The organism is Amycolatopsis pithecellobii (genome assembly GCF_009707865.1).
GTDB lineage: Bacteria > Actinomycetota > Actinomycetes > Mycobacteriales > Pseudonocardiaceae > Amycolatopsis_E > Amycolatopsis_E pithecellobii.
The window spans coordinates 1-51828 of sequence record NZ_WMBA01000059.1 but is presented as its reverse complement, the minus strand read 5'-3'; the positions used below and the strand labels follow the sequence as shown (position 1 = coordinate 51828).

The 51828-nt window shown below is 68.2% G+C and carries 59 protein-coding genes; 27 read left to right on the top strand and 32 right to left on the bottom strand.

All coding sequences use genetic code 11. The annotated features are described in order from the left end of the window. Positions 1 to 1967 precede the first annotated feature (1967 nt). On the top strand, positions 1968 to 3338 hold the full coding sequence (locus GKO32_RS29550) for an LCP family protein (protein WP_154760198.1): 1371 nt from the start codon (positions 1968 to 1970) through the stop codon (positions 3336 to 3338). A gap of 76 nt (positions 3339 to 3414) precedes the next feature. Beyond that, positions 3415 to 4080, top strand: a complete 666-nt coding sequence (phoU, locus tag GKO32_RS29545; protein ID WP_154760179.1) for a phosphate signaling complex protein PhoU — start codon at positions 3415 to 3417, stop codon at positions 4078 to 4080. Here phoU and GKO32_RS29540 read toward each other — a convergent pair. From GKO32_RS29540 to GKO32_RS29505, 8 genes are all read right to left on the bottom strand, one after another. Then, positions 4077 to 4712 carry a GTP pyrophosphokinase gene (locus GKO32_RS29540; protein WP_312868749.1) on the bottom strand — a complete coding sequence of 212 codons (636 nt, stop codon included), beginning with the start codon at positions 4710 to 4712 and terminating at the stop codon, positions 4077 to 4079. The genes phoU and GKO32_RS29540 overlap by 4 nt on opposite strands. Positions 4713 to 4721: 9 nt before the next feature. Further along, positions 4722 to 5621 carry an EamA family transporter gene (locus GKO32_RS29535; RefSeq protein ID WP_376766009.1) on the bottom strand — a complete coding sequence of 300 codons (900 nt, stop codon included), beginning with the start codon at positions 5619 to 5621 and terminating at the stop codon, positions 4722 to 4724. Between the two features lie 106 nt (positions 5622 to 5727). After that, positions 5728 to 6504, bottom strand: a complete 777-nt coding sequence (gene pstB, locus GKO32_RS29530; protein WP_154760178.1) for a phosphate ABC transporter ATP-binding protein PstB — start codon at positions 6502 to 6504, stop codon at positions 5728 to 5730. A gap of 11 nt (positions 6505 to 6515) precedes the next feature. Next, on the bottom strand, positions 6516 to 7442 hold the full coding sequence (pstA, locus tag GKO32_RS29525; RefSeq protein ID WP_154760177.1) for a phosphate ABC transporter permease PstA: 927 nt from the start codon (positions 7440 to 7442) through the stop codon (positions 6516 to 6518). Position 7443: 1 nt separating this feature from the next. Next, positions 7444 to 8388 (bottom strand): phosphate ABC transporter permease subunit PstC, encoded by a 945-nt coding sequence (gene pstC, locus GKO32_RS29520; protein WP_312868748.1) that lies wholly within the window; start codon positions 8386 to 8388, stop codon positions 7444 to 7446. A 133-nt stretch (positions 8389 to 8521) separates the two neighbouring features. Continuing rightward, entirely contained in the window at positions 8522 to 9649 is a 1128-nt protein-coding gene (gene pstS / locus GKO32_RS29515; RefSeq protein WP_312868754.1) for a phosphate ABC transporter substrate-binding protein PstS, read from the bottom strand. Between the two features lie 212 nt (positions 9650 to 9861). Next, a complete protein-coding gene (gene mshD / locus GKO32_RS29510; protein WP_154760176.1) occupies positions 9862 to 10833 on the bottom strand; it encodes a mycothiol synthase in 972 nt (323 codons plus the stop codon). Further along, complete coding sequence (locus GKO32_RS29505; protein ID WP_154760175.1) at positions 10799 to 11548, bottom strand: winged helix-turn-helix transcriptional regulator; 750 nt, start codon at positions 11546 to 11548, stop codon at positions 10799 to 10801. The genes mshD and GKO32_RS29505 overlap by 35 nt, the downstream gene beginning before the upstream one ends. Positions 11549 to 11723: 175 nt before the next feature. Between GKO32_RS29505 and GKO32_RS29500 the strand changes: the two genes are divergently transcribed. The 7 genes from GKO32_RS29500 to GKO32_RS29470 all read left to right on the top strand — a co-directional run bounded on the left by GKO32_RS29500 (position 11724) and on the right by GKO32_RS29470 (position 16224). Further along, positions 11724 to 12590 carry an LmeA family phospholipid-binding protein gene (locus GKO32_RS29500; protein ID WP_312868745.1) on the top strand — a complete coding sequence of 289 codons (867 nt, stop codon included), beginning with the start codon at positions 11724 to 11726 and terminating at the stop codon, positions 12588 to 12590. A 4-nt stretch (positions 12591 to 12594) separates the two neighbouring features. Continuing rightward, the gene (locus GKO32_RS29495) at positions 12595 to 13035 is read left to right on the top strand and encodes a thioredoxin family protein (RefSeq protein WP_154760174.1); all 441 of its coding nucleotides are present in this window, start codon (positions 12595 to 12597) and stop codon (positions 13033 to 13035) included. 194 nt (positions 13036 to 13229) lie between these two features. After that, a complete protein-coding gene (locus tag GKO32_RS29490; protein ID WP_154760173.1) occupies positions 13230 to 13667 on the top strand; it encodes a DUF4395 domain-containing protein in 438 nt (145 codons plus the stop codon). A gap of 37 nt (positions 13668 to 13704) precedes the next feature. Continuing rightward, the gene (locus GKO32_RS29485; protein WP_154760172.1) at positions 13705 to 14544 is read left to right on the top strand and encodes a sulfurtransferase; all 840 of its coding nucleotides are present in this window, start codon (positions 13705 to 13707) and stop codon (positions 14542 to 14544) included. Beyond that, the gene (locus GKO32_RS29480) at positions 14541 to 14849 is read left to right on the top strand and encodes a DUF1416 domain-containing protein (RefSeq protein ID WP_312868744.1); all 309 of its coding nucleotides are present in this window, start codon (positions 14541 to 14543) and stop codon (positions 14847 to 14849) included. The genes GKO32_RS29485 and GKO32_RS29480 overlap by 4 nt, the downstream gene beginning before the upstream one ends. Positions 14850 to 15106: 257 nt before the next feature. Continuing rightward, entirely contained in the window at positions 15107 to 15730 is a 624-nt protein-coding gene (locus GKO32_RS29475; RefSeq protein WP_154760170.1) for a heme-binding beta-barrel domain-containing protein, read from the top strand. A gap of 92 nt (positions 15731 to 15822) precedes the next feature. Beyond that, positions 15823 to 16224, top strand: coding sequence for a hypothetical protein (locus GKO32_RS29470; RefSeq protein ID WP_154760169.1), 402 nt, complete (start codon positions 15823 to 15825; stop codon positions 16222 to 16224). 13 nt (positions 16225 to 16237) lie between these two features. Here GKO32_RS29470 and GKO32_RS29465 read toward each other — a convergent pair whose 3' ends face one another. Next, the gene (locus GKO32_RS29465) at positions 16238 to 17086 is read right to left on the bottom strand and encodes an aminodeoxychorismate lyase (protein ID WP_154760168.1); all 849 of its coding nucleotides are present in this window, start codon (positions 17084 to 17086) and stop codon (positions 16238 to 16240) included. Between the two features lie 133 nt (positions 17087 to 17219). Between GKO32_RS29465 and ygfZ the strand changes: the two genes are divergently transcribed. Next, a complete protein-coding gene (gene ygfZ / locus GKO32_RS29460) occupies positions 17220 to 18347 on the top strand; it encodes a CAF17-like 4Fe-4S cluster assembly/insertion protein YgfZ (RefSeq protein ID WP_154760167.1) in 1128 nt (375 codons plus the stop codon). Positions 18348 to 18398: 51 nt separating this feature from the next. Then, entirely contained in the window at positions 18399 to 18965 is a 567-nt protein-coding gene (locus tag GKO32_RS29455; RefSeq protein WP_312868743.1) for an RsiG family protein, read from the top strand. A 14-nt stretch (positions 18966 to 18979) separates the two neighbouring features. Here GKO32_RS29455 and GKO32_RS29450 read toward each other — a convergent pair whose 3' ends face one another. Continuing rightward, on the bottom strand, positions 18980 to 19873 hold the full coding sequence (locus tag GKO32_RS29450) for a DUF8083 family protein (protein ID WP_312868742.1): 894 nt from the start codon (positions 19871 to 19873) through the stop codon (positions 18980 to 18982). Between the two features lie 196 nt (positions 19874 to 20069). Here GKO32_RS29450 and GKO32_RS29445 point away from each other — a divergent pair, with 196 nt between their 5' ends. The 4 genes from GKO32_RS29445 to GKO32_RS39385 all read left to right on the top strand — a co-directional run bounded on the left by GKO32_RS29445 (position 20070) and on the right by GKO32_RS39385 (position 22825). After that, complete coding sequence (locus GKO32_RS29445) at positions 20070 to 20255, top strand: DUF3073 domain-containing protein (protein ID WP_154760165.1); 186 nt, start codon at positions 20070 to 20072, stop codon at positions 20253 to 20255. Between the two features lie 92 nt (positions 20256 to 20347). After that, positions 20348 to 21208, top strand: a complete 861-nt coding sequence (locus tag GKO32_RS29440) for a 3-hydroxybutyryl-CoA dehydrogenase (protein WP_312868740.1) — start codon at positions 20348 to 20350, stop codon at positions 21206 to 21208. Between the two features lie 2 nt (positions 21209 to 21210). Further along, on the top strand, positions 21211 to 22116 hold the full coding sequence (locus GKO32_RS29435) for a Gfo/Idh/MocA family protein (protein WP_312868739.1): 906 nt from the start codon (positions 21211 to 21213) through the stop codon (positions 22114 to 22116). A gap of 112 nt (positions 22117 to 22228) precedes the next feature. Next, positions 22229 to 22825, top strand: coding sequence for a VanZ family protein (locus GKO32_RS39385; protein WP_166459775.1), 597 nt, complete (start codon positions 22229 to 22231; stop codon positions 22823 to 22825). Here GKO32_RS39385 and arfB read toward each other — a convergent pair. From arfB to GKO32_RS29390, 8 genes are all read right to left on the bottom strand, one after another. Beyond that, positions 22791 to 23225: an alternative ribosome rescue aminoacyl-tRNA hydrolase ArfB gene (gene arfB / locus GKO32_RS29425; protein ID WP_154760162.1), complete on the bottom strand. Its 435-nt coding sequence runs from the start codon at positions 23223 to 23225 to the stop codon at positions 22791 to 22793. The genes GKO32_RS39385 and arfB overlap by 35 nt on opposite strands. Then, positions 23209 to 23475, bottom strand: a complete 267-nt coding sequence (locus GKO32_RS29420) for a type II toxin-antitoxin system RelE family toxin (RefSeq protein WP_312868738.1) — start codon at positions 23473 to 23475, stop codon at positions 23209 to 23211. Before GKO32_RS29420 ends, arfB begins: the two co-directional genes overlap by 17 nt. Next, positions 23472 to 23747, bottom strand: a complete 276-nt coding sequence (locus GKO32_RS29415; RefSeq protein ID WP_312868737.1) for a type II toxin-antitoxin system Phd/YefM family antitoxin — start codon at positions 23745 to 23747, stop codon at positions 23472 to 23474. The genes GKO32_RS29420 and GKO32_RS29415 overlap by 4 nt, the downstream gene beginning before the upstream one ends. 39 nt (positions 23748 to 23786) lie before the next feature. After that, complete coding sequence (gene purM / locus GKO32_RS29410; protein WP_312868736.1) at positions 23787 to 24860, bottom strand: phosphoribosylformylglycinamidine cyclo-ligase; 1074 nt, start codon at positions 24858 to 24860, stop codon at positions 23787 to 23789. Between the two features lie 27 nt (positions 24861 to 24887). Then, positions 24888 to 26411 (bottom strand): amidophosphoribosyltransferase, encoded by a 1524-nt coding sequence (purF, locus tag GKO32_RS29405; RefSeq protein WP_312868735.1) that lies wholly within the window; start codon positions 26409 to 26411, stop codon positions 24888 to 24890. 91 nt (positions 26412 to 26502) lie between these two features. Continuing rightward, positions 26503 to 26886 (bottom strand): hypothetical protein, encoded by a 384-nt coding sequence (locus GKO32_RS29400; protein ID WP_154760160.1) that lies wholly within the window; start codon positions 26884 to 26886, stop codon positions 26503 to 26505. Continuing rightward, on the bottom strand, positions 26873 to 27112 hold the full coding sequence (locus GKO32_RS29395; protein WP_154760187.1) for a DUF397 domain-containing protein: 240 nt from the start codon (positions 27110 to 27112) through the stop codon (positions 26873 to 26875). Before GKO32_RS29395 ends, GKO32_RS29400 begins: the two co-directional genes overlap by 14 nt. A gap of 235 nt (positions 27113 to 27347) precedes the next feature. Beyond that, positions 27348 to 28226, bottom strand: coding sequence for a Sco1979 family transcriptional regulator (locus tag GKO32_RS29390; protein WP_154760186.1), 879 nt, complete (start codon positions 28224 to 28226; stop codon positions 27348 to 27350). A gap of 172 nt (positions 28227 to 28398) precedes the next feature. On the opposite strand from GKO32_RS29390, the gene GKO32_RS29385 reads away from it, so the two are divergent. Then, positions 28399 to 29235 (top strand): SAM-dependent methyltransferase, encoded by an 837-nt coding sequence (locus GKO32_RS29385; RefSeq protein WP_154760159.1) that lies wholly within the window; start codon positions 28399 to 28401, stop codon positions 29233 to 29235. On the opposite strand, the gene GKO32_RS29380 is transcribed toward GKO32_RS29385, so the two are convergent. Then, positions 29232 to 29612, bottom strand: coding sequence for a sterol carrier family protein (locus GKO32_RS29380; RefSeq protein WP_154760158.1), 381 nt, complete (start codon positions 29610 to 29612; stop codon positions 29232 to 29234). The genes GKO32_RS29385 and GKO32_RS29380 overlap by 4 nt on opposite strands. Positions 29613 to 29667: 55 nt before the next feature. Between GKO32_RS29380 and GKO32_RS29375 the strand changes: the two genes are divergently transcribed. The 6 genes from GKO32_RS29375 (at position 29668) to GKO32_RS29350 (ending at position 34876) form a co-directional block, all read left to right on the top strand. Then, positions 29668 to 30291 carry a type VII secretion system-associated protein gene (locus GKO32_RS29375; protein WP_154760157.1) on the top strand — a complete coding sequence of 208 codons (624 nt, stop codon included), beginning with the start codon at positions 29668 to 29670 and terminating at the stop codon, positions 30289 to 30291. An 84-nt stretch (positions 30292 to 30375) separates the two neighbouring features. Then, a complete protein-coding gene (locus GKO32_RS29370) occupies positions 30376 to 31182 on the top strand; it encodes a lysozyme (RefSeq protein WP_376766008.1) in 807 nt (268 codons plus the stop codon). Positions 31183 to 31361: 179 nt separating this feature from the next. After that, positions 31362 to 32213: a lysozyme gene (locus GKO32_RS29365; RefSeq protein WP_154760156.1), complete on the top strand. Its 852-nt coding sequence runs from the start codon at positions 31362 to 31364 to the stop codon at positions 32211 to 32213. Positions 32214 to 32334: 121 nt separating this feature from the next. After that, positions 32335 to 33399: a hypothetical protein gene (locus GKO32_RS29360; protein WP_154760155.1), complete on the top strand. Its 1065-nt coding sequence runs from the start codon at positions 32335 to 32337 to the stop codon at positions 33397 to 33399. 4 nt (positions 33400 to 33403) lie between these two features. Next, the gene (locus GKO32_RS29355; protein WP_312868734.1) at positions 33404 to 34411 is read left to right on the top strand and encodes a pentapeptide repeat-containing protein; all 1008 of its coding nucleotides are present in this window, start codon (positions 33404 to 33406) and stop codon (positions 34409 to 34411) included. Between the two features lie 42 nt (positions 34412 to 34453). Then, positions 34454 to 34876 carry a PPOX class F420-dependent oxidoreductase gene (locus tag GKO32_RS29350; RefSeq protein WP_312868733.1) on the top strand — a complete coding sequence of 141 codons (423 nt, stop codon included), beginning with the start codon at positions 34454 to 34456 and terminating at the stop codon, positions 34874 to 34876. Here GKO32_RS29350 and purL read toward each other — a convergent pair. After that, positions 34873 to 37170, bottom strand: coding sequence for a phosphoribosylformylglycinamidine synthase subunit PurL (purL, locus tag GKO32_RS29345; RefSeq protein ID WP_312868732.1), 2298 nt, complete (start codon positions 37168 to 37170; stop codon positions 34873 to 34875). The genes GKO32_RS29350 and purL overlap by 4 nt on opposite strands. Before the next feature lie 67 nt (positions 37171 to 37237). On the opposite strand from purL, the gene GKO32_RS29340 reads away from it, so the two are divergent. Continuing rightward, the gene (locus tag GKO32_RS29340) at positions 37238 to 38812 is read left to right on the top strand and encodes an ABC transporter ATP-binding protein (protein ID WP_312868731.1); all 1575 of its coding nucleotides are present in this window, start codon (positions 37238 to 37240) and stop codon (positions 38810 to 38812) included. Beyond that, positions 38803 to 40530: an ABC transporter ATP-binding protein gene (locus GKO32_RS29335; RefSeq protein ID WP_376766007.1), complete on the top strand. Its 1728-nt coding sequence runs from the start codon at positions 38803 to 38805 to the stop codon at positions 40528 to 40530. Before GKO32_RS29340 ends, GKO32_RS29335 begins: the two co-directional genes overlap by 10 nt. Positions 40531 to 40630: 100 nt before the next feature. On the opposite strand, the gene purQ is transcribed toward GKO32_RS29335, so the two are convergent. From purQ to GKO32_RS29315, 4 genes are read right to left on the bottom strand one after another with little or no spacing between them, the layout of a single operon-like run. Then, the gene (gene purQ / locus GKO32_RS29330) at positions 40631 to 41302 is read right to left on the bottom strand and encodes a phosphoribosylformylglycinamidine synthase subunit PurQ (protein ID WP_312868730.1); all 672 of its coding nucleotides are present in this window, start codon (positions 41300 to 41302) and stop codon (positions 40631 to 40633) included. Positions 41303 to 41351: 49 nt separating this feature from the next. Beyond that, positions 41352 to 41588 carry a phosphoribosylformylglycinamidine synthase subunit PurS gene (gene purS / locus GKO32_RS29325; protein ID WP_312868728.1) on the bottom strand — a complete coding sequence of 79 codons (237 nt, stop codon included), beginning with the start codon at positions 41586 to 41588 and terminating at the stop codon, positions 41352 to 41354. A gap of 60 nt (positions 41589 to 41648) precedes the next feature. Next, a complete protein-coding gene (locus GKO32_RS29320) occupies positions 41649 to 42089 on the bottom strand; it encodes a L,D-transpeptidase (RefSeq protein WP_154760151.1) in 441 nt (146 codons plus the stop codon). Between the two features lie 8 nt (positions 42090 to 42097). After that, entirely contained in the window at positions 42098 to 43579 is a 1482-nt protein-coding gene (locus GKO32_RS29315; RefSeq protein WP_154760150.1) for an aldehyde dehydrogenase family protein, read from the bottom strand. Positions 43580 to 43667: 88 nt separating this feature from the next. Here GKO32_RS29315 and GKO32_RS29310 point away from each other — a divergent pair, with 88 nt between their 5' ends. Next, a complete protein-coding gene (locus GKO32_RS29310; RefSeq protein ID WP_154760149.1) occupies positions 43668 to 44303 on the top strand; it encodes an MBL fold metallo-hydrolase in 636 nt (211 codons plus the stop codon). On the opposite strand, the gene GKO32_RS29305 is transcribed toward GKO32_RS29310, so the two are convergent. The 5 genes from GKO32_RS29305 to GKO32_RS29285 all read right to left on the bottom strand — a co-directional run bounded on the left by GKO32_RS29305 (position 44225) and on the right by GKO32_RS29285 (position 48220). Then, the gene (locus tag GKO32_RS29305) at positions 44225 to 44971 is read right to left on the bottom strand and encodes a DUF2334 domain-containing protein (protein WP_154760148.1); all 747 of its coding nucleotides are present in this window, start codon (positions 44969 to 44971) and stop codon (positions 44225 to 44227) included. The genes GKO32_RS29310 and GKO32_RS29305 overlap by 79 nt on opposite strands. Before the next feature lie 74 nt (positions 44972 to 45045). Continuing rightward, entirely contained in the window at positions 45046 to 46473 is a 1428-nt protein-coding gene (gene purB / locus GKO32_RS29300) for an adenylosuccinate lyase (RefSeq protein WP_312868727.1), read from the bottom strand. Between the two features lie 3 nt (positions 46474 to 46476). After that, the gene (locus tag GKO32_RS29295) at positions 46477 to 47058 is read right to left on the bottom strand and encodes a TetR/AcrR family transcriptional regulator (protein WP_154760147.1); all 582 of its coding nucleotides are present in this window, start codon (positions 47056 to 47058) and stop codon (positions 46477 to 46479) included. Positions 47059 to 47067: 9 nt separating this feature from the next. Then, positions 47068 to 47718: a hypothetical protein gene (locus tag GKO32_RS29290; protein ID WP_154760146.1), complete on the bottom strand. Its 651-nt coding sequence runs from the start codon at positions 47716 to 47718 to the stop codon at positions 47068 to 47070. Further along, positions 47711 to 48220, bottom strand: coding sequence for a SigE family RNA polymerase sigma factor (locus tag GKO32_RS29285; protein ID WP_312868726.1), 510 nt, complete (start codon positions 48218 to 48220; stop codon positions 47711 to 47713). The genes GKO32_RS29290 and GKO32_RS29285 overlap by 8 nt, the downstream gene beginning before the upstream one ends. 100 nt (positions 48221 to 48320) lie before the next feature. Here GKO32_RS29285 and GKO32_RS29280 point away from each other — a divergent pair, with 100 nt between their 5' ends. Beyond that, positions 48321 to 49352 (top strand): threonine aldolase family protein, encoded by a 1032-nt coding sequence (locus GKO32_RS29280; RefSeq protein ID WP_312868750.1) that lies wholly within the window; start codon positions 48321 to 48323, stop codon positions 49350 to 49352. Further along, positions 49349 to 49939, top strand: coding sequence for an HAD family hydrolase (locus GKO32_RS29275; RefSeq protein ID WP_312868725.1), 591 nt, complete (start codon positions 49349 to 49351; stop codon positions 49937 to 49939). Before GKO32_RS29280 ends, GKO32_RS29275 begins: the two co-directional genes overlap by 4 nt. Here the strand turns inward: GKO32_RS29275 and GKO32_RS29270 are convergent. The 3 genes from GKO32_RS29270 to GKO32_RS29260 all read right to left on the bottom strand — a co-directional run. Beyond that, positions 49936 to 50118 carry a hypothetical protein gene (locus GKO32_RS29270; RefSeq protein ID WP_154760145.1) on the bottom strand — a complete coding sequence of 61 codons (183 nt, stop codon included), beginning with the start codon at positions 50116 to 50118 and terminating at the stop codon, positions 49936 to 49938. The two genes, GKO32_RS29275 and GKO32_RS29270, sit on opposite strands and share 4 nt — an antisense overlap. A 91-nt stretch (positions 50119 to 50209) precedes the next feature. After that, complete coding sequence (locus GKO32_RS29265) at positions 50210 to 51391, bottom strand: pyridoxal phosphate-dependent aminotransferase (RefSeq protein WP_154760144.1); 1182 nt, start codon at positions 51389 to 51391, stop codon at positions 50210 to 50212. Between the two features lie 43 nt (positions 51392 to 51434). Then, positions 51435 to 51828: transglycosylase SLT domain-containing protein (locus tag GKO32_RS29260; RefSeq protein WP_154760143.1), on the bottom strand; the 394-nt coding region annotated here is incomplete at its 5' end.

Genomic DNA, 51828 nt, shown 5'->3' with positions numbered 1-51828 from the left:
GGCCTGCTGATCCGGTGGTTCCCGCTCGGCCCGAGCCTGGGCGTGCGACTGCTGAGCAAGTGGTTCCCGGACGGCCGGAGTCTCGGCGGAGGGCCCCCGACCCCGCGGAGACCCGAAATGCGGCCCCCGGCCCAGCGGTCCAGACCCCTGGGGACCCGCGGGGACCGGTCACAGATCCACTGGCCCCCGATCCGGCCAAGTCACGACACCGGGTCCCGGGCGGGCCGGATCCGCGGCATGTGGCTCCGGACTCGGCAGTTCCCGGCCCGTTGCAGTCTCGGCACGTGGCTCCCGATCGGACCGCTCCGAGCCCGCTGGCGTCCGGACCTGGTGCTGCGCAGGCGATTCCCGGTGCGCCCGAGTCGAAGCGTCCGGTCCCCGAACCGCCGGAGTCGCGCCATTCCGCGCCGGTTCCGGAGTCGCAGCGCCCTTCGTCACGGCACGCGGCGTCTGAGTCGGCGGTGTCGCCACGCGCTCCCGAACGACTGTCAGGTCGGCGTGCTGGAGCGGACCAGCCGGAGCAACGCCCTGTGCTACCCGCAATTTCTCCTGGCGGCTCAACGGAAATCCCGCAACCCGGCCGCCCCGCGTCACCGCGCCGCAGTACGGAACCGCCCAACGGCGCGGATTTTCGTGCACCGGAGTCCCCGCGCGACGCGGCTTTTCCCGGCCGCGCGGCAGAATCCTCGCAGCCCGTGCCCTCCCGCCACAGCGCGGAAGAATCGCCTCGCAGCGGGAATTCCCCCAATGGCGCGGCAGAACCGCCGCCGCCGAGCAATCCACTCCCCCGTGGCGAGTCACGGCGCGGTGCCGATTTTCCCGGTGGCGCAGAGCCTTCGCAGTCAAGCAATGCTCTGCCCCGTCGCCCCGGCGCTGGTGAGTTGTCGCGCGGCGCGGCTTTTCCCGGCGGTGCGGAGGAACCTTCCCCATCAAGCCGCCCTTTGCGTCCTCGTCATACCGTGGCCGATTCGTCGCGGGGCGCCGATTTTCCCGGTAGCGGGGCGGAGCCTTCGCAGCCGAGTAATCCCGTGCCCCGCCGCCAAAGCGGTGCCGACTCCCCGCGCGGTGCGGAATTTGCGGCGGAGGCTTCGCCGCCGAGCCCGGCGGCGTTCCCTCGCCGTGGCGCGGGTGAATCCCCGCGCGGTGCGAATGCTGCCGGTGGCGCGGTAGCGACTCCGGGGCCGAGCCGCTCCGCGTTCCCTCGTCGTGGTGCGCCGGAAGTATCTCGCGGGGCAGATTCTTCCGCTGGCACGCCGGAGAGTCCTGATGCCGGCCAATCGTCTCCTCGCCGCTCCGCGGAACCGCTCCGCCCCGCGGAACCGCCCCGCGCTGCGGCGGTCCCTGCTGGCGCGCCGGAATCCTCGCAGCCGAGCCGCCCCGTGCCTCCTCGTCGTGGTGCTCCGGAGCCGCCTCCTGGTGGGGTCGATGCCCCGGGGACAGGCCATCTCGCAGCCCCTCGTCGGGGCCCAGAGCTGTCCCACGGTGTTGAGCCGTCCGGTGGCGCACCGGGCATCACGAAGTCCAGCCATCCCGCCCCTCGCCGGGGGCCGGAGTTGCCGCGTGTCGAGCCCTCCAGTGGCACGGCCGAGATTCCACAGTCGGGCCGTCCTGAGGGGCCGCGTCGTGGTGTGGCCGAGGGGCGGCAGGGGGCGGCCGCGCCCGAGCCGCTTGCTGCGCCGGAAAACTCGGAGCACCAGCCATCCCCTCCGCGTCCGGCGGCGGCTGAACCGAGACGGCCCGGAGCCGGCCGGCTCGCCGTGGAGCCACCCGCAGTCCGGCGGCTGGCTGGGGAAGCCGACGGCCGCCAGTCCGCGCCCGATCTGCCACTGCCCGAACCGCCCGTGCAGCCGGAAAAACCCCGTCCCGGCACGGAATCCGACGACGAGCAGGCCGTCAGACCCGGGGGGCTGTCGCGTCCCCGACGGGCGTTCCGGTCCCGTCCCGTCACGCCGGAGGACCGGCTGACGATGACCGACGAGATGGAGCCGATCGACGACAGCACCAAGGTGCGCCGCAAGATCGACAATACCCTCGCCCGGTTCTCGGCCGCGCACGACGAGCTCGCCGCCGAAGAGGCGAAACGTAAGCAGCGCCTCGAAAAACTCACCGCGCGCCCGGCGCAGCTCATCGAACAGACCCGCACCCGGCTCCAACGAGTCGTCACACCCGTGCGCGCCGAGTCCGGCGTCGACGACGAGCCCGCGCCGCAAACCCGCCTGCAGGAAAAGAAACAGCGGCACAACGAACGCACTGTCCGAATTGGACGGATCTCGGTCGTCGTGCTCGCCGTCCTGATTTTCATCGGCACCGGCTCCGCCTGGGGCATGAAGACCTGGTTCAACAGCAAGTTCACCCAGATCGCGGCGCTCGACGAGAACTCGGCCGACATCCAGGACGCCCCGGCGCAGCTCGGTGACGAGAACTTCCTCATCGCGGGCTCCGACACCCGCGCCGGCGCGACCGCGGAGGAGAACGTCGGCAGCGCGGACGACGTCGAGGGCGCCCGCTCCGACACGGTGATGCTGGCGCACATCCCGGCCGACCGGAAACGCGCCGTGGTCATCTCGTTCCCGCGTGACCTCGAAATCTCACGGCCCGACTGCGAGCGTTTCGACGCCGCGAAGAACGAGTACTCGAGCGAAGTCGTGCCCGCCGCGACCAAGGTCAAGCTCAACACCGCCTACGCGGTCGGCGGCCCGCGCTGCCTCACCAAATGGGTGCAACAGCTGAGCGGAATGCGGATCAACCACTTCGTCGGCATCGACTTCAGCGGGTTCAAGGACATGGTGGACGCCGTGCAGGGGGTGACCGTCCACGTCGACAAACCGATGAAGGACGGCGTGCTCGGCATGGTCGTCGCACAGACCGGGGACGTGACGATCTCGGGTGACCAGGCGCTCAGCTACGTCCGCGCCCGGCACGTGATCGGCGACCCGACCTCCGACTACGGCCGCATCAAACGTCAGCAGGAATTCATCGGCGCGCTGATGGCGAAGGTCATGTCGCACGGCGTGCTCACCAACCCCGGACAGCTTTCCGGCTTCGTGACCGCCTTCGCCAAGGCGACCTTCGGGGACAACATCGGCATCGACCAGATGCTCACGCTTGCCCAGTCGATGAAGGGACTCGACCCGTCCAAGGTCAACTTCATGACGGTGCCGACCACCGGCGAGTCCAACTCGCGCGGCAACGAGGTGCTGTTGCAGAGCAAGGCCAAAGCGGTCTTCCAGGCCCTCATCGACAACACGGCGTTACCGGGCACCACCCCCGGGCCGACGTCGCCGGATGCCCCCGTCGCCGCCACGTCGGCGAGCGGCAAACCCCAGCCTGACCAGTAGCATTCGTTAGACGGGGTTCATCGGCGGTTCATCCACCGATGCGGTCTTCGCCCAGCTCAGGCCGTAAAGTGTGGCCATGCGCGAGGCTTACCACGTCGAACTCGATCAGCTTGCCGACAACCTGGCCGCCATGTCGGTGCAAGTGGCGAACGCCATGGAGAAGGCGACGAAGGCACTGCTGGATGCCGATCTCGCTCTGGCCGAGCAGGTGATCGGCGGTGACGTCAAGATCGACGACGCACGAGCCGAGTGCGAGGAGCAGGCCTACGCTCTGCTGGCGCTTCAGGCACCTGTCGCCACCGACCTGCGGACCGTGCTCGCGGTCGTGCACGCGGCGGAGAGCCTTGAGCGGATGGGTGACCTGGCACTGCACGTGGCCAAGGCGGCGCGCCGCCGGCACCCCCAGCCAGCCCTCCCCGAGCCGGTCCAGCCGTACTTCGCGGAGATGGGCGAGGCGGTCGTGAAGCTGGCGCTGCGCACCGAAGAGGTCATCAAGTCCAAGGACGTCGACGCCGCCCGCTCCCTGGAAGCGGAGGACGACCGGGTCGACGAGATCCACCGCCACCTGTTCAGCGTCATCATGGCGAAAGACTGGGAGTTCGGCGTGCCGGCCGCGGTCGACGTGACGCTGCTGGGCCGCTTCTACGAGCGCTACGCCGACCACGCCGTGTCGGTCGCCAAGCGGATGGTCTTCGTCGCCACCGGCAAGATGCCCGGTTACGGCTCCGACGAGGACGTCTAAGGCTGGATTCGCTGGTGTAGCGCGGTCATCCGCCCGTCGAGATCGGCGGCGGTGGCCGCGGCCGCGCGGAGTTCGGCGGCGAAATCCTCCGGGGCTTCGCCGTCGTACTTGTAGAACAGCTTGTGTTCCACGGCGGCCCAGAAATCCATCGCGATCGTGCGCATCTGGATCTCGACCTTGACCTTCTCCACCCGGTCGGACAGGAACACCGGGATCCGCACGATCAGGTGCAGGCTGCGGTAGCCGTTGGGCTTCGGCGTGGCGATGTAGTCCTTGGTGCGGACGATCTCCACATCGTCCTGCTGCCCGAGCATCCGCGCGACCATGTACACGTCGGGCACGAACGGGCACACCACGCGGATCCCGGCGATGTCCTCGATGTGTTCGCGGATCGCTTCGATGCCCGGCTGAATACCCTTGCGCCGAAGCTTTTCCATGATCGCCTGCGGCTGCTTGACGCGGCTGGTGAGATGTTCGATCGGGTCGTGCTGGTGCGCGAAGTCGAACTCCTCCGACAGGATGCGCAGCTTCGTCATGAGCTCGTCGACCCCGAACTTGTAGACCATCAGCTCGCTGCGCAGTTCGCGCAGCAGGGCGGCCGGCGGCTGGTCCAGGTCGTCGAGGACGGTCACAACGCCAGGTTACTTGGCCGAGCGGGCGGCCCCGACCGATGCCGCCATGACGCAGCACACCGCGACCCACTGCAGCGGATGCAGCGCCTCGTGCAACACGATGAGGCCGGCGAGCGCGGCGACCGCCGGTTCCAGGCTCATCAGCACCCCGAACACGCGCGGCGGGATCTTGCGCAACGCCTCCAGTTCCAGCGAGTACGGGATCACCGAGGACAGCAGCGCGACCGCCAGCCCGACGAACAGCACCCACGGTGAGAGCAGGCCGGTGCCGGACTCGACGATGCCGGTGGGCATCGCGACCATCGCCGCCACGGCCATCGCGAGCGCCAGCCCGTTGCCCTCCGACGTGCGGCTGCCCAGCGCCGCGCCCAGCAGGATGTACGCGCCCCAGCAGACCGCGGCGCCGAGCGCGAAGAGCAGGCCGGCGACCGAGAGATCACCGCGGGTTTCGGCGAGCAGCACGACCCCGCCCGCCGCAAGCAGCGCCCACACCGCGTCCAGCAGGCGGCGGGACCCGGCGAGCGCGACGGTCAGCGGGCCGAGGAACTCGATGGTCACCGTGATGCCCTGCGGAATCCGGGCCAGGGCCTGGTAGAAGGAAAGGTTCATCAACCCGAGGACGACACCGTACGCGATGACCACGGGCCACGCCTGCCTGCCGAGCCGCAGCGCCGGACGCCAGATCAGGAGCAGGACCAGTGCGGCGAAGAACAAGCGCAGCGTGACCGTGCCCGCCGCGCCCGCAGTGGCGAACAGTTGCTTCGCCACCGCCGCACCCACCTGCACGCTGATGATCCCGAACAGGATCTGCAGCGGCGGCGGGACAGTCCCGAGCGCTCGCCCGGCCAAGCTCAGTGGGCGCGCCCGCGGCAGGCGGCCCCCCAGTTCGTCCACATGTACCGAAACCACGCCACGACCGTAGCCGCAGGGTCCGACAGTTTCGACCGCATTTCGCGCCCCTCACACGACGAAGGCACTGACACCGCGGTGCCAGTGCCTTCGTGGGATCCGCGGATCAGCCGAAGCGGCCCGAGATGTAGTCCTCGGTGGCCTTCTCGTTGGGGTTGGAGAAGATCTTCTCCGTGTCGTTGAGCTCCACCAGCCGGCCAGGCTGGCCGACACCGGCGAGGTTGAAGAACGCCGTCTGGTCCGACACCCGCGCCGCCTGCTGCATGTTGTGGGTGACGATGACGATCGTGAAGTCCTTTTTCAACTCACCGATCAGGTCCTCGATCGCGAGTGTCGAGATCGGATCCAGCGCCGAGCACGGCTCGTCCATCAGCAGCACGTCCGGCCGCACCGCGATCGCCCTCGCGATGCACAACCGCTGCTGCTGCCCACCGGAGAGGCCACCGCCCGGCTTGTTGAGCCGGTCCTTGACCTCGTTCCACAGGTTCGCCCCGCGCAGCGCCCGCTCGGCGATCTCGTCGAGCTCCTTCTTGTTCCCGCCGCCGGCCAGTTTCAGCCCGGCGACCACGTTGTCCCGGATGGACATCGTCGGGAACGGGTTCGGCCGCTGGAACACCATGCCGATCGTCCGCCGCACCTGGACCGGGTCCACATTGGACCCATAGATGTTCTCGCCGTCGAGCAGCACCTCGCCGTCGACCCTGGCGCCCGGGATGACCTCGTGCATGCGGTTCAGGGTGCGCAGCACGGTCGACTTGCCGCACCCCGACGGCCCGATGAACGCGGTGACGTTCCGCGGCGGCACCGACAGCGTCACGCTGTCCACCGCGTGGAACTTGCCGTAGTAGATGTCCAGATCCTTGACATCGATTCGCTTTGCCATAGCGGATCAGCTCACTTCTTCTTCGGGGCGACCATGCGGGAGACCAGCGTCGCGATGAGGTTGATCAGGGCGATGATGAGGATCAGCGTCAGCGCCGCACCCCAGATGCGGTCGAACCCGACGCTACCGGGCTCCATGGTGTTGGTCGCCCGCTCGTTGTTCATCAGCAACGGCAGTGCGGCCTGCTCGTGGTTGAACAGATCCCAGTTGACGTAAGCCGAGTAGCCGACCAGCACCAGCAGCGGAGCCGTCTCGCCCATGACCCGCGCGAGCGCCATCATGACGCCGGAGACGATGCCGGACAACGCCGTCGGCAGGACGACCTTCGTGATCGTCTTCCACTTCGGCACACCCAGCGCGTAGGAAGCCTCGCGCAGGTCGTCCGGGACGATCCGCAGCATCTCCTCCGCGGACCGCACGACCACCGGGATCATCAGCAGCACCAGCGCCAGCGACACGGCGAAACCGCTGCGGGGCAAGCCGAACGTGGTGATCCACAGCGCGTAGATGAACAGCGCGGCCACGATGGACGGCACCCCGGACAGGATGTCGACCATGAACGTGGTGATCCTCGCCAGCCGCGTACCACGCCCGTACTCGACGAGGTAGATCGCGACCATCAGGCCCAGCGGGACCGCGATGACCGCGCAGACCAGGCCCTGTTCGAGGGTGCCGATGATGGCGTGCAGGACGCCGCCGCCGACCTCGTCGGACAGCACCGAACCGAAGTCTTGGGACCACCAGTTCGTGTAAGGGATCCGCTTGATGCCGTTCGCGATCACCGTGTACAGCACCCACACCAGCGGGACCACGGCGATCAGGAACGACAGCCACACCAGCACCGTGGCAGCACCGTTCTTGACCTTGCGACCGAGGCTGATCTGCTGGAATGCCGGCGAGAGCGCCGGGCGCTCGGTGTCGGAGAGCGTGCTCGTCATGTCAGTCACCCTTCCGGTCACCGATGATGGCCCGCGCGGCGAAGTTCACCGCGAAGGTCAGCACGAACAGCACCAGACCGGACGCGATGTACGCCCCGGCCGAGGTGGGGTTGTTGAACTCGCTGGCGTTCGTCGCGATCTGCGAGGCGAACGTCGCGCCACCGTCGAAGATGCTGAAATCGAACAGCTTGCCGCGCGGGATGAACAGGATGACCGCGAGCGCGATCGTCTCCCCGAGCGCGCGGCCCAGCCCCAGCATCGACGCACCGATGTAGCCCGCCCTGCCGAACGGCAGCACCGTGGTGCGGATGACTTCCCAGCGCGTCGCGCCGAGCGCCAGTGCGCCCTCGATGTGCGTCGTCGGCGTGCGTTCGAACACCTCACGTGAGAGCGACGTGATGATCGGCAGGAGCATCACCGCGAGCACGACGCCCGCGGTGAAGATCGTGCCCGCGAAGTTCGGGAACACGTTGCCCTGCGCGAAAATCGGGATGAAGCCGAGCGTGCTGTTGAGCCACTCCGAAACCTTCGACAGCTCCGGGGCCAGCACGAGGATGCCCCACAGACCGAAGATGATCGACGGCACCGCGGCGAGCAGATCGATGATGTAGGCGAACGGCCGGGCGAGCCGGCGCGGCGCGTACTGGGTGAGGAACAGTGCGATGCCCAGTGAGATCGGCATCGCGATGATCAAGGCCACAAGCGAGGTGGACACCGTCACCAGCAACAGGTCCAGAATGCCGAAGCGCAGGTGGGTCGGGTCGCTGGTCTCCCAGATCCGCGCGGTGAGGAAGTTGACGTTGTCGGCTCTGAGCGCGGGGATCGCCTGGATGACCAGGAACAGCCCGATGAGGCCGATGAGCGCGACGACGATGACACCGGCGCCGACGCTCAGGTTCTTGAAGATGCGGTCGCCTGGCCGGACTTTTGTCCGGGTCTGGGTCACTGGTTGCGCCGAAATCGTGGCCTCCGGGGGGTGCGGGACGACGACGGAAGCCCACCGGGGTTCCCGGTGGGCTTCCGCATCGAGGTTGGCTCGTTCATCAGAGGTGGCTGGTCCAACCCAATTCGAGGTCGTACTACGAGATGGCGTTGATCGAGGTCAGCACCTTGTCCTGCAGGCTCTGCGGCAGCGGCACGAAGCCCTTGTCCGCGATCGGCTGCTGGGCGGTGGTGGCCGAGACCGTCAGGAACGCCTTGACCGCCTTGGCGGTGTCGGCGTCGTAACCCTTCGAGCACGCGAGCTCGTAGGTCGCCAGGAGCAGCGGGTACGCGCCCGGGGTGTTGGCGGCGTAGATCTTGTCCAGGTCCATCGCCAGGTCGTTGCTGCCCGGGGTCTTGAACACGGCGGCGTCGAGCGCCTTGCCGACGTTCTGCGGGGTCAGCTCTACCGCGCCCGAACCGCTGTCGAGCTTGGCGGCGGTCAGACCGTCCTTGACGTAGGAGGACTCGACGTAGCCGATCGCACCGTCGGCCGCACGGATGCCCGAGGCGACACCGTTCGAACCGGACGCGCCGTTACCCACACCGCCCTTGAAGCCCTTGCCGGTGCCCTGGGTCCACGCGCCCTTGGAGGCGGCGGCCAGGTAGTGCTGGAAGTTGTCGGTGGTACCCGACTCGTCCGACCGCGAGAACACCTGGATCGGCTTGCTGGGCAGGGTGACGCCCGGGTTGACCGCGGCGATCGCCGGGTCGTTCCAGGTCTTGATCTGGCCGTTGAAGATCTTCGCCGCGGTCTCGCCGTTCAGGGTGAGCGAGGAGACGCCGTCCAGCTTGTAGGCGACGGCGATCGGGCCGACGACCATCGGGAGGTTCCACGCCGGGTTGCCGCCGCAGCGGGCCTTCGCGGCGTCCACGTCCGCGCCGGACAGCGGCGAATCCGAGCCACCGAAGTCGACCTGCTTGGCGTTGAACTGCTTGACGCCGGCGCCGGAGCCCGTCGCGTTGTAGTTCACGACCTGGCCGGCGCACGCCTTGGCGTACTGCTGTGCGAAGACGTCCACCGCGGTCTTCTGCGCGGTCGAACCCTCACCGGACAGCGGGGTCTTGCCCCCGCACACCACGTTGGCGGTGCCGGTCGCCGCGGCGGCCGCGCCGGAGCTCGGAGCACCACTTTTCGTCGAAGCGGGGTCCGAACCGCAGGCGGCAAGAATGAGCGCCGCACTCGCCACGATGCCGACGGCACCCATCGGCCGCATGATCTTCACTGTCATGTCCTCCAGCTGTCTGAGCATGTCGGAATCGGACACTAGGCAGACAGGGTGGCCGGGTGGCCGTCATCAGGTGAACGCGGGGTGAACATGGCGGCTGTAAGAGGGTGGCGGGCACCACTCCACATGTCGCCGTGTCCTGCCCGTGACCTGCGAGTTTGCGATCTGTGACAGGGGATTGGCGACCTGTTGACGCGGCGTCCGGCTGTTTACGCTGCGTATTGGACGTCGACCGCGTATCGAGTGAATCCGAGGCGCGAATAGACGGCGAGTGCTGGTGCGTTGTCACTTTCGACGTAGAGGATCACTTGCCGCAGGCCGCGCTCACGCAGGTGGCGCAGTCCGGCCAGCGTCAGTGCCCTGCCGAGCCCGCCGCCATGCGCCGCCGGGTCGACACCGACGACATACACCTCGCCGACGGGCTCGCCGCCGAACGAGTCCGGGTCCGCCGGGTGCACCTTCGTCCAGTGGAAGCCGATGACCCGGCCATCGGCTGTGTCCGTGCCTCCGGCGCCGGCGGGCGCGCAGGCGAGGAAGAACCCGGCGGGGTCGAACCAGTCCTCGTTCTCGGTGGCGCGCAGCTCTTCGAGGGTCAGCGAACCCTGCTCGGGATGCCACTCGAAGGCGCGCGCGTTGACATCGATGACCTCCTGCTCATCCTGTCCCGTGACGAACGTGCGCAGCGAAACCCCTTGCGGCAGCGTGGGTTCCGGCCAGTCCGCGCCCTCGACGTAGACGTGCATGATGAGCAGTTCGCGGACTCGGGCGAGGCCCTCGCGCTCGGCGATGCGGGCGGCCGCGGGGTGGTCACCATGCGACCAGATACGCAGCTTCCGGTCCGCCTTCGCGATCAGCGTGCGCGTCAGTTCGGTGCCGAAACCCCGGCGCCGGTGGCCGGGATCCACGATCAACTCGGCCACCTGTCTGCCGAACGAATCCCCCGTCGTGTCCAGCTGGGCGTAGCCGACGAGCTGCCCGTCGGCTCGGCCCAGCAGGTGAAGACCGTCGCCGAAGGGCAGCGGCCCGCCTTCGCTCACTTCGGGACGTCCGTCCACAGCTCGCGCGGCGAGCAACAGCGCGCGAACCTCGCGCGAGGCGGCTTCGTCCAGCCGTTCAACCCACACCGTTTCCAGCACGGGTTCGAAACTACGGCGTGGACAGCTCGCTCGGCAGCTCGGCATCGAACGACAGCGACGTGACGCCGGGCTTCGGGCCGCCCTTCGCGGGCCGCTCGAACTTGTAGCCGACGTTGCGCACGGTGCCGATCATCTGCTCGTGCTCGGGGCCGAGCTTGGCGCGCAACCGCCGGACGTGCACATCCACGGTGCGGGTGCCGCCGAAGAAGTCGTAACCCCAGACCTCCTGCAGCAGCTGGGCGCGGGTGAACACCCGGCCTGCGTGCTGGGCGAGGTACTTGAGCAGCTCGAACTCCTTGTAGGTCAGCTCGAGGGTGCGGCGGCGCAGCCGGGCGGTGTACGTCGCCTCGTCGATCACCAGCTCGCCGACCCGCAGCTCGGCGTCGACCTGCGCCGACCCCCCGTCGCGGGTGGTGGCCAGCCGCAGCCGGGCGTCCACCTCGGCCGGGCCCGCGGTGGGCAGCAGGATGTCGTCGGTGCGCCATTCGGCGCTGACCGCGACCAGCCCGCCCTCGCCGACAACGGCGATGATCGGCGTGCTCGCCTCGTCCTCACCGGCACCCTTGAGCAGTCGGCACAGGCTCTTCGCGGACGCGAGGTCCGCGCGGGCGTCGAGCAGGATCACATCGCGGTGGCCCGCGTCGAGGAGCGCGGTAACCTCGGGGGCGCGCACGCGTACGGTGTGGGGCAGCAAGTCCAGCGCGGGCAGAACCGCTGTGGCTTCCGCCTCGGGAGTGAGTACGAGCAGGTCCAAGCTCATCGCTACACCGCCTTCTTGATCGTAGCCTCGAGCCCCTGGCTGTGATTTCCGTAAAGAGTAGCCGGGGAATCTGCGAAACACCTCCCCTCTGCCGTGCTCGTCACACTGACGTCACACTGGGGACGCATATCGTTCAGCCCTCGCGAGCGGCTTGCCGACAGATCGGATACGAACAGTGAGCAGACCTGTGACCCAGGACCGCCCCGTCGCCCCTGGCCGCGCCGGCCGCCGGACCCGGCGCATCCTGATCAGCCTGCTGGTGCTGGTCGCCTTGCTGGTCGGGGCCGATTTCGGACTTGCCGCGTTCGCCGAGCACACGGTGTCACAGAAGGCGCGCGAGCAGCTGCGGCTCACCGCCGACCCGTCGGTCACGATCCACGGGTTCCCGTTCACGACGCAGGCGATCGGCGGTGACTACCACCACATCTCGCTGTCCGCGTCCGGGGTGCCGATCCAGGACCTCAGGGACGTCGCCGTCAACGCCGAGCTGAACGACGTGAGCGCCCCGCTGTCGGACCTCGTCAACGGCAACACCAGCGCCATCAAGATCGGCACCCTCGAAGCCCAGGTCACCATCAAGGCCAGCGATATTGCGAAGGTTTCGCCGCTGACCAACATCCAGGACCTGCGGATCGAACCGTCGAGCATCGAGTACGTGCAGACCGGGCAGGACGCCGGCAGCTCCGACGGTCAGAAACAGGACCAGCAGAACGAGGACAAGTCGAAGGCGGGCATCCGCATCTCCGGTGACGTCAAGATCGCCGGTCAGCAGTTCGAGATCTTCTGCTTCGCGATGATCGAACTGCACGGAAAGTCGATCGACATCGTGCCCCAGCGGCTGCAGTACGGGAATGACAAGGAAACCACCGTTGTTCCCCAGTCTGTGCAGAAGGCACTGTTGCCGAACTTCAAGGCGTCCATCAACACCGGCAACCTGCCGTTCGAGGTCACCCCGACCGCGGTGCAGGTGAACAGTGGTTCGGTGACGATCAAGGGCAAGGCGCAGAACGTCACGTTCAGCGGGGCCGCTGCGGGAAGGTGAGTTGATGGTCGGCATCTGGGTGGTACTCGGGGTGCTGCTGATCGGTGGCATCGCCGGTGTGGTGCTGCGGGCACGCAACGGTCGGATCCGTGCGGCGAAGCCCGTCGAGCGGGAGCTGCCCGCGCCCGTCGCGGCGGCGCTCGACTCTGACGCCGCGGTCACTCTCGTGCAGATCTCGACCACATTCTGCGCGCCCTGCCGGCACACGAAGGCGATCCTCGAACCGCTCGCCGAACGCACCGAGGGGCTGCGGCATGTCGAACTCGACGTCACCAACCAGCCGGAGGTGGCGCAGGCGCTCGGCGTGCTGACGACTCCCACCACGCTCGCCTTCTCAGGTGATGGGACGGAATTACTGCGGATCGGTGGTGTCCCGAAGGGCCCAGCGGTGCTGGAAGCCCTTGACGAGCACCTTTCCGGGGCGTCAAGTCGTCCCACTAGCTGAACGAGGTTCCCACAAAGAGGGAGCGCTGGGTACGCTGACCGGCGTGAGCACCACACTGCTGACTCAACGACGCGCGGTTGACCTGTGCCGCGTGCGCAGCAGCCTGTGTCAGTCCTGACGAGCTTTCCTCAGCTCGTATCCCCGGTTTTGTAGTCGTTCCCGCGCGCCCGTGCGCGCCTGTCCGGGAGGTCTGGATGTCAGCAGGACCCGCCATCGATCCGCGTGGACCGCGGTTCGCGGCCCTCATCACCACGGTCGTGCTGGTGATCGTGCTGGTCACCGGCTGGTGGCCGCTGCTTGCCGCGCAAACCGTGGTGTTCGCGATCGGCGCGTTCATCGGGCTCAAGCCCGCGCCGTACTCGGTGCTCTACCGGCAGCTGGTTGCGCCACGGCTGGGCCCGACCAGCGAGCGTGAGGACGCTGCGCCGGTGCGGTTCTCCCAGGCCGTCGGGTTCGTGTTCGGACTCGTCGGCACCATCGGCTACGCGACCGGCCTCACCCCGCTCGGCATCGTCGCGACCGCGTTCGCGCTGTTCGCCGCGTTCCTCAACGCCGCGTTCAACTTCTGCCTCGGCTGCCAGATGTACCTGCTGATCCGCCGGTTCGTTCCGGTCGCGGGCCAAGCGTCCTAGAAGTCCACCATCAAGAAAGAAAGAGAGTGCCGCTCAAATGAGCCGTGAAGACGTCCTGGTCACAACGCAGTGGGCCGAGGAGAACCTGGACACCCCTGGCGTGGTCTTCGCCGAGGTGGACGAGGACACGACCGCGTACGACGGCGGCCACATCCGCGGTGCCGTGAAGATCGACTGGAAGAACGAACTGCAGGACCCGGTCCGTCGTGACTTCGTGGACCGCGCCGGTTTCGAGGCCCTTCTGTCCGAAAAGGGCATCTCGAACGACGACCTGGTGGTCCTGTACGGCGGCAACAACAACTGGTTCGCCGCGTACGCCTACTGGTACTTCAAGCTCTACGGCCACGACAAGGTCAAGCTACTCGACGGTGGCCGCAAGAAGTGGGAGCTCGACGGCCGCGCCCTGACCACCGACGAGGTCAAGCGCGAGCGCACCAGCTACGCCGCCAAGGAGCCCGACACCTCGATCCGCGCCTTCCGTGACGAGGTCGTCGACGCGATCGGCACCAAGAACCTGGTCGACGTCCGCTCGCCTGACGAGTTCTCCGGCAAGCTGCTCGCGCCGGCGCACCTGCCGCAGGAGTCGGCGCAGCGCGGTGGGCACATCCCGAGCGCGCTGAACGTCCCGTGGGCCAAGACCGCCAACGAGGACGGCACCTTCAAGACCTCCGAGGAACTGAAGGAGCTGTACGGCGAAGCCGGTCTCGACACCGGCAAGGCGACCATCGCCTACTGCCGGATCGGCGAGCGTTCCAGCCACACCTGGTTCGCTCTGCACGAGCTCATCGGGCTCGAAGACGTGAAGAACTACGACGGATCATGGACCGAGTACGGCTCGCTCGTGGGCGTGCCGATCGAGACGGGAGCTGCCAAGTGAGTGCTGACGGTTGCGGCGCGCCGACCCAGACGGCGACGCCGGCGGATATCGACACGCAGGGCCAGGTCGTGGTGGCCGGCAAGGTGAGCGGGAACGGCGGGCCGCTCGGCGGCGCGTACGTGCGTCTGCTCAACGGTGACGGCGACTTCGCGGGCGAGGTCCAGGCCTCGCCCGACGGCGACTTCCGGTTCTACGCCGCGCCGGGCGCGTGGACGGTACGCGCGCTGCACCGCAGTGGCAACGGCGAGGCCTCCGTCACGGCGGAAGGTCCCGGCCTGCACCAGGTGGCCATTTCGGTCGCCTGAGTGGCTGCTTGACGAGGCCGTCTCCCGGATTCGGGAGGCGGCCTCGTCACGTGTCGAGGCCCACCCGAATCGAGTGCCCGCTTCCGACTAACGCCAGCCCCTCACCCGACCACCGCCCCCAAAGGACATGCTTCGCATGGCTACACTGCCGGCTGTGGAAGCTCTCTTTACGACATTGCTGGTCATCGCCGGTATCGCGATCGTCTGGTTCGCGGTCTACGTCGTCTACCGTCTCTACGCCGACCAGCGCTGAGTCCATGGATAGTGGCGACAGCGCCTCTGATGCCATCCAGGCCGCGGAGCAGCGGGCCGAGAGCACTCGTGACCGCAATGTTCCGCAGTTCGACGATCTGCCGATCCCCGTTGACTCCGCGAACCTGCGCCAGGGCCCGAACCTGAACGACGCCTGTCTCGCGCTGCTGCCGCTCGTCGGCGTGTGGCGAGGCGAAGGCGAGATCAACTACTCCACGATGGAGAAGCCGGTCAAGTTCGCGCAGCAGCTGACCATCGCGCACGACGGCAGGCCGTTCCTCTTCCACGAAGCCCGCGCGTGGCTGCTCGACGACGAGGGCAAGGTCATCCGCCCTGCCGCCCGTGAGGTCGGCTGGTGGCGCCCGCAGCCGGACGACACGATCGAACTGCTTCTCGCGCATGCGACCGGTGTGCTGGAGATCTTCTACGGCAAGCCCCTCAACCAGACGTCGTGGCAGCTGGGCACCGACGCCGTCGTGCGCACGGCCACGGCGAAAGAAGTGACCGGCGCACAACGGTTGTACGGGCTCATCAACAATGGCGACCTCGGCTATGTCGAAGAGCGCGCCATGGTCGGCCAGCCGATGCAACCGCACGCCTCGGCGCACCTGCGCCGCGTCGCGGGTTGAGCTTTCACCTGCTACCAGGGCAGCGTCGTTAGCCGATCGTTCTTTCCGGCTCGGTCCAAGGCACCTTCGCCGGGTGATCACGTCCAGTACATGTGCAAACGACGTTTTCGCGTGTTCTGGTACGAATTCTTGCCGGTGCCTTGCTGCTGGCCGCCTCGGTAGGTGTCGTGTCCTTCGTCGGACCGGCCATCACATTCACGGTGAATGTGCTGTACGAGGGGTCGTCCAAGGCGGCGGGGGTGACGTACGAATACTCCGGTAGCCAGTACGCCAGCGAGCTTTATCTGGTCGAGGTCCGCAGCCTCGCGGGGACCCGGTACGAGCTTCGGATCGGGCCGCACGCGGCCGAGGAGTACTACCCGGTCGAAGTGCGGTTCGGCGCCGGGGAACCGCGGATCCACGTCGTGGAGTGGCGGGCCGACAGCGTCGCGGTGACCTTCGAGTCGGGTAACTCCGTTCAGGTGCCGGCCGACAATTTCCGCAGCGTCCGATAGCGCCGTCCGCGCCTCAGCTGTAGACGTCCTCGTACGCCTTCGCGAGTTCGGCATGCACGGCGCTCGAGTCAGGCAGCTGCTCGCCGTCGAGGGTGTGGACGCGGGTGAGCTTGCGCACTGACGAAGCCAGGAAAAGCCCGTCGTTGTCGCGAAGGTCGGCGGCCGACAGCGGCTCGATCCGCGTGGACCAGCCGAGGCGTTCGGCGCCGCGGAACACGGCCGCCTGGGTGGTGCCCGGCAGGATCCCGATTGTCGCCGGGGGCGTGTACAGCGTGTGGCCCCGCGCGATGATCACGTTCGACGTCGGCCCTTCCAGCACCGAACCGTCGGTCGCGGTGAAGATCACATCGCCCGCGCCACGGCGGGCGGCTTCCCGGCCGGCAGCCATGTTCACCCCGTAGGACAAGGACTTCGCGCCCAGCAGCAGCCACGGTGCCCGCTCGGCGAGCCCGGGGTCGATCCCGCGGTCCAACGTCACCACGGCGACACCGTCGCGCCGTGCGCGGAGGATCTTCTCATCGATCGTGAGGCCCATCGCGAACGCGGTCGGCCCGGCGTCCGGAGCGCTCTCGATTCCCCGCGTGTACACCAGTTTCAATGCGAATTCGCGGTCACCGGTCCAGTTGTCGATCACCTGCCGGGTCACCCGCTGCCACGCCTCGTCGTCCGGCTCCGGCAGGTCGAGCATCGACGCCGAGCGGGCGAGCCGGTCCAGGTGCGGCCGCAGTTCTCGCGGCTTGCCATCGGCGACGAGCACCGTTTCGAAGATGCCGTCACCGCGCATCAAACCGAGGTCGTCGACGCGGATCCACGGCGCGTCGGGGTCGGAAAGGGTCCCGTCAAGGAAAGCAAGCACGCGCATGCGGCCACCGTACTCACCTGCTGTGCCGTTCGTTACCGACCCGACCACAGTCACGGCTATCCGACTTGCGTAGCAACGGTTACGTGCTGTTCAGGGCCTGCCTACTTTTGGTCGGATTAGTAGCATCAGAGACATGACCTACCAGTCACCGCTTCTCGCGGCGCCGGGCGCCGTCGTGCCCCCGGACGGCCATCCGGAGCAGGGCGTCCCGTGGCACTGGGGCGATCCGTTCGCCGAGCAGCGAACCGCCACCAGAAGCGCCGCCGTGGTCGACCGCTCCCATCGCGAAGTGCTCAAGGTGACCGGGCCCGAACGGTTGTCATGGCTGCATTTGGTCATTACCCAGCATGTGACGGAACTTCCCGACGGGATGGGCACCGAAGCGCTCGTGCTCGACAGCCAGGGACATGTCGACACCCACATGGTCCTGGCCCATCTCGGTGAAACCGTCTACCTTGACTCGGATCCCGGCGCGAAGGCGACGAGCGCGCTGCCCAAGGGTGGTCCGCAGACGCTGCGCGAATACCTCGAAGCCATGAAGTTCTGGTCGCAGGTCGAGATTTCCGACGTCACCGGCGAACTGGCCATGCTGACCTTGCTCGGTCCCGACGCCGATCAGATTCTGTCCACTTTGGACATCGCGCTGGCCGCGACGCCGTACGCGGTCGCCCCGATCGAGGGCGGCTTCGCCCGCCGTATGCCGTGGCCCGGCCGGTCGAGCGTCGATCTGGTGGTGCCGCGCGCGGAACTGGTGACCTGGTGGCGTCGCATCACCGACGCGGGCGCGCGTCCCGCGGGCAGCTGGGCGTTCGACGCGCTGCGCGTCGAGTCACTGCACCCGCGCCTCGGCGTGGACACCGACGAGCGCACGATCCCGCACGAGGTCAACTGGATCGGCAGCGCGGCGCATGTCGCGAAAGGCTGCTACCGGGGCCAGGAAACCGTGGCGAAGGTGTACAACGTCGGCCGCCCGCCGCGCCGGATGGTGTTGTTGCATCTCGACGGTTCACCGGAGATCTACCCCGAGACGGGCGATCCTGTGCGGCTCGGCGACCGGGTGGTCGGCCGGGTCGGCAGCGTCGCGCAACACCACGAACTGGGCCCCGTCGCGCTCGCGTTACTCAAACGTTCGGTGCCGGTGGACGTGGAATTCCTTGCCGGAGAAGAAGATCGCGTGGTCCAGGCGGCCGTCGACCCGGACTCGGTACCGGCCGAGCACGCGGCACCGGGGCGCGAGGCGGCGGCGCGACTTCGTGGCTGAGCGCAGGAACCCGCCCTGGCGCGGCGGGGCGCGATGGAGCAGGATGTCCGCGTGATCGAAGTCCGGCCGGGTGGGCGCCGCCGCATCGACCGCGTCCTGGACCCCGGCTACGTCCAGGGCCTTGGCGAGCTCTCGCTCAACCAGCTGCGCGAGCGCCGTGACGAAGCCGCGCAGGAGGAGACCGACCTGTCGTACCTCCGTCGGCTCCTGCACGCCCGGATCGACATCGTGCGCGCCGAGCAACAGCGCCGCAGCACGGGCGGCCAGAGCAGCATCGTGGAGCAGCTGGCGACGATCCTGTCCGACAACGCGCTGCGCCCCGCGCGCGGTCTGGGCCGGCACCAGGCGCTGGAACCGTCGCGAGCCGGCGAGCACCGGCGCCAGGCGGAAGCCCTCGTCGGCAACTCGGACCTGACCGATGTCGGCGTCCTCTCGGACGACAAGCTCATCGAGATCCTCCGCGACTACGGCGACGAGGAGGTCTCGGTATCCACCCGCCGTCGTGAGGTGCAGGCGGTGGTGGACCTGTTCAACTCGGAGATCGCCGCGCGTTACCGCGACCGCACCGCATCGGTCGACGACCTGCTGGCCGCCGAGCGCGCCCGCGAAGACGGCTAGCGGGACCCGCGGGACTAGTTGAAGTGCTCGCGCGCGGCGAGTTCGCTCCAGTACTCGCGCAGATCGTCGAACAACTCCGGCAGCTGCTCGACGTTGCCCGAGCGCAGGGCTTCGAGGATCCGGTGAACCTCTTCCGCCGAAGTGTCCGACTCGAGGATCGGGTCCGCAATCAGCTGGACCAGCCCGCCGTAGTCGAGTTCCACCGCCGAGCCCGGGTCGAAGTTGGTCAGCCATCGCTCGGTCTCTTCCAGGATCCTCGTCGGACCGGAATCGCCGAGCGTGCTCTGTACCAGTTCCCGCGCCTCGGCCGCGCGTTCGAGCGCGTCGGGCATCGCGATGCGCCAGGACAGCTCACGTTCGGGATCATCGGGCCCGCTGCCAAGGTGCAGCCGGCGCGCGGCCGGGTCGACGAGCGAGAACCACGGCAGCGGCACCGTCCACGTCGTGGACAGCACGTGCACCGCGGCTTTCGGCAGATCACCGAGGGCGGAGTTGGTGCGCGACCGGACCGCCTCGGCGGTGATCCCGCCCGCGTCGAGCACGCTCGCCCGCAGCGCCGGCGAGGCGTCACCGAGGAAGCTGACCAACGCCGCCGCCGAGCGGGCCCGCAACTCGAGTGGGCAGATGAGCGGCCCCTGTCCCACTTGCCCCGGCACGTCGGACGGATCGAGGAGCAGAAGGTCGGTGGCGGTGCTCGGCGCGGCACGCCCGTCGGAGAGTTCGGCGGGCAGCAGCCGGACCGGCGCGGCGGCTTGTGATTTGAGCCACATGTGTTGTTCTCGTTCGCCGACTGTCGCCCTGGTCAGCGAGGCCGCCTCGACCGCGCGTTTCAGCTGATCAGACGGCGGTTCGCCGAAAGCGGACAAGGGCTCGTACACCCGTAGGTAAGCCACGAACGGTCGGAGCACCAGTGAATCGTGGCATGTCAGCGGGCCCGTCCGGACACCGACCACAAAAAGGCGGCGAGACACTCGCCACGCGACGCGATGCCACGTCGCGTTCCACCCCTTCGACAAGGTACGGTGTGGACAGGAAATAGTTGTCGAGACATGCGGGGCCGCCGTTTCCCCCGGCCGCCCCGTCCCTGTGCGAGGGGGTCGAGCCATGGGGCGCGGCCGGGCTAAGGCCAAGCAGACGAAAGTGGCGCGAGAGCTCAAATACAGCACTCACGACACGGACTTCGATGCTTTGCAGCGCGAGCTGTCAGGTAAATCCTCTCAGAACTCCCGCGACGAGGACGACAAGTACGAGGACCCGTACGAGGACGAGTACGACGACTACCGTCGTTGACGTCTGACGAAGCACGAGGGTGACTTCCGGCGCGGAAAGCCGGGGTCGCCCTCGTGTCTCGTCATGCGCCGGGCCCTCCTGAGGAGGCAATCGTGGCGGACATCCAGCGCGTCGGTGTGGTCGGTGCTGGTCTGATGGGGTCGGGTATCGCCGAGGTGCACGCGCGGGCGGGCGCCGAGGTGATCGTCACCGAGGTGAGTCAGTCCGCGCTGGACGCCGGGCGGGCGCGGATCGAGAAGTCGGTCCAGCGTGGAGTGCGCAACGGCAAGCTCTCCGAGTCCGACGCGGAGGCGGCGCTCAGCCGGCTGACCTTCACGACCGACATCGAGTCGTTCACCGATCGCGATCTGGTGATCGAGGCCGTCGTCGAGCACGAAGCCGTGAAGGTCGAGCTCTTCCGCTCGCTCGACAAGATCGTCGAGCGGCCGGACGCGGTGTTCGCGTCGAACACGTCGTCCATCCCGATCATGAAACTCGGTATGGCCACGGGCCGTCCCGCGCAGGTGATCGGCATCCACTTCTTCAACCCGGTTCCGGTGCTGCCGCTGGTCGAGCTGGTGCCGTCGCTGCTGACGAGCGAGGAGACGGTCAAGCGCGCCGAGGCGCATGCGACCGGACTGCTCGGCAAGACCGTCATCCACGCGCAGGACCGGGCGGGCTTCATCGTGAACGCGCTGCTCGTGCCGTACCTGCTTTCCGCGATCAGGATGACCGAGTCCGGGTTCGCCTCCGCCGAGGACATCGACCGCGGCATGGAACTGGGCACCGCGCACCCGATGGGCCCGCTGCGGCTGTCCGACCTGATCGGCCTCGACACCGTCAAGGCCATCGCCGACTCGATGTACGAGGAGTTCAAGGAGCCGACGTACGCGGCGCCCCCGTTGCTGCTGCGCATGGTGGACGCGGGGTTGCTGGGCCGCAAGAGCGGCCGCGGTTTCTACACCTACTCCTGAGCGTGGACGCGCCGCTGCGGGTCGGGCTGGTGGGCGCGGGCCCATGGGCGAAGGCCGTGCACGCGCCCGGTCTGGCCGATCACCCCGGCACGGCACTCACCACGGTGTGGGCACGTCGGCCGGCGGCCGCCCACGAACTGGCCGAGGCACACGGTGCTTCGGTGTCGCGAAGTCTCGACGAACTGATCGAGCAGGTGGACGCGGTGGCGTTTGCGGTACCGCCCGCCGTGCAGACCGAGCTTGCGCTGCCCGCCGTTCAGGCCGGCAAGCACGTCATCCTCGAAAAGCCGCTCGCGGCCGATATTGCGTCCGCGGAACGGCTCGCCGACGCCGTGCTCGCCGCAGAGGTCGCGAGCCTGGTCATGTTCACCTTGCGGTTCGCGGCCGAAACCCGGGAGTGGCTGGACGATCTCGCGGCCGTCGGCGGCTGGGTCGGCGGTTCGGCGCGCTGGCTGTCCGGCGCGTTGCTCGGCGGGACGTACAGCGGATCGGCGTGGCGGCACGAAGCCGGCGCGCTGGCCGACATCGGGCCGCACGTGATCGATCTGCTCGACGCCGCGCTCGGCCCGATCACCGGCGTCGTGACGTCGTACCGGTCGGAGGCCGACCTGCGCCATCTCGTGTTCACCCACGAAGGCGGTGCGTCCAGCACCGCGACCATGTCGATGCGGCTGCCCATCCAGCCGACGGTCGCGGAGATCGCGGTGTACGGTGCGCACGGTTACCGGTCGCTCAGCCGTCGCCCGGTTGCCGGAATCGAGCGGTTCACCGCGCTTCTCGACGACTTCGCCGCGATGGTCGCCACCGGCACCACGGTCCACCCCTGCGATGTGCGCCGTGGCCTGCATGTTCAGCGCGTTCTCGAGCAGGCGAAGCGGGCTACCAGAACCAGGTTCACCAGCCCGTAGCGCCACGCCAGGCGATCTTCGTTTCACCGGAAAGTGCACTCGATCAGCTCTGCCGATTCCCCGGCCCGCTGCAAAGATCATTTCCGTAAGCGGAGTCGGGGAGGGGTTGGGCGTGGCTGTGCTTTCAGCGAGTTTCGGCATTCTGGTCCCGGTAACCATCATCGCGCTGCCGTTCGCGCTGTTCGGCTGGCGGCTGCTGACCCACTGGCGCAGCCGCACCAGAACCGCCGTGACCGCGGCCACCGCATCCGCTCTCGACATCGGGATTGTGCTTGTGGTGCTGGAAATTCTGGCCCTGACGATGATGCCGGTCGGTGATTCGGGCAGCAGCTCCATCCACCTGATGCCGGGTTCGGACATCCTCACCGAGTTCACCGACAACGGGTCGCTGTGGCAGATCGCGGGCAACCTGCTGCTGCTCGCCCCGCTGGGCGTGCTGGTCCCTCTCCGGGTGCCGTCGCTGCGCTCGATCCGGCGGATCACGCTGGTCGCGTTCACGGTTTCGGTCATGCTGGAGCTGATCCAGTACCTGTTGCACGCGGGCCGGGTCACCTCGACCGACGACGTCCTGCTGAACACCCTCGGCGTCGCCGCGAGCGCGACCCTGACCTGCGGCTGGACCCGGCGTCCCGTCCTGGTCAAGATTCCCGCGCAACGGGAGCTGGCCGAGGTGGTCAGTCGTCGTAGCGTCCGCGCCGGCCGCGTTTGACGTCGCCGCGGCGCTTCTTCTCGGCGAGCCTGCGCTCTTTCGCGCCCCGGCTCGGCTTGGTGGCGCGACGTTTCGGCGGTGGTGGCGCTGCGGCATCCCGTAGGGCCGACACCAGCCGCGCCCGCGCCGCCTCGCGATTGGCCAGCTGGGCGCGATGTTCACTGGCGGCGATCGTCAGCACCCCGCCGGACAGCCGTGAGGCCAGCCTGGCGAGCAGCCGCGCCCGCAGATCGTCCGGGACGGCCGGGGACCGCGCCACGTCGAAGGACAGCTCGACCCGTGAGTCCGTCGTGTTGACGCCCTGCCCGCCAGGGCCGGACGAGCGAGAGAACCGTTCGCGCAGCTCGCCGGCCGGGATCACGAACCGGCGCGTGACGGCGAGGTCATCGTCGATAGACATGGGCGCGATGATCGATATGCAGAAGCTCGATCACGATCTCCTCGTCATCGATCTCGTACAGCACCCGGTAGGGGCCGCGTCGTGCCGAATAGGTACCGGCGAACTCGCCGACCAGCGGTTTGCCCAGCTTGTCCGGGTCTTGGCTGAGCGGCCCGAAGACGAACGCGACGCAGGCCGAAGCGACCTTCTCGGGCAACTTGCCCAGGTCACGCTCGGCGCGGGCAGTGAACCGGACGGCGTGGGCCTTCACTTCAGGTACTTGGCCTTGATTGCCTCGGTGTCCGCGAAACGGCCGGCCCCGGCGTCTTCGATGCCTTCCCGGAGCGCGTCGGCCACCTCGGGATGAGACAGGATGTCGACCGTTTCCTCCAGCGCCGCCAGGTCATCCGGGGAGATGAGCACCGCATCGGGATGGCCGTGCCGGGTGATCGTGATCCGGTGATGGGTGCGCGAAACCTCCGTGACCAGCTCGGAGAGCCGGTCACGGGCTTCGCCCAGCGGGACATCAGGTGCGACGTTCACGCCATCAGCGTAGCCAATAGTCCGGGCAAAACAATTGATTCAGAAGCGCGGGTGCTCGCCCGACAGGAAGGCCCGCGGAGCTTCCTCGCCGTCCGACGCGCGGACTTCGCCGAGTACCCAGGCCGGCACGTGCCGTGCGGTCAGCACCGCGAGCGCCCGGTCCACGTCCTCCGCGCCGACGACGGCCACCATGCCGACGCCCATGTTGAACGTCTTCTCCATCTCGGCCCGGTCGACCTTGCCGCGCTGGGCGATCAGCGCGAACACCGGCGCCGGGTTCCAGGTGCCCCGGTCCAGCTGTGCGGTCAGCCCGCGCGGGATGACGCGGGCGAGGTTCGCCGCCAGCCCCCCGCCGGTCACGTGTGCGAACGTGCGGACCTCGGCTTCCGCGGCGAGCGCCAGGCAGTCCTTCGCGTAGATCCTGGTCGGCTCGAGCAGTTCCTCGCCCAGCGTCCGGCCGAACTCCTCGACGTGGCCTTCCAACGGCATCCGGGCGATTTCCAGCAGCACGTGCCTGGCCAGCGAATAGCCGTTCGAGTGCAGTCCGGACGAGCCCATCGCGACCACGACGTCACCGGGCCGCACCCGGTCGGGCCCCAGCACGGCCGATGCCTCGACCACGCCGATCCCGGTCGCGGACAGGTCGTAATCCTGCTCGCCCATCAGCCCGGGATGCTCGGCCGTCTCGCCGCCGAGCAGGGTGCAGCCGGCCTGGACACATCCGTCGGCGACGCCGCTGACCAGCGCCTCGATCTGCTTGGGGTTGACCTTGCCGACCGCGATGTAGTCCTGCAGGAACAGCGGCTCGGCCCCGGTGACCACGAGGTCGTCGACGACCATCGCCACCAGGTCGACGCCCACGGTGTCGTGCTTGTCCAGCGCCTGCGCGACCGCGATCTTCGTGCCCACCCCGTCCGTCGAGGACGCGAGGATGGGCTCCTTCCACCGGTCGAGCTTGAGTGCGAACAACCCGGCGAACCCGCCGACCCCGCCGAGCACCTCGGGCCTGCTGGTCCGCTCGGCATGCGGTTTCAGCAGCTCGACAGCTTCGTCACCGGCGTCGATGTCGACCCCGGCGGCGGCATACGTGGCGGCGTTCAAGGACTCGCTCACGGCAAGCGGACTCCAGACTGGTTCGGCTCAGGGACGCCGGACGGCATCCCCAGCACCGTACCCGGCCTGCGTGACGGTCAATGACGACGATGCGGTTTCGTCCATGCTTTCCAGCACGTGCTTACCGATCAGCGCGTCGTCGGGCAGCGGGATCGGGTACTCCCCGCTGAAACAGGCCGTGCACAGCCGGGACTTCGGTTGCTCGGACGCGGCGACCAGGCCGTCGAGCGAGACGTAGCCGAGCGAGTCCGCGCCGATGAGCCTGCGGATGCCGTCCAGGTCGGCGCCGTTGGCCACCAGTTCGGCGCGCGAGGCGAAATCGATGCCGTAGAAGCAGGGCCAGCGCACCGGCGGGGACGCGATCCGCACGTGCACCTCGAGCGCACCCGCCTCACGCAGCATCCGCACCAGCGCGCGCTGGGTGTTGCCGCGGACGATCGAGTCGTCCACCACGACGAGACGCTTGCCGCGGATCACCTCGCGCAGCGGGTTGAGCTTGAGCCGGATGCCCAGCTGCCGGATCGTCTGCGACGGCTGGATGAACGTCCGCCCGACGTACCCGTTCTTCACCAGGCCCTGGCCGTACGGAATGCCCGACGCCTGCGCGTACCCGATCGCCGCCGGCGTGCCGGACTCCGGCACCGGGATGACCAGATCGGCCTCGACCGGGTTCTCCTGCGCGAGCCGCTTGCCGATGTCGACCCGGGTCGCGTGCACGCTGCGGCCGGCGATCGAGGTGTCCGGGCGGGCGAGGTAGACGTACTCGAAGACGCACCCCTTGGGCTCCGGGTTCGCGAACCGCGAGGACCGCAGGCCCTGAGCGTCGATCGCGATCAGCTCGCCGGGCTCGACCTCGCGCACGAACGACGCGCCGACGATGTCCAGTGCCGCGGTCTCGCTCGCGACGACCCAGCCGCGTTCGAGCCGGCCGAGCACGAGCGGGTGCACCCCGTGCGGGTCGCGCGCGGCGTACAACGTCTCCTCGTCGGAGAACACCAGGCAGAAGGCGCCACGCAGGGTGGGCAGCAACTCCAGTGCCGCGGCCTCGATACCGCGGTCGGCGGCAGACCCGGCCAGGAGTCCGCAGACCAGGTCGGAGTCGCTCGACGACCCGGTCAGCCCCGCGTGCGGCTTGATGCCGGCGTCACGGGTGCGGTCACGCAGCTCGGCCGTATTGACGAGATTTCCGTTGTGCGCCAACGAAAGTCCGCTGCCGGTCGCCGTCGTGCGGAACATCGGCTGGGCGTTCTCCCAGGTCGAGGACCCGGTGGTGGAGTAGCGGCAGTGTCCGACGGCGATATGCCCCTGCAGGGAGGAGAGCACCTGCTCGTCGAAGACCTGGCTGACCAGCCCGAGGTCCTTGAACACCACGATCTGCTTGCCGTCGGACACCGAGATGCCGGCGGCCTCCTGGCCACGGTGCTGTAGCGCGTACAGCCCGTAGTAAGCCATCTTTGCGACTTCCTCGCCCGGTGCCCAGACACCGAACACGCCGCATTCTTCTCGAGGTTCGTTTTCGGGCTGATCGTGCGGATCGTGGTCGGAAACCACCGAAGAGCTCCAGTCGACGAGGGCAGGCCGCTTCAAGTGTAGGTCGCTCCCGTCCCCTGCACGGGGGTGACCTGCCGTGAGCTTCGGCTCCTCAGTGGACCGCCGCGACCCATTTCGACTGCCCGGGCCTGCCGGTGACCCAGCAACCGCCCCGTGGCCGTGCCCGGTCGGCGCCGTACTGGTCGTCGAGCGCGAGCAGGTCGTTCAGCACTTCACCGACCGCGCCGCGGCGGCGCCACAGCATCTTCCGCGGCGCGAGGACGTTCTCCTCGTCGCCGGGCACCCGGCTCGCCACCACGTCGTCCTCGGCGTTGAGGCGGACGACGTCGATGACGGAGCCGTGTGCACGGATCCCCACGACCGCGACCACGTTGCCGTCGTCGTCACAGGGGTGGATGAACCGGTAGCCACGGTCGATGAGATCCATCAGCCGCGTCTCCACGGCGCCGTCCGGTTTGCGTTCAGCCGAGCACATCGTCGAATTCGCCGTCCTTGACGCCCGCGAGGAAGGCGTCCACTTCGGCGCGCGTGTACAGCAGCGCCGGGCCGTCCGGGAAACGTGAGTTGCGTATGGCGATGTCGCCTGAGGCCAGCTTGGCGACCTCGACACAGTTGCCCATCGCGCCGCTGTGCTTGCTCTTGCGCCAGTTTGCCCCGGTCAGTTCGGTGGCCGGCATGCCATTCGAAAATCGCTTCGCCATTTTCCGCCCCTTCCGATCAGCCTTGGTCTGGTAGTGCATCTGCACGTGCATTTGCACTGCCGCGAAAGTTACCAGTGGCCCTTGCGTTGAGTAAATGCACGAGTTGATGCACGTGCAGATCACCGCGGCGCACTCCTGGCGCTCAGTCTCCAGGTGTCCAGGATTGCGTCCGAGCGGGTGAACAATTCCCTGGTTGCGCGAGGTGGAAACTAACCCAGCGTGACGAAATCGGGTGCTAGATCTCGGCAATGCGTTTGATGAGCATTTGCCTACTTCGATCGGGTGTTTCCGCATCAACCGTGAGCCGGTCGAAGGCGCGGCTGTAGAGCTCGAGTTCGTCGGGCTTTTCCAAGTAGTTGGCGCCGTTGAGATGTTCGAGGTACGCGATGTTGGGCAGCTCCGGCTCGGCGAACTGCAGCAACGAGAAAGCGCTTTCCACGGCGAGGCCGCTGTGCGCGAAAGGCACGATCTGCAGCGAGATCGTCGGCATCTTGATCAGCTCGAGCAGGAACTCCAGCTGCTCCTTGAGCACCGCCGCGCCACCGACCGGCCGGTGCAGCACGGCTTCGTCGAGCACGGCCCACAGCCGCGGCGGTTTCGGCCCGGACAGCAGTTTCTGCCTGCGCATCCGGATGGCGACACGATCCTCGGCGTCGCGATCGGCCTCGTCCGGGTTGCCACGGGAGATCACCGCGCGGGCATAGGACTCGGTCTGCAGCAGGCCCGGCACGAACATCAGTTCGTAGGTGCGGATCCGGGTCGCGGCCTCTTCCAGGCCGATGTAGTTGTCGAACCAGCTGGGCAGGGTGTCGTTGAAACTGCGCCACCAGCCAGGCCGGTTGGCCTGCTTGACCATCTCGACGGCCCAGTCGCGCTCGGCCTTCTCGTGCACCCCGTACATGGTCAGCAGGTCGACCACGTCACGTTCCTTGCAGCCGACGCGGCCCAGCTCCATGCGGGAGATCTTCGACTCCGAGGCGCGGATTTCCCACGCTGCCTGCGCCCGCGTGATGCCGGCGGCTTCGCGCAGCTTGCGCAGTTGGGTACCGAGGATCATCCGGCGCGCGGTGGGGCCCGCGCCTTGCTCGACGTCGGGAGGATCGGCCTGAGCCATCGGGGTGAACCCTCCTGGTGCGAGTGACATGTCGAAGAAAATCGCCCAGGTTCCGAAGGTACACCGCGGTATGCCGCGGTCAAGTTCGGTGGTGCATTTACCCGAAAGGGCAGACTCATTACTCTAGGTGTGCCCTTCAATACACCCGATCATCCCAGCCGAGGGAGTCTTGATGACGGAAACCGCCCGTAGCTACCCCACCGCGGTCCCGGTCGGCGTGGATCCCACTCGCGCGAGCATCGCCCGGGTCTACGACGCGTTCCTCAACGGGAAGGACAACTACGAGATCGACCGCGAGGTTCTGCGGGGGGTACAGAAGGCCGCGCCGGAGGCGGCGGAGCTCGGGATGGAGAACCGCAGCTTCCTGATCCGGGCCTGCCGGTTCCTGGCCCAGCAGACCGACATCACCCAGTACCTCGACCTGGGCTCCGGCCTGCCCACCGCGGAGAACACGCACCAGGTCGTGCAGCGGATCAAGCCCGAGGCCAAGGTCGTCTACGTCGACAACGACCCGGTCGTGCTGGCGCACGGGCGCGCATTGCTGGAGGAGAACGAGAACACGATCTTCGTCGCCGAGGACATCTTCCAGCCGGAGCAGGTGCTCGAGAATCAGGTCATCCAGGACACGCTGGACTTCTCGCAGCCGATCGCCCTGCTGCAGGTCGGCACGCTGCACCACTTCGAAGGCGAGCGCGGAGCGCCCGCGGACATCATGCGCCGCTACATCGAGCGCCTGGTGCCGGGTTCGTACGTGGTGGTGAGCCATTTCCTCGATCCGGAGAACGAGCACAGCGTCGTCGCCAGGAAGATGGAGGAGGCGTTCCGGCACAGCATGATGGGCTCGGGCACGTTCCGGACCATGCGGGAGATCGAGGAGTTGTTCGGTGATCTCGAAATGGTGCCGCCCGGTGTCGCCAAGTGTGCTGAGTGGTGGCCGGACGGCCCGCATCTCAGGCCGCTCAACCAGGTGCAGCACAGCATCGCCGGCGGCGTCGGCCGCAAGGTCTAGACCCGCACGACAGGCAGCTGACGGGTGAGGTCGGCGCGGGCGCCGGAAGCGGTGACCCGGCCGGCCTCCACCGCGTCCGTCCAATTCAGACGGCCGGTGGCGAGTTCGAGCCAGGTCCGCGGATCGGTCTCGATCACGTTCGGTGGGGTGCCCCTGGTGTGCCGGGGACCCTCGATGCATTGCACCGCAGCAAAAGGCGGGACTCGCACCTCCACGCTCCGGCCCGGCGCGTCGGCGGCCAAAGCGCGTAGGCTGAGCCGCACGGCGGCGGCCAATGCCGGCCGCGCCGGTTTCTCCTCGTTCCCGTCCAGCCAAGCGGAAACGGCCGTCACCGCGGCACGTAACTCCGCGGGGTCGACCGAACGCGATGGGGGCATGGGGAAACAGTAAGGTGAACGCCAGTACAAAAGCACGCGACACGTGGGGTAGAACATGGCGCAGCGGGACGAAGCAGACCGGCTCGTACCGAATCCCCAAACCATCAGCAGGCTCAGCAAGCCGAAGATCACCGAGGAGATGCGCGCCAACGCGAGGGCGAACCCCAACAGCTGGTTGTACGTGATCGACGAAGCCTTCGATCCCAACGGTCCCGTGCCTTCCTGGGCTGTCGTCGGTGCCTACCCGGTCAACAGCGGCGGCAAGATCGTCGAGGACTTCCACCCCAACGACCGGTACCGGCCATCACCGAAGGCACTCGGTTTTCCCGAGCCTGCCAACGAACTCGAGCGGCTGCTGCAACTGGTCCGGACCAATCATCGCCCGGCGGAGGATCTGCCACCGGTGATCCTCAATGCGACGCTGTTCGTCTATGCGATGTCGCCGCTGCAGCGGACGGTGATCGGCTTCCACAACACCGACGGCAGGGTCATGGTGCCCGCGTACACGTCGAAGACGCTCGTCCCACGCGAGTGGCCGCATGCCCGTGCGGTGCTCGGCCGGGACATGGTGCCGTTGCTGGCCGGGCATCCGGTGACCGTCAACCCGCACGAGGCGGTCACCGCTGTCGTGCCCGCGGAGCATCTGGAGTACGCGCTCGCCCGGGAGGGCCAGCGGTAGTCTCACTCCACAGAGTGACAACCGATTCGCCGTACGTGCTCGATAGAGGCATTGTGACTCCCCGAAGGAGAGAGGGGAGTCGCCGTGGCTCTGTCGAATCCGAGGTTGCACTGGGGTGCGGCTGTCGCCCTGTCCGTCGCCCTGACCATCACGATCACTCCTACCGCGGCCGCCGCTGACTACAGTCTCGCTGACACCACGTTCGCCGGTTCGCAGATCGCGAAGGCCGAGGGTGCCGAGCCCACGGTGAAGTACCAGAACCTCGACGGCACCGCCGGGCACGACGTCAGCGGTCACCAGGGCGCGGTCGACTGGGGTGCGGCATGGGCCGCGGGCGGGCGCTTCGTCTACGTGAAGGCGACCGAGGGCACCGGCTACCAGAATCCGCAGTTCGCCCAGCAGTACAACGGTTCCTACAACGTCGGCATGATCCGCGGCGCGTACCACTTCGCCCGGCCGGATGTGTCGCCCGGCGCGGCGCAGGCCGACTATTTCGTCGATCACGGCGGCGGCTGGTCCCCCGACGGCCGCACCCTGCCCGGCGCGGTCGACGCGGAGTACAACCCGTACGGCGAAGCCTGCTATGACATGGACCCCGGCGCGATGAGCCGCTGGCTCGCCGACTTCTCGAATACCTATTACGCGCGCACCGGCCGGTTTCCCGCGATCTACACCTCGACGAGCTGGTGGAACCGGTGCACCGGCGGCAATGCCGGGTTCGGCGCGAACCCGTTGTGGGTGGCTCGCTACAACGATTTCATCGGTGCGCTGCCGGCGAGCTGGGGACGTCAGGTGATCTGGCAGTTCGCCGACGCGGGCGCCCTGCCCGGTGATCAGAACCTGTTCGACGGATCCCTCGGCCGACTGCGGGATTTCGCGCTCGACCGGTGACCTTTCGGGTTACGACGAAAGTCGGCTCTCGACACCCTTGACGTGCGTAATTTCCTCACCTGTCATGACAACTTCGTGCAAGTAGGTGACAAGTCTCCATGTCGTCATAAAGAATCACGCGCGGACGGCTCCCTGCACCAGTCGTCCAAACCGCGAGGGCAATCGAAAGGGATACATCCATGTCCACGTTCTGGAGAAGACGGCGGATCGCCATGGCGATCGGCGTCGCGTCGATGGGGGCATTACTGCCAGGTCTGTTCATGCCGGCGCAAGCGACAGAAAGCAGCGTCGCGCAGCAGGACCACGAAATGGGCTCGCAGATCCGGCGGGTCGAAGGTGATCAGTCCACTCCGGACAGTCGCGCGGCGGCGATGCGGCCGCAGGGCGTCAATGTGGACGGTGTGGTTGCCACGGCCACGGTCGAGGGTATCGATGTCAGCGGCCATCAGGGCAACGTCGACTGGAATGGTTACTGGGGGCAGGGCAAGAGGTTCGCCTACGTGAAGGCGACCGAGAGCACCACCTACACGAACCCGTATTTCGCCCAGCAGTACAACGGTTCCTACAACATCGGCATGATCCGCGGTGCCTACCATTTCGCGACCCCGGACACGTCGAGTGGCGCGGCGCAGGCCAACTACTTCGTCGACCACGGGGGCGGCTGGTCGGCCGACGGCAAAACTCTGCCGGGTGCGCTGGACATGGAGTACAACCCCTACGGCGCCACGTGTTATGGCTTGTCCAAGAGTGCGATGACGGGGTGGGTCAAGGATTTCAGCGACACCTACCACGCGCGGACGAACAAGTGGCCGGCCATCTACACGAGCACCAGCTGGTGGGGCCAGTGCGTCGACGGTGATTTCAGCTCGACCAGCCCGCTGTGGGTCGCGCGGTATGCGTCGAGCGTGGGCTCGCTGCCCTACGACTGGGGCGTCTATACCTTCTGGCAGTACAGCTCGAGCCCGATCGACCAGAATGTGTTCAACGGCTCCTACGACCGGCTCGTGGTGCTGGCGACCAACCACGACTGACTTGATCACGAAAGGGCTTCCGTCCAGCGGGCGGAAGCCCTTTTCGCGTATTTTTTGCTGGAACCAAGCCCGGACGCGGTACGTCCGAGCGGGCGCAGGGGATTTGGGGAAAGGCGACGCGATGACGTATCCACCACAGCCGGGCCAGCCGGATTACGGGCAGCAACCGGATCCGTATGGGCAGCAACCTGGTGGGTACGGGCCGCCGCCGGGTGGTTATCCGCAGTCGGGCGGCGTCCCAGAGCAGGGCTATCCACCGCCGGGCTACGGTCAGCAACCCTATGGCCAGCAGGGTTATACCCAGCCTTACCCCGCCTACGACCAGTCCGGGGGCGGGCAGTACCCGCCCGGCCAGTACCCGCCCGGCCAGTACCCGCCCGGCATGTACGGCGCCCCGCCGCCGGGTGGCAGCCGGAAGGGCCTGTGGATCGGGCTGATCGTGGCGATCGTCGTGATCTTGGCGGCCCTGGGTATCACGGGTTTCTGGAAGCCGGGTTTCTTCCTCAGCGGCAGTTCCGGCTCCGGTCCCGACGCGGTGGCGCAGTCGATCGTGACCGGTCTGAACAAGCACGACAAGCCCGCACTCAAGGCGTTGGTGTGCGGAAACGCCGACAAGGACGTGACACGGGCGATCGACAACGTCGACGACGTGTCGAGTGCGAAACTGTCCAATGTGCAGACCAGTGGCACCAAGGCCACGGTGACCGTCGCGGTCACCGCCTCGGACACCGACGGCATCGCGACGGGTGGCCTGGAGCAGCAGAACGGCAAGTGGTGCTGGCACGACCTGTCGCTGCGGGAAGCCGGCAGTTCGAGCAGCTCCAGCCGGTCGTCCACGCCGTCGTCACGCACGCGCAGCAGCACGTCGTCGTCCAGTTCGAGTTCCAGTGCCAACGGCGAGGCCTACAACGTGACCGCGCAGAACTTCCTGAACCGGGTCAACGCCGGGGACAGCGCCGGCGCGATGGCGCTGGTCTGCCAGGACAAGACGACGGACATCCAGCCCAATGTCAGCAAGGCGGCGTCGGAAGGCTCGCAGCTGTCGGCGTCGATGTCGGGGATCGACGGGATCGGCCTCGGGGATTTGAAGGGCACCATCGGCGGCAACAGCATCAACGGCGGGTTCATCTCGACCGACGAGATCGACGGCGGCCGCGCCTGCATCGACAACTTCGACATCTACTGAGCTGGTGCGTGGCCGGCGATCGCCGCTGCTGGCGACCTTTGTGCTGTCCGTCGTCCTGCTCGCCGGCGTCACCGGCTGGCTGCTGACCGACCCGGCGACGACCCGCGCCGACGCCTTGCGCACCGGTGGCCTTGCGGGCGGCTCGGTGGTGGCGCTGTACGCGTTGTGGCTCAACGACCGGCGGCGCAAGGTCGAGGAGAACCGCCAGCAGGTCGAGCGGGAACGGTACGAGCTGGAGCTGCTGCGAGCCGAGCGTGACCGCGAGCGGACGACCGACGAGCGGTTCGCGAAATCCGTGGAGCTACTGGGAAACGAGGCCGACCAGGTGCGGGTCGGTGCGTTGCACGCCCTCGTCGGCCTAGCGCGCAGCCGCCCGGACTACCGGCAGACCGTGCTCGACATCCTCTGCGCTTACTTGCGCATGCCGTCCACAAAGGACGAACCCGAGATCCAGCGCACGGCACAGCGGTTGCTCGTCGAGTTGCTGCCGGCGGCGGGCACCGGGGAGGCGTACGACCTGGACCTGACCGGCGCGGACCTCCGGTATTTCGATCCGGCCGGGCGCCGGGTGGGCACCCTGGTACTGCGCGACGCGCGGCTGAACGCGAGCACCAATCTCAGCGGGTGCGAGTTCACCGGTCCCGTGTGGTTCACCCGGGCGATCGCGTCCGGCCGGTTTGTCTGCCGTGAAGCCAAGTTCGGTGAGCGGGCGTGGTTCAGCGGCACCACCTTCGAGTCGGAGGCCGATTTCACCGACAGCACATTCCGCGGACAGGCCAACTTCAAGAAGGCGGTCTTCTCCGGCGACGCGGTCCTGGATGCGACTTTCCTTGACGCACTGGACTTGCGCGAAACCCGGTTCGACGGCCAGGTCGAGCTGCACTCGATCGGGCCGTCGAACGCGGTTTCGCTCTACAACACGCTCGTAAACCCGGCCCGCGCGAAGCTTCCCGCGCATTGGTCCGCGGAACACCTCGATGGGCACACACGAATCGTGGACGGTCGCGGCTAGCGAGTTGACCTCGAGCTAGGTAGAGGTCCTACCCTGGTGACCGTGTTCACCGATTTCGAGCTCGAGTACCTGGCCGGCCAACGGGTCGGGCGCCTGTCCACCAGCCAGCCCGACGGCACGTTGCAGATCAACCCGGTCGGTTTTGGAGTCAACCGGCAGCTGGGCACCATCGACATCGGTGGTTTCAACCTGACCCACAGCCGCAAGTACCGCAACGTGCTCGACAACGGGCGAGCCGCGTTCGTGGTCGACGACGTGTTCTCGGTCGACCCGTGGCGGGTGCGCTTCCTGGAAATTCGCGGTCACGCGGAAGCAATCGCCGAACCGGCCGACTCCCAGGATCAGGCTCAGCTCGGCCCGATCATTCGCCTGCACCCCGCACGGATCCTGAGCCTCGGGCTGCGGCCGGGTGATCTCGACGTCGACCCGCACTCCGCCGGGATCCTGAGCCGCAAGGTGTCCTAGGCGAACAACCGGGGCAGCGTCCCTTCCCACGCCTCGCGCAGTTCCGCGAGCGGGAACGTCGTCAGGCCCTGGATCTCCAGCGCATCCGACTCCGGGTCCACCACACCGGTTTTGCGCCACGGCAAGCCGCGCGCGGTGCACATTTCGGTGAACCGCAGCTCCTCGGCGCGCGGCACGGCGACCAGCACCCGGCCCGAGGATTCCGAGAACAGCTGCACGAACGGGTCCGCGTCCTCGTCCAGCACGACCCGTGCGCCGCATTGGCCGACCAGCGCCGTCTCGACGAGGGTCTGCGCGAGCCCGCCGTCGGAAAGGTCGTGTGCCGCGGAGATCATGCCGTCCCGCGAACCGGCGACGAGGATGTCGGCCAGCAGCCGTTCGCGCTCCAGGTCCACCATCGGCGGGCGGCCACCGAGGTGATCGTGCATTTCCTGCGCCCACACCGAACCATCCAGCTCGTCGTGGGTTTCGCCGAGCAGCAGCAGCGTTTCCCCGGCTTCGGCGCCGATCCCGGCCGGGATGCGGCGGCGGACGTCATCGATCACGCCGAGCACGCCGACCACCGGGGTCGGCAGGATCGCGGTTTCGCCGGTCTGGTTGAAGAAGCTGACATTCCCGCCGGTCACCGGGATGCCCAGCTGTGCACAGCCGTCGGCGAGCCCGCGCACGGCCTGCTCGAACTGCCACATCACCCCGGGATCGGTCGGGGCACCGAAGTTGAGGCAGTTCGTGACGGCCAACGGCATCGCACCGCTGGTGGCGACATTGCGGTAGGACTCGGCGAGTGCGAGCTGCGTGCCGCGATACGGGTCGAGATACACGAAGCGGGCGTTGCAGTCGGTCGACACCGCGACACCACGCCCGGTTTCCTCGTCGATCCGGATCAGCCCCGAGTCCGCGGGCTGTGCGAGCACCGTGTTCCCGCGGACGTAACGGTCGTACTGTTCCGTGACGAAGTCCTTCGCCGCCTGGTTCGGCGAGGAGATCACCCGCAGCAGCGTGTCGTGGATCTCCTCGGGGCTGGACGGCCGGGCCAGCCCAGCGGTGCCGGAAGCCTGCACAGTGTCCTGAGTGGACGGACGCGCGACCGGCCGGTCGTACACCGGGCCCTGATGCGCGACGGTGCGTGGCGGCACATCGACGACCGTCTCGCCATGCCACGTGATGACCAGGTGCTCGCCGTCGGTGACTTCGCCGATTTCCGTGGCGATGACGTCCCACTTGCGGCAGATCGCCATGAAATCGTCCACTTTGGACGGTTCGACGACGGCGCACATGCGTTCCTGCGACTCGCTCGAGAGGATCTCCGCCGGGCTCATCCCCGTCGCGCGCAACGGCACCCGGTCCAGCTCGATGTGCATCCCGCCGTCACCCGCCGCGGCGAGCTCCGAGGTCGCGCAGGACAGCCCCGCACCGCCGAGATCCTGAATGCCGACAACGAGTTTCTTCGCGAACAACTCGAGGCAGCACTCGATGAGCACCTTCTCCGTGAACGGGTCGCCGACCTGGACGCTCGGCAGCTTCTTGCGGCCGCCATTGGACGATCCGGCTTCATCATCCGCGAACACGTCGCTCGCCAGCACCGACACACCGCCGATGCCGTCGAGCCCGGTGCGCGCGCCGAACAGGATGATCTTGTTCCCCGCGCCCGAGGCGAACGCCAGGTGCAGATCCTCGGTGCGCATCGCGCCGACGCACATCGCGTTCACCAGCGGATTGCCCGCGTAGCTCTCGTCGAACACGACCTCGCCGCCGATGTTCGGCAGGCCAAGGCAGTTGCCGTACCCGGCGACACCGGCCACCACACCGGGCAGCACACGGCGCGTGTCGGGGGCGTCGGCAGGGCCGAAGCGCAGCGCGTCGGCGACGGCGAGCGGGCGCGCGCCCATCGCGAGAATGTCGCGCACGATCCCGCCGACCCCGGTCGCGGCGCCCTGGTAAGGCTCCACATAGGACGGATGATTGTGGCTCTCGACCTTGAATGTGACGGCCCAGCCGTCGCCGATGTCGACGACGCCCGCGTTCTCCCCGATCCCGGCGAGCATCTTGGCCTTCATCTCGGGCGTGGTCGTCTCCCCGAAGTAGCGCAGATGCTTCTTCGAGGACTTGTACGAGCAGTGCTCGCTCCACATCACCGAGTACATCGCGAGTTCGGCGTCGGTCGGGCGGCGGCCGAGGATCTCGCGGATGCGGGCGTACTCGTCGTCGGCGAGGCCCAGTTCCCGGTAGGGCTGCGAGGTCTCCGGAGTATCCGCGGCGCGTGCGGTGGTGTCGATGACCAGCGTTTCCGTCACGCTTCTCAGGGTATCTGGCGCGAAAAATCAGTCGCCCCGGACACGGGGGATCAATAACGTTGTCCAAGTGCGTCTGCCATCCCGGCTCACCCCGTTGCGCTTCATCGGCGCCCTGCTCAGGGCCCGGCCATCACTGGCCGTGGCCTCCTGCGTGCTGGGTGCGGTCTGGTTGCTGCCCGGCGCATTGCTGCCACTCGTGATCGGAAACACCATCGAGGCCATCGCCCAGCAGCGCCCGGTCTGGGGTCAGGCCGGGCTCGTCGCGGGGCTGGCGGTGCTGCAGGCGGTGTTCGGTGCGGCGCTGATCTTCGCGGTGCACGGTTTCTGGCTGCACGGCGCGGCGAGCACCCAGCAGGTGATCGCCGACCACACCGCACGGCTCGGCGCTTCGCTGCGGGCGCAGGCCGCGACCGGTGACGTCATGGCGATCTCCTCGAGTGACATCGGCCGGATCGGCAACGTGCTCGAAGTGCTCGGCCGGATGTTCGGGGCGGTGGTGGCATTCCTCGTGGTCGGTATCGGACTGCTGTGGCTTTCCCCGGTGCTCGGCGCGGTGGCGATGCTCGGCGTGCCACTCGCGGTGCTGAGCATGGGCAGGCTCGTCGCCCCGCTGCAGAAGCGCAAAGGAGCCCAGCGCGAAGAACTCACCGAGGTCAACGCGATCGCCTCGGACATCGTGTCGGGTCTGCGGATCCTGCGTGGGGTCGGCGGGGAACAGCAGTTCCGCCAACGGTTCCGCACGGCCAGTCAGCGGGTGCGGATCGCCGGTGTGGGGGTGGCGCGCAGCGAGTCCTGGTTGATGGCGGCCGAGGTGCTGCTGCCGGGCCTGGTCACGGTGGTCATCACCTACCTGGGTGCCCGGCTCGCGGTCGCGGGCACGATCGGCGTCGGTGACCTGGTCACCTTCTACGCCGCGTCGGCCTTCCTGGTGGTGCCGGTGAGCACCGCGACCGAGTTCACGGCCGCGCTGACTTCGGCGCTGGTGTCGGCGAAGAAGGTGTGCGGGGTGCTGAGCCTCCGGCCGTTCCTGGCCGAACCGGCGGAGCCGGTCGCGTTGCCCGATGGGCCGCTGGAACTGCACGACAGCGAGACCGGGTTCACCGCGGTGGCGGGCAAGCTCACCGTGATCGACGCCGGGCCGGCTGCCGAGGCGCTGGCGGAGCGGATGGCGCGGTTCACCGATCCGGCGCCAGGCCATCGCGTGCTGGTGTCGGGCGTGCCGGCGGATCACGTCGCGCTGCCCGAACTCCGGTCGAGGGTGGTCTACGCGCACAACCAGGACCTGTGGTTTTCCGGCGCGTTGCGGGCACAGCTGGTGCCTGAGCAGCGGGCCCGGTCCGGGCTGGTGGCGGCTGACGCCGAGGACATCGTGGCCGGCTTCCCGGACGGTCTCGACGAGCTGATCGGTGAGCGCGGCCGCGAGGTGTCCGGTGGTCAGCGGCAACGGCTGAGCCTGGCCCGCGCGCTGGTACTCGACGCGGACACGCTCCTGCTCGACGAGCCGACCTCGGCGGTCGACACCCACACCGAGGCCCGCATCACCGAGCGCATCGCGGAACTGCGCCGGGGCAAGACAACAGTGGTGTTCACGGAAAGTCCTTTGTGGACTCTGGTGGCGGATGAGGTGATCTCGTGCCGGTGAGGCTGCCGCTCGCGACCACGCGGGCGGCGCGGGCGTGGTTGCGGGCGGCGCTGCGCACGCACCGCGCATCGTTCGTGACGGTGATCGGGTTGTTCTGCCTGGCCGCGGTCGCCGGGCTGGTCGGCCCGCAGGTGCTGGGTCATCTGGTGGATTCGGCGGTGTCCGGGCACGCGGATATCGAACTGCCCGCCCTGCTGTTCGTGGTGCTGCTGATCGTCCAGGCCGCGTTGAAGCGGGTCGCGCGGGTGCGTGCGGGGATGCTCGGCGAGCAGGTGCTCGCCGAGACCCGCGAGCGCTTCGTCGGGGAGGCGCTGCGGCTGCCGTTGAGCACGGTCGAGGCCGCGGGCACCGGCGACCTGCTCAGCCGCGCGACGACGGACGCCGACCGCATCGACCACGCGGTGCGCAACGCGATCCCGCAGATCGTGGTCGCCGGGATGACCGTGCTGCTGACGGTTGTCGCGATGGTCGTGACGTCACCGCTGCTGTCGCTCGCGTTGCTCGTCGCGGTGCCGTTGCTGTACTTCTCGTCGCGCTGGTACTGGTCGCGTGTCCCGGCGCGGATCGAGCGGATGCTCGACGCCTGGGCTGACGTCCAAAGTGGACTGCACGAGACCGCGGACGGCGCTCGTACCGCGGAGGCGCTGGGGCTCATCGACAGCCGCGTCAAGCTCGGCACGCGGACGCTCGGTCGCGCGGTCGAGCACGAGCGTGGGCTGCGGCGGCTGACGATCCGCTGGGTGCCGTGGATGCAGCTGTCACAGGTGCTTCCGATCGCGGTGCTGCTTCTGCTCGGTGCGTGGGCTTACGCGCAGGGACTGGCCGGGCTCGGCACCATCACGACGATGGCGGTGTACCTGCAGGCGCTCGGCGCGCCACTGGAGGAGTTGCTGTGGTGGACCGAGGACATGCTGGTCTCGGGCACGGCGCTGCGGCGGGTACTGGGTGTCGAGGGCACGGACCGGCCCGGGCGCGGGCAGCCGCACGGCCGGGAGATCGTGGTACGTGAGGTCCGGTACGGCTACACCGCCGGGCGCGAGGTGTTGCACGGGATCGAATTGCGGATCCCGCCGGGTGAGCGGCTCGCGATCGTCGGGCCGTCCGGTGCGGGCAAGTCGACCCTCGGCCGGTTGCTGGCCGGGGTCGCGGCGCCGCGCTCGGGCTCGGTGACCGTGGGCGGCGCGGAGGTTTCCGAGCTGGCGGAGGATGTGCTGCGCGGCGAGGTGCTGTTGCTGACCCAGGAACACCACGTGTTCGCCGGGTCCCTGCGCGAGAACCTGACGCTGCCTGCCGGTGACTGGACCGACGCGGATCTGCTGCGGGCGCTGACCGCGGTCGGGCTGGCCGGCTGGTTTTCCGCGCTGCCCGAGGGGCTCGGCACGCGCCTGGGCGCGGGTGCGCTGGCCGTCCCGGCGGCGGTCGCTCAGCAACTGGCACTGGCGCGGGTCGTGCTGGCGGACCCGCACACGGTGGTGCTCGACGAGGCGACGTCGCTGCTGGACACGTCGTCGGCGCGGCAGCTGGAGCGCTCCCTCAACGGCGTGCTCGAAGGACGGACAGTGATCGCCATCGCCCACCGCCTGCACACCGCGGCAGCGGCTGACCGGGTGGCGGTGGTCGAGGACGGGCGGATCACGGAGCTGGGCCCGCACGCCGAGCTGCTGCGTGCGGGCGGCCCCTACGCCCGGTTGGTGGAGGCGGCGGTGCCGGTGTACTGAGCCGTTGGTTACCAATCCGACCACAGTCACGGCTATCCGGCTTGCGTGGCAACGGTTACGTGCTGCTCGGGGTCTGCCTACTTTTGGCCGGATTGGTAACTCAGCCGGCCACCAATGCGTCCACAGCCGAGAAGAACATGCCCAGCCCGTCGTCCGAGGGGCCGGTGAGGGCGTCGATGGCGTGCTCGGGGTGCGGCATCAGGCCGACGACGCGGCCGTTCGCACTGGTGATGCCCGCGATGTCGTTACGGGAGCCGTTCGGGTTCTCGCCCACGTAGCGGAAAACCACGCGACCGTCGCCTTCCAGTTCGTCCAAAGTGGACTGGTCGGCGACGTACCCGCCCTCGCCGGACTTCAGCGGGATCAGGATTTCCGCGGCCTTGTCGTACCTCGTGCTCCACGCGGTCGAGTTGTTCTCCACCCGCAGCCACTGGTCCCGGCACACGAAGTGCAGGTTCTTGTTGCGCACCAACGCTCCCGGCAGCAGCCCGGCCTCGCACAGGATCTGGAAGCCGTTGCAGATGCCGAGCACCGGCATGCCCTTGCCGGCCGCTTCGACGACCGACGACATCACCGGGGCGAAGCGGGCGATCGCGCCGCAGCGCAGGTAGTCCCCGTAGGAGAACCCGCCCGGCACGATGACCGCGTCGACCCCGTGCAGATCCTCGTCCGCGTGCCACAACGACACCGCCTCGGCGTCGGCATACCGGACCGCGCGGGCCGCGTCGACGTCGTCGAGCGTGCCGGGGAACGTGATGACGCCGATCTTCACGACACCCTCACCCGGTCGGTTGTCGTGAGCCGGGCTCCGCCATTGTCGCTCACGACACCCTCCGTACGGTCCACTCCTCGATCACCGGGTTCGCCAGGAACCCTTCGGCGATCTTGGCCAATGTTTCGTCGTCGACCGAGTCGTCGACCTCCAACTCGAAGTGCTTACCCTGCCGCACTTCGGTGACTCCGGTGAAGCCGAGCCGTGGCAGCGCGCCTGCCACAGCCTGGCCTTGCGGGTCCAGGATCTCGGGTTTGGGCATGACGTCGACCACGACTCGGGCCACGGTGGGTGCTCCCAGGTATTCGCAGGTAGGGCGGTACTTGTAGAGCCTAACCGACGAACTTCAGGCGACGACCTGGACCTCGTCACCCGGGTGCAGCTGGTTGTAGAACGTCACGGCGTCCTGGTGCGACAGGTGCACACAGCCGTGCGACTTGCGCGTCAAGCTGCCCTCGTGCAGCGCCACGCCGGTGTTGGTGAAGAACACCGAGTACGGCATCGGCCCGTTGAACTGCTTGCTGTAGTGGTCGATGTCCTTGTACTGGACGTGGAAGATCCCCTTCGGGGTCGGATACCGGGGCAGTCCCGGCGTCGCCGGCACCGGGCCCGTGGTGACGGTCCCGTTGTTCTGCAACCACGCCTTTCCAGTGCTCAGCTGCACGCAGGCCTTGGCCTGCGGTTCACAGGGCGTCGGCGAGGCCTGAGCTGCAGGTGCGGCCAGCCCGAGCGCACCGATCGCCGCTGCTCCCAGTACGGTTCCGGTGAGAATTCGCAAGGTAGCCATACATCCGGTTACCCCTTCTTGTAGCGGCCATACATCAGGGTCGCCAACTTCGCGAAGAGCTTGTCGGTCCGGCGGGTCCGGCTGAACGTCGTGAGCTTGAGCGGCACGGGGAACCGCTGGTACGCGACGGCTTTCGGCCGCGAGAACTCGCGCAGGCCCTCCGGCCCGTGGATCCGCCCGAAGCCGGAGTCGCCCACCCCGCCGAACGGCAGCGAACCCATGCCGGTGAACGAGAACGGCGCGTTCACCGACGTCATCCCGGCTTTCAGCCGCGCGGCGATCGCGGGGCCGCGGTGCCGGGAGAACACCGTCGACCCCAGGCCGTAGCGGGTCGCGTTGGCCTTTTCGACGGCCTCGTCCATGTCACGCACCTTGGCGACGGTCAGGGTCGGCCCGAAGGTCTCCTCGGTGACGGCCTCGGAGTCCTCGGGCACGTCGACGAGCACCGTCGGCTGCACGTACCGCTCGCCCACCGCGTTCGCGCCGCCGGTCAGCGCGCGCCCGCCGCGAGCCAGCGCGTCGGTGATGTGCCGGCGGATCACGTCGAGCTGCGACGGCATGGTCATCGGGCCGTACTCGGTGCCGGGCCGGACCTTGCCGGTCAGCTCCACGACCTTGTCGACGAAGCGGTCGTAGACGTCTTCGTGCACGTAGACCCGCTCGACCCCGACACAGGTCTGGCCGGCGTTGGAGAAGGCACCCCAGACGGCGGCGTCCGCGGCGGCGGCGACATCGGCGTCGTTGTCCACGAGCAACGCGTCCTTGCCGCCCGCCTCGATGACGACCGGGGTGAGCGTCTCCGCGGCGGCGGCCATGATCTTCTTGCCGGTCGCGGTCGAACCGGTGAACGCGATCTTGTCCACCCCGGCCGAAACCAGTGCGGCCCCGGTCTGGCCGAACCCGGTGACCAGCTGCAGAACCGGCTGCTCCGGGACGACCTCGGCGAAGCTGTCGACCAGCCACTTGCCGACGCCGGGCGTGTACTCGCTCGGCTTGAACACGACGGCGTTGCCCGCTGCCAGCGCGTAGGTGATCGAGCCCATCGGCGTGTACACCGGGTAGTTCCACGGCCCGATCACGCCGATCACCCCGAGCGGCTGATACTCGACCGACGCCGTGTGGTTGCCCAGCAGCAGCCCGGGCGAACGGCGCTGCGTGCCGAGAACCTTGGGCGCGTGCTTGGCGGCCCACACGATGTGCTCGATCGCCAGCACGGTCTCCAGCTGCGCGTCACCGTGCGGCTTCCCGGTCTCCCGCTGCACGACGGCGCACAGCTCGTCGAGCCGGCGGGTCACGTGCGCCGCCCACTGCCGCAGCCGTGCAGCGCGCCCGTCGAACCCGAGCGACGCCCACCAGACCGCGGCGCCTCGCGCCCGTCCGACAGCGTCGCCGACCTGCTCGGCGCTGTGCACAGGGTAGGTCCCGACGACCTCATCGCTCGCTGGATCCAGTGACTCGAAGGTCTCCTGCGCGACGCCCACGTCGGTCATACGGCCCTCCCTACTCGTTGGTAACCCCAGCATGGCACAACGAGGAGCGGAATAGGATGGTGACGAAAATATGCAGAGGAGTGAATACATGAAGATTGTCCACTTTGGACACTCCTGTGTCCTGCTGCAGACGGATGGCGCACGGATTCTCATCGACCCCGGCGCGTTCTCCGCCGGTTTCGAAAGCGAGCGGGAACTGTCCGCCGTGTTCATCACCCACCAGCATTTCGACCACATCGACGCCGACAAGCTGCCCGCCCTGCTGGAAGCGAACGCGGACGCGAAGCTGATCGTCGACCCTGGCACCGAAGAGACCGTCGCCAAGCTGGGCGTCGAGTTCCAGATCATCCAGCCCGGGGACGCGCTCGAGATCGGCGGCACTGCGGTCAACGCGGTCGGCGGACAGCATGCCGTGATCCACCGGGACATCCCGGTCATCCCCAACGTCGGCCTCATCTTCGGGCACGGCGCCTTCTACCACCCCGGCGATGCGTTCCACGTGCCCGAACAGAAGATCGACGTGCTCGGGCTGCCGACCGGCGCGCCGTGGCTCAAGGCCGGTGAGGCGGTGGACTTCCTGCGTGCCGTCGGGCCCCGGCTCGCCGTGCCGATCCACGAGGCGGTGCTCGTGAACCCGGCGATGCACTACGGGTTGTTCACCAACCTCGCGCCCGAGGGCACCGAGGTCCGGGTCGCGCCCCGGGGTAAGGCCGTCAGACTCTGATACGTGGTGCCGAACGCCCGGTTCTCCAACGCGACATCGACCGCGTCGAGCAGCGCCTGCCGGAGGCCGGGGCGTGCCAGGTCGGCCGCGTCCACACCGAGCCGCACCAGGCCGCCGCGCCGGGCCGCCCGCGCGGACGCCAGCACCAGCGCGAAGCAGCGCACCGTTTCGGTCCGCTGCGACGAGGTCGCGAAGTCCTGGACGCGCGCCCGGTGCACGGTGCCGGTCTGCAGTTCGTGCACCGCGTTCACGTCCGCGCAAAGCCGGAAACCTTGACCGCGCAACGCTTCCAGTGTGCCGCGGGAGGCGAGCCAGCGCGGCGGGGCGAACCCGTCGGCGGCCAGCCCCGCCCGGTCGAACGCGGCCTGCGCGGCGATCAACCGCAACCGCGCCTCGTGCGCGGGCAGCGCGGCGAACTCGGCCTTCCGGCCGAAATGCGCGCGGTGCGCCGGCGCGACCCGGTGGTCGAACCCATGCAGGAGCAACCCGTCGCCGAGCCGTCTGCGGGCACGCACCCATTCGGTCACCGCCGCGGGACCGGCCAGCTGCGGCGCGAACAGCAACGACAGCGGAACCTTCCGCTGGTCCAGTTCGGCCGCCAGATCGGCACAGCGATGCAGCGTCCGGGGGCCGATGCCGGACAGCGAGACCAGCAGGCGGGCATCCATAACGCCATTACCGCATTCGAAGGTGGCGTTGTGCTTACCGTCGAATTACGCCCCGCTACCGGCCGGCGGAATTCCTACAGAATCGGCGCCGGCACGTAGTTCGTCGCCTCCGGGAACCGCTCCAGCACGCTTTCCACCTGCTTCGCGACGGCCGCGACCTGCGCGGGCGCCACACCGGTGAACGACAACCGGTCCGCCAGCAGCCGGTCAAGGTCCTCGCGGGTGAGCGGCAGCCGCTCGTCGGCGGCCAGCCGGTCCAGAAGGTCGTTGTGGCTCAAGCCTTTCTCGCGCATCGCGAGCGCGACGGCGACGGCGTTCTCCTTGATCGCCTCATGCGCGGTCTCGCGGCCGACCCCGGCGCGCACCGCGGCCATCAGCACCTTCGTGGTCGCCAGGAACGGCAGGTAACGGTCGAGTTCGCGGGCCACCACCGCGGGGAAGGCACCGAATTCCGTGAGCACCGTCAGAAACGTCTCGAGCAGCCCGTCGAGCGCGAAGAACGCGTCCGGCAACGCGACCCGGCGCACCACCGAGTCCGACACGTCGCCCTCGTTCCACTGGTCACCAGCCAGCTCGCCGACCATCGACAGGTGACCGCGCAACACGACCGCGAGCCCGTTGACCCGCTCGCACGAGCGCGTGTTCATCTTGTGTGGCATCGCCGAAGAGCCGACCTGACCGGGTTTGAAGCCCTCGGTCACCAGCTCGTGCCCCGCCATCAGCCGGATCGTCTTGGCCAGGCTCGACGGCGCGGCGGCCAGCTGCACCAGCGCGGAGAGCACGTCGAAGTCCAGCGACCGCGGATACACCTGGCCGACACTGGTGAACGTCCGGGAAAAGCCGAGATGCTCCGCGATCCGACGCTCCAGCAAGTCCAAAGTGGACTCATTCCCGAGCAGGTCCAGCATGTCCTGCGCGGTGCCGACGGGCCCCTTGATCCCGCGCAGCGGGTAGCGGGCGGTCAGGTCGTCGAGCCGCTCGAACGCGACCAGCAACTCGTCGGCGGCGGTGGCGAACCGCTTGCCCAGCGTCGTCGCCTGCGCCGCGACATTGTGCGACCGGCCCGCCATGACCAGGTCGGAGTGTTCGACGGCGAGTATCGCGAGCCTTGCCAGCACCGTCGCGACGCGTCCGCGCAGCAACTCCAGCGAACGGCGGATCTGCAACTGCTCGACGTTTTCGGTCAAGTCACGCGACGTCATGCCCTTGTGCACGTGTTCGTGCCCGGCGAGCGCGTTGAACTCCTCGATGCGGGCCTTCACGTCGTGCCGGGTGACGCGTTCACGTTCGGCGATGGAGGCCAGATCGACCTCGCCGAGCACGCGCTCGTAGTCCTCGATGACCCCGTCCGGCACCTCGACACCCAGCTCCCGCTGCGCGCGCAGCACCGCGATCCACAACTCGCGCTCCAAGATCACCTTCTGTTCCGGTGACCACAACGAGACAACTTCAGGCGAGGCGTAGCGCGCGGCGAGGACGTTCGGGATCTGGGGTTTCGTCACACGTCAAGGGTAAGTGAGCGCGTCACGCAGCATGGCGCGGGCGACCCCGCGGGGATCGGGGGCCACCTCGATGAAGGCGTTGACGACGGCGCCGTCCACCAGCGCGACGAGCTCGACGAGACGTTTCTCCTCGACCGGCCTGCCGGAGCGGGCAAAGATCTCGGTGAGCAGCTCGTACAGCTCGACCTGCATCGCGCGCATCAGCGGGCGCAGGTACGGCCTGCGACCGGTCGTGACGAGCCGTTCGTAGCGCAGCAGCACCGCCTCGTATGTGGTGTCCTCGCCCAGCAACTGGTCGAGCACCACTTCGACGAGGGTGTCCACGCCGAGCGGTTCGGTGCCCAGCTTGTCCAGCTGCGCACGGCCTTGCGCCAGCTCGAACCGGCCGCGATATTCGACCGCGGCGGCGACCAGGTCTTCGAGCGAGTCGAAGTAATAGGTGGTCGAGGCCAGCGGCAGACCGGCGCGTTCGGCGACGGCACGGTGGCGGACCGCGTCGAAACCGCTCTCCACGAGCAGTTCCGCGGCGGCCTCCACGAGGGCGGCACGCCTGCGCTCGCCCTTCGGCGTGCTGGCGGCGGTCATCTTGTGAGTTTAGAAACGAGGGCTCAACGCTTGCGCGATGCGGTCGAGGTCGCCCGGCAGCGGTGGTGCGCTACCCGGGTCGGGCGTGCTCACCACGAGCACTGTGCCACCGCTCGCCGTGCGTTCTCCAACGGAGTTGGCCACCGGCGGAACCTTCGTCCCCGCGGGGAAAACGGTCACCGAAATGACCCCGCGCCGGTCGCCGTCAGTGACATGGAACCCCGCCGATCGAGTGGCCGTCGGACAGATGCGGCCAAAAACCGGTCCGGTCGCTCCGGTCACCGGGAGCTCGCCAGCGAGGGCAATGGCGAGCTCCCGGTCGACCTTTTCGCACCCGGGGGTGCCTTCGGCCCGGGGGCCGTCCTCCCCGTTCCCGCCGCTTCCCTGCAAGGGCGAGGGAACAGGTGAGGCCTCTGTGGGACGCGTGGGCGCGCTCGCGGGTTGCGCCGACTGCGTCCCCGATGATCGAAAGTAGGCCAATCCGCCGATGCCGGCAGCGGCGAGCACGATGACCAGGCACGCGACCGACAACAGGACCGCCGACCGCCTTCGCGCCGCTGCCCTGGCGGACGCGGCGGTCACGTCCGCGAGGCCGAAACCGGGCGGAGGCGGATCGCCCGGCGCGGCCCGGAACAGCGTCTCGAGTTCCTTCTCATCCATGCGTCTCCACCTCCTCGCCCAGTACCGCGCGCAGTCGCGCGAGCCCGCGTGCCGTCTGGCTCTTCACATTTCCTTCGCTGCAGCCCAGTACCTTCGCGACACCGGCGACGTCCAGCCCCTCGAAGTACCGCAGCACCAGCACCGCCCGCTGCTTCGGCGGCACCTCCGTCAATCCGGCCAGCAGGTCCGCGCGCAGCGCCACCTGCTCGTCGAGCCGCTCACCTGCCGGCTCCGGTTCCGGCACCTGATCGACGTGCTGTTCCCGCCGCCATGGCCGGCGGGACTCGTCGATCGACGCCCGCACGAGCGTCTTGCGCAGGTACGCGTCGGTCGCGCCGCGGTCGCGGATGCGGTTCCACCTGCGGTGCAGCGCGACGAACGCGGTCTGCGCAAGATCATCCGCGCGATGCCAGTCGCCGCAAAGCAGGTACGCGGTCCGGCGCACGGAGTCCTGCCTGGCGGCGAAGTACTCCGCGAACTCCTGCTCGTCGTGCTCGTTCACCGGCCTCCCGGAACGTCTCTATGGGTGGACGGAATCCATGCCCGTAACGGTTGCACGTGGGTTGTAGATCATCTAACGCGTGTGATGTGATCTAACCGTGATCTCACACGATGCCAAATCGCTCGATTTCCGCTCGGACACCGTGACCCAGCCGGACGACGCGATGCGCAGAGCGATGGCATCCGCGGAGGTCGGGGACAACGTGCTCGGCCACGACCCCACCGTGAAGGCCCTCGAAGAGCGGGCCGCGGCGGTGCTCGGCATGCCGGCCGCGCTCTGGACACCGAGCGGCACGATGGCCAATCTCATCGCCCTCAGCCTGCACCTGCAGCGTGGTGATCGCTTTCTCGCCCCGCGCGGCGCACACGTGCTGCAGAACGAACTGGGCTCGGCCGCGTGGCTCGCCGGCGGGATGCCGGACCCGATGGAACACGACGCCGGACCCGGCAGGCCGACGCCGGAAACGCTGGCGGCCGCGATCGGCGCGCCCGTCAGCTCGTACCTCGAGCTCCGCACCACCTTGCTGTGTCTGGAAAACACCCACAACGCGTCCGGCGGCGCGGTGATCCCGCCGCACGAACACGCGCAGCTGCTGTCCACCGCACGCCAGGCTGGATTGCGCGTGCACCTCGACGGCGCCCGGATCTGGCACGCCGCGGTCGCGCTCGGTCTGCCGCCGGCCGCGTTGACCGTCGGCGTCGACACGGTGTCGGCCTGTTTCTCGAAGGGCCTCGGCGCGCCGGTCGGCTCGGTCGTCGCCGGCAGCCAGAGCTTCGTCGAACGCGCACGCCGGCTGCGGCACATGCTCGGTGGCGGGGTGCGGCAGGGCGGGGTACTCGCCGCGGCGGCGCTGGTCGGCCTCGACCGGATCGGTGACCTGAGCGAGGACCACGAGAAAGCCCGCAAGCTTGCCGCCGGGCTGGCCGAGTTCGGCTGGGAGGTCAACACGCCGGAGACGAACATCGTGCTGGCGCGCGTCGCCGATGTCGCGGTGACGCTCGACTCGCTCGGTGCACTTGGCATCCAGGCGTCGGTGCTCGGTGGCCGGGTAAGGTTCGTCACGCATCGTGACTTGTCGGTGGCGGATGTCGAGGAGGCATTGCGCCGGATCAAAGCCGGGGGGCATCCGTGACCACGCGCGGGGAACATCGAGCGACCTGGGTCGTTTTCGACTACGGCGAGGTGATCTCCAGCCGCACCACGGCGCTGCCGCGGCTGGCCTCGACGATGGGCGTCGCGCTGGGTGAGTTCGAGCCGCACTACTGGGCTTTCCGCGACCGGTACGACCGCGGCTGCTCGGATCTGGAGTACTGGAGCGCGATCGGCGCCGAGCTCGGCGTGCCCGTCGATGAGTCCACTTCGGACACTCTGACGCGGATCGACATCGAGGGCTGGTCCACGCTGGAGCCCTCGACGGTCGAGCTGATCACCGCGCTCGCGATCGCGGACAAGGCGCTGGCCCTGCTGTCGAACGCACCCGTCTCGTTCGCCCGGCACGCGGAAAAGCAGGACTGGGCAAAGAATTTCCGGGTCCTGCTCTTCTCCGGTGACGTCGGAGTCGCCAAGCCGGACCCGGAAATCTTCAAGCTGCTGCTCGAGCGGCTCGACGTGCCCGCGGACGAGTGCGTCTTCTTCGACGACCGGGAGTCCAATGTGGAAGGAGCACGCGCGGCGGGGCTGCAAGCCTTCCAATGGCGTGGCCGCCCAGCTGCCTTCTAGCGCAGACGCTTGGGTTCGCTGCGTCCCTTGACCGCACGGTAAGCGGCGGTGCCGAGGAAGGCCACGCCGCCGATGATGGCGATCCACACCACGGCCTTCAGCAGGAAACCGACCACCGATCCGATCACCATGAACGCCAGCCAGGCGATGATGAGTGCCCCGACGATTTTCCAGAACATGGCATCCCTCCGGTTACCTCGCGGGCTGTCCGGCCCGCTACGAGCAAGGCTCTCAGGTTTTCGCCGGTAAAGCCCGCTGCTCCGGCAACGTTCAGGGGAAAGCCGGGGTTCCCCCCGATGGGAGCCAGTCGCCCAGTCGCCGCACGCCCTCCATGACTTCTTTGGTGGCCCCCGCGAACGAGAACCGTACGTAACCGCCGCCTCGCACCGGGTCGAAGTCGATACCGGGGGTGATGGCGACGCCGGTATCGGCCAGCAGACGCTGGCACCAGCTGAGGCTTTCGTTGGTGTGCTGGGAAACATCCACGTAGGCATAGAAAGCGCCGTCGACCGGCGCGACCCGGTCGAGGCCGATCCCGCGCAGGGCTTCCAGCAGCAGATCGCGGTTCGCCCGGTAGTGCGCCACATGCCCGTCCAGCTCGGCGTACGACTCGGGCTCAAAAGCGGCGACGGCGGCGTGCTGGGCGAGCGCCGGTGCGCAGATGTTGAGATTTCCGGTGAGCACGTCCACCGGGCGGTGCAGCCGGCGCGGCACCAGCATCCAGCCGAGCCGCCAGCCGGTCATCGCGAAGTACTTCGAGAACGAGCCGAGCACGATCGCGTCGGGCGAACTCTGCCAGGCACAACCGAGTTCGGTGTCGTAGGAGATGCCGTGGTAGATCTCGTCGCTGATCAGCTGCACGCCGTGCGCGGCGCACCAGCCGGCGATGGCCGCGAGCTCACCGGGCGCCAGCACGGTCCCGGCCGGGTTGGTCGGACTGGCGACGACGAGTCCCGCGATCGGGCCCAGTTCGTCGAGCAGTTCCACGGTCGGCTGGAACCGGGTCGACTCGTCGGTCTGGAACTCCACGACCTCACAACCCAAGGCGGACAACAGGTTCCGGTACGCGGGATAGCCCGGCCGCGCCATCGCCACCCGGTCCCCGGCGTCGAAAGCCGACAGGAACGACAGCATGAACCCGCCGGAGGACCCGGTGGTGACGATGACGTCGTCGGGGCTGACTTCGAGCCCGTACCGGTGGTCGTAGTGACCCGCGATCGCTTCGCGCAACTCGGGAATGCCCAGCTGGACGGTGTAACCGAGGTTCTGCTCGCGCAGCGCGCGTTCCGCGGCGCGCAGCACAGGCCGTGGCGCGCCCGCGGTCGGCTGGCCGGCGGCCAGGGAGATCACGTCACCGTGGGTGCGCTGGCGTGCGTGCGCGGCGGACAGCACATCCATCACGTGGAACGGGGCGACATCCGAACGTCGGGAGGGACCGGCGAAATCGACCATGACTTGAGACTAGGGCGCACCCGAAGCAGGTCCGGCAGGGCCGTCAGTACCCGACGTAGCCGCCACCGTGCGCCATGGCCTGCAGCCCCGGCGTGCTCGCGATGCTGCCGTACCGGCTGATCGTGTACCGCACCCCGGCGATGATGTTGTCGATCGGGTTGTAGATGTCGTTGTGCCCGGGAAGCTTGTACGAGTTGAACGTCGAGTCGATGGTCTGCATGAGACCCTTCGACGGGTGCCCGGCCGTGGCGTTGGAGTCCCAGAGGTTGATCGCGTTCGGGTTACCGCCGGACTCGTGCTGGATGATCGCCCAGATGTTCTGGACGTCGGCTTCGGTGACGTTGACCCCGGCGGCCTGCAACTCCCGGATCGCCTCTTCGATCCACTGCTGCACGTTGCCGGGCGGCTGACCGACGGGCGGGCCACCGCTCGGGCCG

Bases quoted from the DNA above. Each gene is read 5' to 3' on its own strand.
- GKO32_RS29400 (WP_154760160.1), bottom strand. From the start codon at position 26,886: ATGTGCTCGGCTGAACGCAAACCGGACGGCGCCGTGGAGACGCGGCTG.
- GKO32_RS29380 (WP_154760158.1), bottom strand. From the start codon at position 29,612: ATGCCCCCATCGCGTTCGGTCGACCCCGCGGAGTTACGTGCCGCGGTG.
- ygfZ (WP_154760167.1), top strand. From the start codon at position 17,220: ATGACCTACCAGTCACCGCTTCTCGCGGCGCCGGGCGCCGTCGTGCCC.
- phoU (WP_154760179.1), top strand. From the start codon at position 3,415: ATGCGCGAGGCTTACCACGTCGAACTCGATCAGCTTGCCGACAACCTG.
- GKO32_RS29505 (WP_154760175.1), bottom strand. From the start codon at position 11,548: ATGAGCTTGGACCTGCTCGTACTCACTCCCGAGGCGGAAGCCACAGCG.
- GKO32_RS29390 (WP_154760186.1), bottom strand. From the start codon at position 28,226: ATGGCTCAGGCCGATCCTCCCGACGTCGAGCAAGGCGCGGGCCCCACC.
- mshD (WP_154760176.1), bottom strand. From the start codon at position 10,833: ATGCCGAGCTGCCGAGCGAGCTGTCCACGCCGTAGTTTCGAACCCGTG.
- GKO32_RS29485 (WP_154760172.1), top strand. From the start codon at position 13,705: ATGAGCCGTGAAGACGTCCTGGTCACAACGCAGTGGGCCGAGGAGAAC.
- GKO32_RS29265 (WP_154760144.1), bottom strand. From the start codon at position 51,391: ATGGTCGATTTCGCCGGTCCCTCCCGACGTTCGGATGTCGCCCCGTTC.
- GKO32_RS29360 (WP_154760155.1), top strand. From the start codon at position 32,335: ATGACGTATCCACCACAGCCGGGCCAGCCGGATTACGGGCAGCAACCG.
- pstA (WP_154760177.1), bottom strand. From the start codon at position 7,442: ATGACGAGCACGCTCTCCGACACCGAGCGCCCGGCGCTCTCGCCGGCA.
- GKO32_RS29495 (WP_154760174.1), top strand. From the start codon at position 12,595: ATGGTCGGCATCTGGGTGGTACTCGGGGTGCTGCTGATCGGTGGCATC.
- GKO32_RS29295 (WP_154760147.1), bottom strand. From the start codon at position 47,058: ATGACCGCCGCCAGCACGCCGAAGGGCGAGCGCAGGCGTGCCGCCCTC.
- GKO32_RS29305 (WP_154760148.1), bottom strand. From the start codon at position 44,971: ATGGATGCCCGCCTGCTGGTCTCGCTGTCCGGCATCGGCCCCCGGACG.
- GKO32_RS29490 (WP_154760173.1), top strand. From the start codon at position 13,230: ATGTCAGCAGGACCCGCCATCGATCCGCGTGGACCGCGGTTCGCGGCC.
- GKO32_RS29270 (WP_154760145.1), bottom strand. From the start codon at position 50,118: ATGTTCTGGAAAATCGTCGGGGCACTCATCATCGCCTGGCTGGCGTTC.
- GKO32_RS29310 (WP_154760149.1), top strand. From the start codon at position 43,668: ATGAAGATTGTCCACTTTGGACACTCCTGTGTCCTGCTGCAGACGGAT.
- pstB (WP_154760178.1), bottom strand. From the start codon at position 6,504: ATGGCAAAGCGAATCGATGTCAAGGATCTGGACATCTACTACGGCAAG.
- GKO32_RS29475 (WP_154760170.1), top strand. From the start codon at position 15,107: ATGGATAGTGGCGACAGCGCCTCTGATGCCATCCAGGCCGCGGAGCAG.
- GKO32_RS29365 (WP_154760156.1), top strand. From the start codon at position 31,362: ATGTCCACGTTCTGGAGAAGACGGCGGATCGCCATGGCGATCGGCGTC.
- GKO32_RS29465 (WP_154760168.1), bottom strand. From the start codon at position 17,086: ATGCGCGTGCTTGCTTTCCTTGACGGGACCCTTTCCGACCCCGACGCG.
- GKO32_RS29445 (WP_154760165.1), top strand. From the start codon at position 20,070: ATGGGGCGCGGCCGGGCTAAGGCCAAGCAGACGAAAGTGGCGCGAGAG.
- arfB (WP_154760162.1), bottom strand. From the start codon at position 23,225: ATGTCTATCGACGATGACCTCGCCGTCACGCGCCGGTTCGTGATCCCG.
- GKO32_RS29395 (WP_154760187.1), bottom strand. From the start codon at position 27,112: ATGGCGAAGCGATTTTCGAATGGCATGCCGGCCACCGAACTGACCGGG.
- GKO32_RS29550 (WP_154760198.1), top strand. From the start codon at position 1,968: ATGACCGACGAGATGGAGCCGATCGACGACAGCACCAAGGTGCGCCGC.
- GKO32_RS29315 (WP_154760150.1), bottom strand. From the start codon at position 43,579: ATGACCGACGTGGGCGTCGCGCAGGAGACCTTCGAGTCACTGGATCCA.
- GKO32_RS29290 (WP_154760146.1), bottom strand. From the start codon at position 47,718: ATGGATGAGAAGGAACTCGAGACGCTGTTCCGGGCCGCGCCGGGCGAT.
- GKO32_RS29320 (WP_154760151.1), bottom strand. From the start codon at position 42,089: ATGGCTACCTTGCGAATTCTCACCGGAACCGTACTGGGAGCAGCGGCG.
- GKO32_RS29385 (WP_154760159.1), top strand. From the start codon at position 28,399: ATGACGGAAACCGCCCGTAGCTACCCCACCGCGGTCCCGGTCGGCGTG.
- GKO32_RS29375 (WP_154760157.1), top strand. From the start codon at position 29,668: ATGGCGCAGCGGGACGAAGCAGACCGGCTCGTACCGAATCCCCAAACC.